Origin of the sequence: Nocardia veterana NBRC 100344, assembly GCF_000308855.1 — a bacterium.
Taxonomy (GTDB): Bacteria; Actinomycetota; Actinomycetes; order Mycobacteriales; family Mycobacteriaceae; genus Nocardia; species Nocardia veterana.
Genome location: NZ_BAGM01000035.1, coordinates 57,672 through 115,342 on the forward strand (window position 1 = coordinate 57,672; position 57,671 = coordinate 115,342).

General features: G+C 66.9%; 49 protein-coding genes and 3 tRNA genes (2 of these 52 cut by a window edge). 28 read left to right on the top strand and 24 right to left on the bottom strand.

Annotated features, from left to right (window positions below):
• On the top strand, positions 1–3,034 hold the end of the coding sequence (locus tag ON37_RS33780; protein WP_051031273.1) for a type I polyketide synthase. Its footprint begins 18,521 nt before the window's first position; only the last 3,034 of its 21,555 coding nucleotides appear in the window; its start codon lies beyond the left edge, outside the window; it ends in the stop codon at positions 3,032–3,034.
• Between the two features lie 42 nt (positions 3,035–3,076).
• On the opposite strand, the gene ON37_RS06555 is transcribed toward ON37_RS33780, so the two are convergent.
• Positions 3,077–3,832: a thioesterase II family protein gene (locus ON37_RS06555; RefSeq protein ID WP_040717884.1), complete on the bottom strand. Its 756-nt coding sequence runs from the start codon at positions 3,830–3,832 to the stop codon at positions 3,077–3,079.
• Positions 3,833–3,936: 104 nt separating this feature from the next.
• Entirely contained in the window at positions 3,937–4,104 is a 168-nt protein-coding gene (locus tag ON37_RS34815; RefSeq protein ID WP_339374459.1) for a TetR family C-terminal domain-containing protein, read from the bottom strand.
• Between the two features lie 3 nt (positions 4,105–4,107).
• Between ON37_RS34815 and ON37_RS34820 the strand changes: the two genes are divergently transcribed.
• The 9 genes from ON37_RS34820 (at position 4,108) to ON37_RS06600 (ending at position 15,610) form a co-directional block, all read left to right on the top strand.
• Positions 4,108–5,115, top strand: coding sequence for a sigma 54 modulation/S30EA ribosomal C-terminal domain-containing protein (locus ON37_RS34820; RefSeq protein ID WP_245553089.1), 1,008 nt, complete (start codon positions 4,108–4,110; stop codon positions 5,113–5,115).
• 131 nt (positions 5,116–5,246) lie between these two features.
• Positions 5,247–6,146, top strand: a complete 900-nt coding sequence (locus ON37_RS06570; RefSeq protein WP_083892772.1) for a universal stress protein — start codon at positions 5,247–5,249, stop codon at positions 6,144–6,146.
• 30 nt (positions 6,147–6,176) lie between these two features.
• Positions 6,177–6,455 carry a WhiB family transcriptional regulator gene (locus ON37_RS34640; protein ID WP_083892773.1) on the top strand — a complete coding sequence of 93 codons (279 nt, stop codon included), beginning with the start codon at positions 6,177–6,179 and terminating at the stop codon, positions 6,453–6,455.
• A 237-nt stretch (positions 6,456–6,692) separates the two neighbouring features.
• Entirely contained in the window at positions 6,693–7,469 is a 777-nt protein-coding gene (locus ON37_RS06575) for a response regulator transcription factor (RefSeq protein ID WP_083892774.1), read from the top strand.
• Positions 7,470–7,521: 52 nt separating this feature from the next.
• The gene (locus tag ON37_RS06580; RefSeq protein WP_168441268.1) at positions 7,522–8,577 is read left to right on the top strand and encodes an Lrp/AsnC family transcriptional regulator; all 1,056 of its coding nucleotides are present in this window, start codon (positions 7,522–7,524) and stop codon (positions 8,575–8,577) included.
• 136 nt (positions 8,578–8,713) lie between these two features.
• A complete protein-coding gene (locus tag ON37_RS06585; protein WP_040717885.1) occupies positions 8,714–9,466 on the top strand; it encodes a hypothetical protein in 753 nt (250 codons plus the stop codon).
• Between the two features lie 1,154 nt (positions 9,467–10,620).
• On the top strand, positions 10,621–14,004 hold the full coding sequence (locus ON37_RS06590) for a hypothetical protein (protein WP_157171366.1): 3,384 nt from the start codon (positions 10,621–10,623) through the stop codon (positions 14,002–14,004).
• A gap of 141 nt (positions 14,005–14,145) precedes the next feature.
• Entirely contained in the window at positions 14,146–14,757 is a 612-nt protein-coding gene (locus ON37_RS30820) for a class F sortase (protein ID WP_157171367.1), read from the top strand.
• 88 nt (positions 14,758–14,845) lie between these two features.
• The gene (locus ON37_RS06600; protein WP_157171368.1) at positions 14,846–15,610 is read left to right on the top strand and encodes a sigma 54 modulation/S30EA ribosomal C-terminal domain-containing protein; all 765 of its coding nucleotides are present in this window, start codon (positions 14,846–14,848) and stop codon (positions 15,608–15,610) included.
• A gap of 295 nt (positions 15,611–15,905) precedes the next feature.
• On the opposite strand, the gene ON37_RS34865 is transcribed toward ON37_RS06600, so the two are convergent.
• Positions 15,906–16,682, bottom strand: coding sequence for a sigma 54 modulation/S30EA ribosomal C-terminal domain-containing protein (locus ON37_RS34865; RefSeq protein ID WP_306306459.1), 777 nt, complete (start codon positions 16,680–16,682; stop codon positions 15,906–15,908).
• Positions 16,683–16,910: 228 nt separating this feature from the next.
• Positions 16,911–17,360, bottom strand: coding sequence for a hypothetical protein (locus ON37_RS32785; RefSeq protein WP_157171370.1), 450 nt, complete (start codon positions 17,358–17,360; stop codon positions 16,911–16,913).
• A gap of 197 nt (positions 17,361–17,557) precedes the next feature.
• Between ON37_RS32785 and ON37_RS06610 the strand changes: the two genes are divergently transcribed.
• From ON37_RS06610 to ON37_RS06630, 5 genes are all read left to right on the top strand, one after another.
• A complete protein-coding gene (locus tag ON37_RS06610; protein WP_040717888.1) occupies positions 17,558–18,517 on the top strand; it encodes an acyl-ACP desaturase in 960 nt (319 codons plus the stop codon).
• A 208-nt stretch (positions 18,518–18,725) separates the two neighbouring features.
• Positions 18,726–18,947 carry a hypothetical protein gene (locus ON37_RS06615; protein WP_040717889.1) on the top strand — a complete coding sequence of 74 codons (222 nt, stop codon included), beginning with the start codon at positions 18,726–18,728 and terminating at the stop codon, positions 18,945–18,947.
• A 33-nt stretch (positions 18,948–18,980) separates the two neighbouring features.
• On the top strand, positions 18,981–19,343 hold the full coding sequence (locus ON37_RS06620; protein ID WP_040717890.1) for a hypothetical protein: 363 nt from the start codon (positions 18,981–18,983) through the stop codon (positions 19,341–19,343).
• Between the two features lie 108 nt (positions 19,344–19,451).
• Positions 19,452–19,820: a VOC family protein gene (locus ON37_RS06625; RefSeq protein ID WP_040717891.1), complete on the top strand. Its 369-nt coding sequence runs from the start codon at positions 19,452–19,454 to the stop codon at positions 19,818–19,820.
• Positions 19,821–19,920: 100 nt separating this feature from the next.
• Complete coding sequence (locus ON37_RS06630) at positions 19,921–20,895, top strand: EamA family transporter (protein ID WP_040717892.1); 975 nt, start codon at positions 19,921–19,923, stop codon at positions 20,893–20,895.
• A 233-nt stretch (positions 20,896–21,128) separates the two neighbouring features.
• Here the strand turns inward: ON37_RS06630 and ON37_RS06635 are convergent.
• A tRNA-Leu gene (locus ON37_RS06635) sits at positions 21,129–21,210 on the bottom strand.
• 384 nt (positions 21,211–21,594) lie between these two features.
• Here ON37_RS06635 and ON37_RS06640 point away from each other — a divergent pair.
• Complete coding sequence (locus ON37_RS06640) at positions 21,595–30,957, top strand: type I polyketide synthase (protein ID WP_040717893.1); 9,363 nt, start codon at positions 21,595–21,597, stop codon at positions 30,955–30,957.
• Between the two features lie 85 nt (positions 30,958–31,042).
• On the top strand, positions 31,043–31,468 hold the full coding sequence (gene acpS / locus ON37_RS06645) for a holo-ACP synthase AcpS (RefSeq protein WP_040717894.1): 426 nt from the start codon (positions 31,043–31,045) through the stop codon (positions 31,466–31,468).
• A 123-nt stretch (positions 31,469–31,591) separates the two neighbouring features.
• Here acpS and ON37_RS06650 read toward each other — a convergent pair whose 3' ends face one another.
• Positions 31,592–32,221, bottom strand: coding sequence for a TetR/AcrR family transcriptional regulator (locus tag ON37_RS06650; RefSeq protein WP_247609511.1), 630 nt, complete (start codon positions 32,219–32,221; stop codon positions 31,592–31,594).
• A 309-nt stretch (positions 32,222–32,530) separates the two neighbouring features.
• On the opposite strand from ON37_RS06650, the gene ON37_RS06655 reads away from it, so the two are divergent.
• Entirely contained in the window at positions 32,531–33,820 is a 1,290-nt protein-coding gene (locus tag ON37_RS06655) for a DUF7159 family protein (RefSeq protein WP_157171371.1), read from the top strand.
• An 85-nt stretch (positions 33,821–33,905) separates the two neighbouring features.
• On the opposite strand, the gene bcp is transcribed toward ON37_RS06655, so the two are convergent.
• Entirely contained in the window at positions 33,906–34,379 is a 474-nt protein-coding gene (gene bcp, locus ON37_RS06660; protein WP_040717896.1) for a thioredoxin-dependent thiol peroxidase, read from the bottom strand.
• A gap of 101 nt (positions 34,380–34,480) precedes the next feature.
• Here bcp and ON37_RS06665 point away from each other — a divergent pair, with 101 nt between their 5' ends.
• On the top strand, positions 34,481–34,705 hold the full coding sequence (locus tag ON37_RS06665) for a DUF3618 domain-containing protein (protein WP_040717897.1): 225 nt from the start codon (positions 34,481–34,483) through the stop codon (positions 34,703–34,705).
• Between the two features lie 73 nt (positions 34,706–34,778).
• On the opposite strand, the gene ON37_RS06670 is transcribed toward ON37_RS06665, so the two are convergent.
• Both ON37_RS06670 and ON37_RS06675 read right to left on the bottom strand, forming a co-directional pair.
• Positions 34,779–35,093, bottom strand: coding sequence for an excalibur calcium-binding domain-containing protein (locus ON37_RS06670; RefSeq protein ID WP_040717898.1), 315 nt, complete (start codon positions 35,091–35,093; stop codon positions 34,779–34,781).
• A 128-nt stretch (positions 35,094–35,221) separates the two neighbouring features.
• A complete protein-coding gene (locus ON37_RS06675) occupies positions 35,222–36,199 on the bottom strand; it encodes a pirin family protein (protein WP_040717899.1) in 978 nt (325 codons plus the stop codon).
• Positions 36,200–36,511: 312 nt separating this feature from the next.
• On the opposite strand from ON37_RS06675, the gene ON37_RS06680 reads away from it, so the two are divergent.
• Both ON37_RS06680 and ON37_RS06685 read left to right on the top strand, forming a co-directional pair.
• Positions 36,512–37,783, top strand: coding sequence for a cytochrome P450 (locus ON37_RS06680; RefSeq protein WP_040717900.1), 1,272 nt, complete (start codon positions 36,512–36,514; stop codon positions 37,781–37,783).
• Positions 37,784–37,828: 45 nt separating this feature from the next.
• Positions 37,829–38,308, top strand: coding sequence for a MarR family winged helix-turn-helix transcriptional regulator (locus tag ON37_RS06685; protein ID WP_040717901.1), 480 nt, complete (start codon positions 37,829–37,831; stop codon positions 38,306–38,308).
• 44 nt (positions 38,309–38,352) lie between these two features.
• Here the strand turns inward: ON37_RS06685 and ON37_RS06690 are convergent, their stop codons facing one another.
• From ON37_RS06690 to ON37_RS06710, 5 genes are all read right to left on the bottom strand, one after another.
• Entirely contained in the window at positions 38,353–39,393 is a 1,041-nt protein-coding gene (locus ON37_RS06690) for a crotonase/enoyl-CoA hydratase family protein (RefSeq protein ID WP_040717902.1), read from the bottom strand.
• 101 nt (positions 39,394–39,494) lie between these two features.
• Positions 39,495–39,833 carry a hypothetical protein gene (locus tag ON37_RS06695; protein ID WP_040717903.1) on the bottom strand — a complete coding sequence of 113 codons (339 nt, stop codon included), beginning with the start codon at positions 39,831–39,833 and terminating at the stop codon, positions 39,495–39,497.
• Positions 39,834–39,891: 58 nt separating this feature from the next.
• Entirely contained in the window at positions 39,892–40,227 is a 336-nt protein-coding gene (locus ON37_RS06700) for a DUF6221 family protein (RefSeq protein ID WP_040717904.1), read from the bottom strand.
• 38 nt (positions 40,228–40,265) lie between these two features.
• The gene (locus ON37_RS06705; protein WP_157171372.1) at positions 40,266–40,769 is read right to left on the bottom strand and encodes a hypothetical protein; all 504 of its coding nucleotides are present in this window, start codon (positions 40,767–40,769) and stop codon (positions 40,266–40,268) included.
• A gap of 176 nt (positions 40,770–40,945) precedes the next feature.
• Positions 40,946–41,018: transfer RNA gene (locus tag ON37_RS06710), tRNA-Lys, on the bottom strand.
• Positions 41,019–41,363: 345 nt separating this feature from the next.
• On the opposite strand from ON37_RS06710, the gene ON37_RS06715 reads away from it, so the two are divergent.
• Positions 41,364–42,539, top strand: a complete 1,176-nt coding sequence (locus ON37_RS06715) for a L,D-transpeptidase (RefSeq protein WP_040717906.1) — start codon at positions 41,364–41,366, stop codon at positions 42,537–42,539.
• A 137-nt stretch (positions 42,540–42,676) separates the two neighbouring features.
• A complete protein-coding gene (locus ON37_RS06720; RefSeq protein WP_040717907.1) occupies positions 42,677–43,708 on the top strand; it encodes a hypothetical protein in 1,032 nt (343 codons plus the stop codon).
• Between the two features lie 125 nt (positions 43,709–43,833).
• Here ON37_RS06720 and ON37_RS06725 read toward each other — a convergent pair.
• A tRNA-His gene (locus ON37_RS06725) sits at positions 43,834–43,906 on the bottom strand.
• 54 nt (positions 43,907–43,960) lie between these two features.
• Positions 43,961–44,599 (bottom strand): oligoribonuclease, encoded by a 639-nt coding sequence (orn, locus tag ON37_RS06730; RefSeq protein WP_040717939.1) that lies wholly within the window; start codon positions 44,597–44,599, stop codon positions 43,961–43,963.
• Between the two features lie 177 nt (positions 44,600–44,776).
• Between orn and ON37_RS06735 the strand changes: the two genes are divergently transcribed.
• Positions 44,777–46,489 carry a helicase HerA-like domain-containing protein gene (locus ON37_RS06735; RefSeq protein ID WP_085997237.1) on the top strand — a complete coding sequence of 571 codons (1,713 nt, stop codon included), beginning with the start codon at positions 44,777–44,779 and terminating at the stop codon, positions 46,487–46,489.
• 35 nt (positions 46,490–46,524) lie between these two features.
• Here ON37_RS06735 and lysA read toward each other — a convergent pair whose 3' ends face one another.
• The 6 genes from lysA to ON37_RS06765 all read right to left on the bottom strand — a co-directional run bounded on the left by lysA (position 46,525) and on the right by ON37_RS06765 (position 52,994).
• The gene (gene lysA / locus ON37_RS06740; protein ID WP_040717909.1) at positions 46,525–47,868 is read right to left on the bottom strand and encodes a diaminopimelate decarboxylase; all 1,344 of its coding nucleotides are present in this window, start codon (positions 47,866–47,868) and stop codon (positions 46,525–46,527) included.
• A 146-nt stretch (positions 47,869–48,014) separates the two neighbouring features.
• Entirely contained in the window at positions 48,015–48,806 is a 792-nt protein-coding gene (cmrA, locus tag ON37_RS06745; protein WP_040717910.1) for a mycolate reductase, read from the bottom strand.
• A gap of 11 nt (positions 48,807–48,817) precedes the next feature.
• Positions 48,818–49,417, bottom strand: a complete 600-nt coding sequence (locus ON37_RS30835) for a VOC family protein (protein ID WP_051031281.1) — start codon at positions 49,415–49,417, stop codon at positions 48,818–48,820.
• Positions 49,417–51,471 (bottom strand): NADPH-dependent 2,4-dienoyl-CoA reductase, encoded by a 2,055-nt coding sequence (locus ON37_RS06755; RefSeq protein WP_040717911.1) that lies wholly within the window; start codon positions 51,469–51,471, stop codon positions 49,417–49,419. The genes ON37_RS30835 and ON37_RS06755 overlap by 1 nt, the downstream gene beginning before the upstream one ends.
• A 43-nt stretch (positions 51,472–51,514) precedes the next feature.
• Positions 51,515–52,093, bottom strand: a complete 579-nt coding sequence (locus tag ON37_RS06760; RefSeq protein WP_040717912.1) for a PadR family transcriptional regulator — start codon at positions 52,091–52,093, stop codon at positions 51,515–51,517.
• Between the two features lie 280 nt (positions 52,094–52,373).
• The gene (locus ON37_RS06765; protein WP_083892778.1) at positions 52,374–52,994 is read right to left on the bottom strand and encodes a TetR family transcriptional regulator; all 621 of its coding nucleotides are present in this window, start codon (positions 52,992–52,994) and stop codon (positions 52,374–52,376) included.
• 171 nt (positions 52,995–53,165) lie between these two features.
• Between ON37_RS06765 and ON37_RS06770 the strand changes: the two genes are divergently transcribed.
• Genes ON37_RS06770 through ON37_RS06780 form a run of 3 tightly spaced genes read left to right on the top strand, consistent with a single transcriptional unit; the run spans position 53,166 to position 55,802 of the window.
• Positions 53,166–54,275: a ferredoxin reductase gene (locus ON37_RS06770; protein WP_040717941.1), complete on the top strand. Its 1,110-nt coding sequence runs from the start codon at positions 53,166–53,168 to the stop codon at positions 54,273–54,275.
• Positions 54,276–54,289: 14 nt separating this feature from the next.
• The gene (locus ON37_RS06775) at positions 54,290–55,459 is read left to right on the top strand and encodes a fatty acid desaturase family protein (protein ID WP_040717914.1); all 1,170 of its coding nucleotides are present in this window, start codon (positions 54,290–54,292) and stop codon (positions 55,457–55,459) included.
• A 22-nt stretch (positions 55,460–55,481) separates the two neighbouring features.
• On the top strand, positions 55,482–55,802 hold the full coding sequence (locus ON37_RS06780) for a hypothetical protein (protein ID WP_040717915.1): 321 nt from the start codon (positions 55,482–55,484) through the stop codon (positions 55,800–55,802).
• Positions 55,803–55,823: 21 nt separating this feature from the next.
• Here the strand turns inward: ON37_RS06780 and ON37_RS06785 are convergent, their stop codons facing one another.
• On the bottom strand, positions 55,824–56,366 hold the full coding sequence (locus ON37_RS06785) for a DUF4254 domain-containing protein (protein ID WP_040717916.1): 543 nt from the start codon (positions 56,364–56,366) through the stop codon (positions 55,824–55,826).
• A gap of 471 nt (positions 56,367–56,837) precedes the next feature.
• Between ON37_RS06785 and ON37_RS06790 the strand changes: the two genes are divergently transcribed.
• Positions 56,838–57,158 (top strand): hypothetical protein, encoded by a 321-nt coding sequence (locus ON37_RS06790; protein WP_040717917.1) that lies wholly within the window; start codon positions 56,838–56,840, stop codon positions 57,156–57,158.
• A gap of 172 nt (positions 57,159–57,330) precedes the next feature.
• Here the strand turns inward: ON37_RS06790 and ON37_RS06795 are convergent, their stop codons facing one another.
• Positions 57,331–57,671, bottom strand: the 3' portion of a protein-coding gene (locus ON37_RS06795) for an ABC transporter ATP-binding protein (RefSeq protein ID WP_168441270.1). Its footprint extends 841 nt past the window's final position; only the last 341 of its 1,182 coding nucleotides appear in the window; the start codon falls outside the window, past its right edge; the stop codon is at positions 57,331–57,333.

Consider the following 57,671-nt stretch of genomic DNA (forward strand, 5'->3'; position numbering starts at 1 on the left):
CCGCGGAAACGGCGGCGTACAGCTTCAGGTGGTCGTCGGCGACAACGACGACACCGGCAGCCGGCGGATCGACATCTACGCCCGCCCGGACGAGGACGATCCGACCGCCCCGTGGACGCATCACGCGCAGGGACGGGCGCGCCCCGGTGGGGAGATCGCAGCGGCGGCGAATCCGGCCGACTTCCTCGAGTGGCCACCGGCCGGCGCCACCGCGATCCCGCTCGGCGGTGCCTACGAGGAACTCGCCGATCGGGGGTACAACTACGGTCCCGCGTTCCGTGGGCTGACGGCGGTGTGGCGTCGCGGCGAGGAACTCTTCGCCGAGGTCACGCTGCCCGAACAGACCCCCGCGCGCGGCTACGGCATCCATCCGGCCCTGCTCGACGCGGCCATGCACGCTCTCACCGTCGGCCTACGGCATGACGAGACACAGCGGCAGACCATGGTCCCGTTCACATGGTCGTCGGTCCGGCTGCACGCCGACGGCGTGCGCCGGGCGCGGGTGCGGCTGGCCGGCCTCGACGATGGGACGATCACCATCGATATGGCCGATTCCGCTGGGGCGCCGGTTCTTTCGGTGCGGTCACTGGCGTTGCGCCCGCTGTCGACGGTTCCGTCCGAACCCTCGCACGACGGGCTGTACGAACTCGCCTGGCGGAGCGGCCCGGAGCTCCGGGGCTCGGCGGAAATCAGCTGGGCGGAATGGGGTTCGCCCGAGCCGGCCGCGGTTGTCGTCCTACGGCCCACGGCCGACGAGGACGCGGTGCCGAGCCGGATGCGTTCGGTCCTGCACGCCACGCTCGGCGTCGTTCAGCAGTTCCTGAGCGAGCAACGATATGCGGCAAGCACTCTCGCGGTGATCATCGACTCCGGCGGTGATCCGGCCGTAGCCGCGGTGCGCGGACTGGTGCGCGCCGCGCAAGCGGAGAACCCGGGCCGCATCGTGCTCATCGACGCGCCCCGGCAGCTCCCCACCCGGCAACTCGTGGCGGCCGCCGCGACCGGTGAGCCGGAACTGGCCGTCGCCGCGGACGGGACGCGGGTGCCGCGGCTCGTTCGTGCGACGAGCCCCGGTGCGCCGCGCCCCACACCCTGGCGTTCCGATCGAACCGTGCTGATCACCGGTGGTACCGGCGGAATCGGCCGCCACATCGCCCGACATCTGGTGGTCGAGCACGGAGTGCGGCATCTGCTGCTGGTCGGTCGCCGCGGGGCGGCCGCGTCCGCGGACCTCGTCGACGAGCTCGGCGCGCTCGGGGCCGAGGTCGTCGTCTCCGTCTGCGATGTCACCGACCGGGCGGCGCTGCGCGACGTGCTCGCCTCGATACCCGCCGAACATCCCCTCGGCGCGATCGTGCACGCCGCCGGAGTCGCCGACAACGGTCTGATCGACACCCTGACGCCGAACCGGATCGACCGCTGTCTGGCCGCGAAAGCCGATGCGGCCTGGCACCTGCACGAGCTCACCCGCGATGCCGATCTGTCGGCTTTCGTCCTGATCTCGTCGGTGGCGGGTTGGCTGCTGCCCGCGGGTCAGGGTGGGTACGCGGCGGCGAACGTCTTCCTCGACGCGCTCGCGACCCACCGGCAGGCCGAAGGTCTGCCGGCCACCTCGCTCGCCTACGGCATGTGGGATATCGATACCGGACTGTCGCAGTGGCTCGGGACGACCGATCGGCAGCGGATGCGCCGCCAAGGGTTCTCGCCGCTGACGGCCGAGACCGCGCTCGAATTATTCGATGCGGCAGTGGATTCCGGGCGTCCGGTGCAGGTGCCGGTCGGCATCGACCGGGCCGTCCTGCGCACCCGGGATTCCGTCCCGGCGCTCCTCGCCGAGCTGGCGACGACCACCGGACGCCGGCCGAGCGGTGCCCCGGCGGATCCGGGAGCGGTGCGGCGCCATCTCGCGCGGTTGCCGGAACCGGAGAGGGAACAGTGGTTGCTGACCCACATCCTCGAGAACGCGGCCCGGCTGCTCGGCCACGAAGGCGTGGCGGCGCTCGACCCCGAGCGGGATTTCCTCGAATCGGGATTCGACTCGCTGGCCGCCATGGAATTGCGTAGCGCCCTCAACGCGTCGACCGGCCTCTCGCTGTCGACGGCGGCGATTTTCGACCACAAGACACCGGCCGCACTGGCCCGGTACCTGCGGGCGGAGCTCGGCGCCACACCGTCGCGGACTGACGAGACCCGCCGCGAGGACGAAGCCCGCCGGGACGATTCCCTGTACGGAATGTTCCGGACGGCGGTGATCGACGGCCGGGCCGGGAAGGGCTTCGCCCTGCTGCGGGCCGCGGCGGAACTGCGGGAGGAATTCACCCCCGCGGACCGGCCCGATCGGTTGCCGGTGCCGACCCGGCTCGCGACCGGCTCGGCCCTGCCTCGGATCATCTGCCTGGCGCCGCCCTTGGCCACGGGCGGTCCGCAGCAATACGCGCGGATCGCCGCGCAACTGCGCACCGGGCGCGATGTCCTGGCCTTGCCGCTGATCGGCTTCGACGCGGGGGAACCCCTGCCGACGACGCCGGCCGCCGCACTCGAGGCGACGGCGGGCAGCGTGCTCGCGGCCGCGCAGGGCGAACCGTTCGTGCTGGTCGGTCACTCCTCGGGCGGCCTGCTGGCCTACCTGGTCACCGAGCACCTGGAGGCGGCGGGTGGTCCGGCACCGGCCGGCGTGGTCATGGTGGACACCTACCCGGCACACGCGGGCGGAGAATGGCTGCTGCGCGAGATGGCCGAACACATGGTGGCCGACGAGGCGACCTACGGTCGTTTCGACCAGGCGCGGCTCACCGCCATGGGCCGGTACGTGCAGTTGCTGCACGAGCAGGTTCCGGGCTCCGTTCGCACGCCGACCCTGTTCCTCCAGTGCGCGCAATCGTTCCTGGCCGGCTCGGCGGAACGGGCGAACTGGCAGACACAGCCCTGGGACCCGACGCATTCCGTCGTGTCGATCGAGGCCGATCACTTCACGATCCTCGAGGACGGTTCCGCGGCGGTGGCGGCGGCGATCGAGGACTGGCTCGCGCGGTGACGGCACCGGCCGGGTGGCGATTCGGCCACCCGGCCGGGTCGCCTACCCGGTCAGGGCGCGAGCGGTGTGTTCGCGAATCAGCTGCGCGACCGCGTCGCCGTTCGCATCGAGGAAGAAGTGGCCGCCCGGAAACTGGCGGGTGGCGAAAGGTCCGGAGGTGTGCGCGCGCCACGCCTCGAGGTCGGCGAGCGTGGCATCGGAGTCGCGGTCGCCGGCGAGGGCGACGATGGGGCACTCCACCGCCGCATCCGGTGCGCAGGCGTAGGTCTCGATGGCTCGATAGTCGTTGCGGGTGACCGTCAGAATCATCTCGTGCATTTCCGGATCGGCGAGCAGGGCCGCCGGTGTGCCGCCGTAGCTCAGCAGGTGATCGCCGAGTTCCCGATCGCTCAGGGTGTGCATCTGTTCCGTGCGCAGCACCGACGGGGCGCGGCGGCCCGAGGCGAACAGCACCGTTGCCCGTGCTCCGGACTCCCGCTCGAGCCGCCGGCAGGTTTCGAAGGCCACTGCCGATCCCATGCTGTGCCCGAACAGGGAGAAGCGCTCGATACTCGCGATCGTCTCCAGCAACTCGGGCAGCAGCCCGTCGACGAGCTCCGCGACGTTGTCGATCAGTGGTTCGCGGCGGCGGTCCTGTCGACCGGGGTACTGCACCGCGAGGACGTCGAAATCCGCTTCCAGCCGCTTGGCCAACGGCCCGTAGGACAGGGCCGAGCCGCCGGCGTGGGGAAAGCACACCACCGTGTGCGATCGGTTTTCCGGAGCGGAGGACAAACGACGCAACCAGCTAGCACCCACGGGTGCAGACCCTACACGGCGCGAGCCGGGTCACCGGGCGGCGTCCGGCCCAGTCGCCCGATCGTCGGCGGGCCCGGACGAGGATCGGGCAGGGCGGCCGGTGGTCAGGCCTCCGCGGCATCGGTGATCAGCCCGGCGAGCAGAGCGCGGGCCAGTTCCGCCGCCTGCGTGCGCCCCTGCGCCGGATCGCCGGATTCCGCGATGGTCAGCGACATTTCGGTGAGGGCGCCGTAGCAGGCCCCGGCGAGCAGTTCGGGCTGGTGCGGCGGGATACGGTGCGCATCGAGTTACCGGCGGACGCCCTCGACGACCAGGCCGCCGAGGTGTCGCTGGTCGATCTCGCGCCAGCGCCGCCAACCCAGGGCGATCGGGCCCTGGAGCAGCACGATGTGGCGGTACGCGGGAACGTGTCACCGGCCATTTTCTGTCGCACAACGAGCAGGACATTCGCCTCTGGCCCGGCGGCCGGTCCGATGATGGGATTCGCCTGTTGGTGTGGTGATCAATCAGGACGGCTGGCTATGAAGATTCATGATTGCTGTTCAACTGCAGACGGTCTCGTCGTAGGGGTGCAGCGCCACGAGGCTGTTTCGCAGCATTGTGCGCAGCGTGCGGTCGAGGCGGTGTCGGGTGTGCTGGGTCGATACCGGTTCGGTGGATCTCTACGTTTGCGGTTGCAGCGAATCATGTTTGCCGACGACGGGATCGTGGCCCAATTGAACTATCGGTCTCCGCGTGTCACAGTTCGAATCCAGGTTCCGATCGTTGCCGAGGACGGCATCGAAGCTATTGCCGACCGTCTCGATTGCCATATACGGCGCCAGTTGACAGGAAGGCCGCTTCGTTCCTGGCCCGATCCCCAGCGCCCGGTGGTGGGGTTCGTGTCGGAGTGCCGGCCGATCACCCGGCGTAAGAGGTTTCACCTCATGGTTCTAGAGCCGCATATTGCGGCGGCGGTAATGGATACGTTCGATTTCGACGCCCATCTGTTCATCGATGCAGAGACCGGGCAGGACGCAGTAGTCTACTGGGCGGGTCCGTTAGGTGTCAGACTTGCTCGGCAGTCGAAAATGGCGCCGCTGTCGACCGCGGGGATGATGACCGTCAACCCCATTCCTACTTTGTGTCTGTCCGAGCAGGCCGCAATTCAGCGGGTGTGCATGTACGGGCTGCCGTTTCTGTTCTTCACCGATGTGCGCGATGGCCGGGGACGGCTGCTGTATCGCCGATACGCCGGTGACTTGGGGTTGGTGCAGGGGCGTGCGACAGCGCCGGGCCGGTAGTCGGGATGCGGGATTTGCTTGTGGCGCAGGGACATCCGGCCCTATTTGCCGCGAAGTAGCCATGATTTTCTGAGGCTCCTGCCGGTAGTGCAGCAAATCCGTCGGACCGATGAAGAAACTGGATCGAAGCTATGTTCATCAGCTCTGCGCGAGAATTTCACCGGCGTAAAAAATCGCATTCGACAACGGACGCTGCAACTTTCGCTGACTCCGATTCCTTGCCGGTAGTGGTGGCGGTGGATGGTTCCGAGAGTTCGTTTCGTGCGACGGTATGGGCTGCTGCCGAGGCGATTCTGCAACGTGCCCCGCTGCATATCATTGCCTTCCGCCTGTTTTCCGGAGGTAGGTGCGATTCGACCTGGAATGATGTCGGGCCGATCCTCGAGGCGGCAGTCCGTGCAGCTCGCGCGGTCATGGCCGGTCGCGGTCTTCTGGTCACCAGTCAGTCTGCGACACCGCCGATCCTTCCGGTTCTCGTCGCCGCGTCACGGTCGGCGCGCATGCTGGTCGTCGGCGGCTCGATGGAGGGCGTCAACCGCGCCTCGGTCGGTTCGGTGGGCACTATGTTGGCCCGGCATGCTCGGTGCTCCGTGGCTGTCGTGCCCTCGGAGTTCGACCGGGCACCGTGCGATCGGCCGGTGCTGGTCGGGATCGACGGAACCGAGTGTAGCCTTCCCGGGCTCGCCGCTGCCTTCGACGCCGCATCGCGCCGCCGCGTTGAACTGATTGCTTTGGACGCATGGTGCGATGGCAACGAGCTGTCGTTGCCGGGTGCCTGCGGTTCCGGGGGACGGGGTGCGGCGACCGCTCCCGCTGTATGCCTGGCTGACTGGGCGGAACGCTACCCGGATGTGCGGGTGCGCCGAGATCTGTTGTGTGGCAATGCGGCTCGCTCGTTACAGCGACATTCGGATTTGCCTCAGCTGTTGGTAATCGGGCACCTCGGAAGTGTTCACGCGCTGTCCGAAGCCACCATCTCGGCATTGCTGGACGTGGTCCGATGTCCATTGCTGGTAGCCCGCCCGCGGTGATCGCCGCGCTGACCATTCAGGGGACGAGAAATGAACTATCGATGGGCGCAGGATGCGGCATGCAGGATGATTCATCCTGAAGTGTTCTTTCCATGTCGTGATTCGCGGGCCAGTGTGGTGGCCCAGGCGCGTGCGATATGCGAGCTGTGTCGTGTGCGACGTGAATGTGCGCGTTTCGCACTCGAGCATGCGGTGGTATGCGGGGTTTTCGCCGGGGTAGATCTGGGGGCCGACGGTCCGCCGAAGGAGCGCGCGTTGCAGGAACTGCGCCGGATCGCAAATCTCGGAGAGAGCGAGCAGGCAAAGTGAGGCGTATTCCCGAGATCAGGGCCGTTCGGTGTTCGGGGCGGAACGGCACCCTCTGCGGCGGATTCTGGCAGAACGAGGCCACTGGCGGAGTTTTCTGGCAATTCGGATGGAGTATCCGACATGGGTGCCAGCCTCGTAAGGCGGGACCCGGGCCGGGTGGCCGATTCTCCGGTCTGCTCACCGCACAGGTCCCACCCCAGGTTCCAGACGAATCGAAAGGGCAGCACCGTGACAGACATGATCCAGCGTCAGGTCGGCCGCGATCGTCGCGTCGCCCGCCTCGCCGAGCATTCGCCCCTACGGCAGAGCCGATATCGAGCCTCGGCCGATCGTGGTGCGGTCGATCGGCGCGCCGCCCGGCCGGAGCAATTTGAGGTGTCATCGGAACTTCGTGTCTTCATCGTCGATGACCACGAAGTCGTGCGGCGAGGTGTAGTCAATCTGCTCGGGGACCAGTCCGATATGCGAGTGATCGGCGAGGCTGGGACGGTCCTACAGGCCATGGCCCGCATACCCGTGCAACGCCCTGACGTGGTGGTGATCGATGTCCATCTACCGGACGGTAACGGTATCGATCTGTGCGGTGCTTTGCTGGCGCGGGTGGACGACCTGCGTTGCGCGATCCTTACCGCAACCGCCGATGAAGCCGCGTTATGCGATGCTCTGGACGCCGGCGCCAGCGCCTTCATTGTGAAGGATATCGACGGTGGTGAGTTGGTGCGGGCGATCCGCGAAGTGGGAGCCGGCGGATCGGTGTTCGATGCGCGCGTGGCAGCCGCTAGGGACCGACGGCTGCACCGGAATGCTGATCTGGGCGAGCGGGATGAGCAGCTGCTCGCCATGCTGGCGGCAGGGCTTACCAACAAGGAAATCGCCGAGCGGATGTATATCGCCGAGAAGACGGTGCGCAATCACCTGACCGGGCTGTTCGCCAGGCTCGGTGTGCAGACGCGGACGCAGGCCGCCGTGCTCGCTGTCAATATGTACAGCCAGCTTCCGACCAATCTGGATTGAGCTCCGCGCGCCGTCCATCGCCGCTTCTCCGCGGCATCGGAGAATGGCCTTCATGGTGGAGACGCCGAATGGACCGACAACATCGGGCCGGACCGGTCCGCAGTTGCCCGCCGACATGCGTTTCACCGAATGGGATCTGCGTCTCGTCAATGCCCTTCAGATCAACCCCCGTGCGCCTTGGTCTCGGGTCGGCCCCATCCTCGGCGTGGACTCGGCGACAGCGGCCCGCCATTGGCAGCGGCTGACGGCCGCAGGCATAGCCTGGACAACCGCGTACGCACCGGAATACGCAGTAATCGGCTGGATTCAACTGCGTTGCAGGCCGGACTCGTTGGTCCGAGTGGCTGAGCTGGTATGCCGGTGTCCGAGTATCTACAGCGTGGAGTGCGTGGGCGGTAGCTTCCAATTCGATCTCACGGTCGCGGTAGCTGATCTGGCGGCGCTCGAAGATTTTGCCGCTCACTGGCTGGGCGCGCTGCCGGGCGTGGAAGCCATGCGAGCGGTGGTGGGATTGGATATGTACGTGGAAGGTGCGGATTGGCGTCCCGAGGCCCTCGATCGAGAGGAACGTTCCGGACTCGCCGATGAGGACGGCCGTGCCGCATTTGTTCGATCGAACCGACGTGAGGTCGACCGTCTGCTGGTGGCGGCCCTTGCCGCGGATGCGCGCGCATCCCTCGCCGAGCTCGCAACCGCCACCGGCTCGAGCCAAACCACGGTGCGCCGCCGTCTCCGAGAACTACTTGTTTCAGGTCGCTTGATCCTGCGTTGTGACTTGGCGCGGCAGATAGCCGGGTGGCCGATCGTAATCGTTTATCGGGCCGCATTGCCTGCTGAGCAACTGCGGAGTCTGGGAGTGACCGTCGCGAGATGGGCAGAAATCAGAATGTGCACCACCACGTTCGGCGGCGACAGCAATCTGATTATCATCGGCTGGTTGCGCACGGCGCATGAGGCGACCGGCCTGGAAACCCGTCTATCGCGTGCGTTCCCTGATTTGCGTGTCGTGGATCGTCAGATCAGCTTTCGGACTGCGAAGCGCATGGGACGCATCCTCGACCGTCACGGAAGAGCGCGGGAGTTCATTCCGATCGAGGTATGGTCGTAACCAGCCGTTTACCGGTCGTCCGCTTCTGAGCGGTGATCCCGATCACGAAAAGTATTTCCGGGACATTTGCCCCTGGGGCCACCTGCGCTGTGGTGATCTCCTGGAACGGAGAGTTTCTTCGTTCGGATGGGGAGCCATGCAACAAGTTGAATCCCGCGCTCGCGGCGATCTCCGTGAAAAGAAGCCGAAATCATGGCGGAAACAGGTTTTCAAGGTTGCACTGATCGGCGGCCTCTTATCGGCCCTGTCGGTGGGAGTGGCGCGCTGCCATATCGACGGCGGTTTGTTGGATCCCAGCTCCACTGCGAGCCGTAGGCAGGCGGAGCAGATCCGTGCGGTGGCGACCAGTGCGAAGGATCACGATTATTTCGAAGCGCACAAAAACGACGTGCATGCCGACGTGATCGCATTCGTGGGCGCTGTCTGTACCGCTACGGAATCGGTTCGAACGGCGGTTCCCGACCGGCCTGATGAGCCTCGAACCGTAGAACGCGCTGTCGAGGAGACGAAGTCGGACCTGCGGACGCTCGCCGACGCGGCGGCTCGATCCGCGGACAGGATCGATTCGGTCGCACTCCCTGCTACTGATCGGGTGCTCACGCCCGGCGTCGACGATGGGACGTGGCGATCGCTACGCGCGCGGTTCGCAGGCGCTTTCCAGGACACGAGCAGCACGCTGCACGGCATAGGCAACGATTTGAACGCTCGCGAATATGCCGATGTGGCTGCGGCATCGACAGCGCTGAGCGCCGCGATGGCTGCAGCCGACAACAGGCTTTCAGTGCTGCGTGCAACCGTCGACGACGGGATGTCCCGACTGCCGATCCCGAACTCGGAAACCGCTGCTGCGCTTCGATCGTCGGGCTTGTGTGCCTCCTCGAAGGAATGAAATCGCTTTTCTGTAGTCCGAACCATTTCCAGTCACCTCGATACCAGGAATGGGAACTTCCATGTACGTCCATTCTCGTTCGCGCCGAAACAATCGATTACGACGGACCGCCGTCTGGGTGATTACCGGCCTGCTCGTCGCGATCCTGACGATTCGGCCGCTTGCGCAAGCCCTGGTCGCCCTCGGCGTAACTGTCGGCTGGCATTGAAAACATTCGACAACCGGCAGCAGGTTCACCATTCACCGAAAACTGCGCGGAGCCGGGTGAATCAGGTAAAACTCGGAAAAGAAAGGTAATGATTGTGGAGAACACACGCTTCGATGTGATCCGAAGGGGGTGGGGTACAACGTCCTGGTGTATTCGCATTTTGGCTGTAGGAATTCCGGCGATCGGTTTTCTGCTGCTGGGCCAGTCACCGGCGTCGGCGCAGGTTCCGGAAGATCCTCTCGGCGGTCTGAGTAGTCAGATGGATGATTTCACTCACGCCCTTCCGGGAATCGTGTTGCCGGAACCTGGTGCTGCGGCGGCAAGTCCCGACGGTGATTCACCGACAGCACCGGTTCCGATGGGCCAGACATTGGATCGGCTCGGTGACGCGCTCGCAGCCGTGTTCGTTGATCAGCAACGCCACCAGACCCCGGCCCCGGTTACTGCCGATCCTGCCCCCGCAACCGGACCAGCGGGTTCACCGGTAGAAGCGGCGATGGCAGATCTGCGTAGTACAGCGCAACCATTGATCGACACGGTGTCCAACGCTGTCTCGGGACTCCAGCATCAGCTGGAACCGCGTGCGCCAGACTATTCGCCTACGCGTATGACCACGTCACCGCCCGGCCCGACGGTGGCCCAACCAGATTGCTCGGCAGGAGGATGCGAGAACCGGGTCGGTGCGGCCGCACTCGATTTCGCCATCGCAGCCGACCGGGCGTTCGGCGCGTTCATTGCCGACCCGCAAAACTTCGTGCGCACTGTGGTCGATCCTGCGGTGCAACATTTTCTCGCCGATCCGGGCGAGTCGGTACGAACCGCGGTGACCGTGCTGGCGGCGCCGGGTGTAGTACCGATGGATCCACGTACGGCGCTGACTGGTGGGGCGGCAGCGATCGGCGGGGCCGAGTTGGCCGCGTGCGTGGATAGGTTATTCGATTCGCGCGTGCTGCCTCTGGCAGGTGACCTGTTGGCCGCCGCAGGCGGCGCCGCAGTGCTGTCGCTGGGGGCCGGAGCTCTCGGCGGTTTACTGGGCGGAGCTGCTACTGGAATCGCCGGAGCCTTCGCGGCAGGGCTCGTGGGCCTGCTGACTCCGGTCGCTCCGATCCTCGGCGGAATACCGGGTGCGGTATTCGGTGGACTTCTCGGCGTGATTCCAGGTCTGTTGACGGGAATGTTCGCGGGCCTTCCCGGCGGGGCGCTGGTCGGCTGGTTGCTTTCGGCCGTGGCGGATGCCTTACTGGGCGCACTGCTGGGTGGGGCGATCGGATTCCTCGGTCCGAATCTTCTATTTCCGATACTGGGCGGGCTGATCGGAGGAGCCATTACCGCCGTACTCGGTGGTGGCGTTCTGTTGCTCGGTGTACTCGGAATCGCATTGGCTGCCTTGACCGCACCGATGTGGGTGCCGGTTGTGCTGCTCGCGTTGCCGCTGGTTTTGATTCCGCTCATCCCTGCGCTGTTGGTAGCCCTGCCGCTGATGCTGCCCGCGTTGATCATCGGAAGCATTGCCGCGCTGATCACCGTGGTCGTCGGCGGTGCGCTGCTGGCGCTCGGAGCGGTGGCGTTGATGCTGACGATCGTCTTGGCGCCGATCTGGATTCCGATTGTGATCGTCATCGCGATCGGCTACGTGGTTTGGTCGATCTTCTGGATCGTGGTCGGCTTCGTGCTTGCCACACCCATCGGGATCATCGGGATCATCGGGCTGCCGATTGTGATCGCCGGCGTGGTCGTACTGGTAGCCATGGTGGTTGGGGCAGGCGTGGCCATCTTGGCCGTTGCCGTTGTAACACTGCCGATCTGGTGGCCTGTCGTGGGCCTGATCCTGGCCGGTATGACAGCCGTAGCGGTCATCACGCCGACACTGGCAGCGATTTTCCTGGTAGTGCTACCCCTGGCGATGTTCGCGGCCGGGCTCGCGCTGGGTGCCGTGGTGTATCTGCTGTCGATGGTGCTGATGCTGCCCATCGCGATCCTTGCCGGCGGGGTGTTCGCGTTGATGGGCGCGATCGGCGGTGCTTTGGCGATGGTCGTGCTGGGATCGGCTCTGCTGCTGGCACCGTTGGCGCTAGCGCTGGCGGCGTTGCCCGGGATGCTCTCCGGGGCACTGCTGGGGTTGCTCTTCGGTCTGATCGTCGCCGCGGTGACGACACCACTGGGTGTTCTGCTGGGGGCCCTGCTGGGTGCGCTGAATCCGCTGAATCTGCTGGGAGCAGCGGTAGGCGCCGTGCTGGGCGTGCTGATCGGGATGCTTGCCGGTGGTATCGCCGGTGTCGCTACCGGTGCGGTGCTCGGCGCGTTCCTGGGTTCGCTGCTGGCGGCATCGGGAGCGGCATTGATCATGGGTCTGCTGGGATTCCTGTTGGCCGCGCTTCCCGGCGTGCTGATCGGGGGTTCGATGATGATCCTCGCGGCGCTGCCCTGGAGCGCCCTCGTCGCTGTCGCGGTCGGCTCGCTCCTCGTCATGGGCCATTTCACTCAGTGGCAGGCAACAATCGGGGAGGAGGAGCTCACAGAGCGGAGCCGACTGTGGCAGTCCGCCTGCGTGGCGTGGCGGCACAGCAATCTGAAGCGGTACCTCGATGGTTTCACCTCGCGCTTCTCGTGCGACCTCGATGAGGTCGTCGGGGAGTTCGACGCCTGGCGCCGGGGTCATGTCGATACCGTGAACATCGGGCTCGGCGCGATCCTCGGTGGTTTGGCGGCCACCGGCCTGGCCGGAGTTGTCGCGGCAGTGCTCGGCGGGTCTGTGGGCCTGCTCAGTCCGTTGAATCTGATGGCCGCCATTCCCGGCGGGCTTTTCGGAGCCGTGCTCGGTGCGCAGATCGGTGGCCTCATCGGTGCTGCGGTGGGCGCGTTGCCTGGAGCGCTGGCCGGGTTCGTGGTCGCGACCCTCATCGACACCATGGTGTCCGGGGTACTCGGTGCAGTGGCGGGCTTTCTGTCCGGAACCGTGTCGACACTGGGGGCTGGAGCCCTTGTCGGTGCGGCTCTAGGTGTCGCGATGGCCGACGTCATTGCGCTGGCGGCCGGTGTAATCGCAGGTCTGATAGCAGGAGTAGGCGCGGGCGCTGTGACCGCGGCGGTTCTCGGTGTGCTGTCCGTGCTGCCGATGGCGGTCACCGCCGCAGTGGTGGCCTTGGCCGGACTCGTGCCCGCGGTGGCGGCCTTTATCGCGCCGTTGATCGTTCCGGTGTTCGCTATCGGAGCCTTGCTGGCGCTGGCGGCGATTCCCGCGGTAGTTCTGATGATCGGTGCGCTGGTCGTCGGTGCGATTGCGGCCCTGATCCTGGGTCCGCTTGCGCTGCCGGTGTTCGCGGTGGTGCTGATCGGTGGAATTGGCCTACTCGCGGGTGCGGCTGCGGTGGCGGTCGTGCTGTCGCTCGGCCTTACGGTTGTCGTCGGCATTCCACTGGCCGTGGTGGCCTACGTGGCATTCCAGGCCTTGGTCGGCCTGCCGATCCTGGTACTGGCGGGTGTGCTGACCGTCCTCGCGGTTGCCGCTGCCGCGGCCCTCACGATCTCGGTCGCCGTGTCTGCTGCACTGACAGTGGACGCTATATCGACCGCCGCGACCGCGTTGCTCACCTTCCCAGTGGCCATCGCGGTGGGTGCGGTGCTCGGTGGGATCACCGGATTGTTGGTCGGTCCGTTCGTGGGCGCGTCGGCTGCGGTGCTGGGTGCAGTCCTCGGTGGGGTGGTCGGCCTGCTGAATCCGGTCAACCTGTTCGGCGCGACGCCCGGCGTTGTCCTCGGAATGGGGCTCGGCTGGTTCCTCGGGGCCGGCGCTGCGATCGTGCCCGGCGCTGTCCTGGCGGCGGTTGCCGCGGTACTGGCTACCGCGATGGCGCATGCCGGTTTCGGTGCCGTCGTGGCCGGGGTCTTCGCGGGCGGTGTCGGCGCCTGGCTCGGTCTCATGGTGGGCGCGGGAGTCGGCGCAGTCCTGCCCCGCCGGGATAGTGATGTCCCCGACGTGGACTGGGATAACGCCCTGTCCGCTCTGGACCGGATTTTGCACGGGCACGGGTGCCTTCCGCAGAGTCCTGACTGCGAGCGTGGCCAGGAACCCGATCCGGTCGAGAGCGATTGTGGTGGAGGAGAAACGGTCGGCCAGGAGCCGCCTGCCGCCACCGAGGCTGCTCGTGCTCCGCACGGGTCCGGGATTCACTACCCACTGCAGGCAGCAACGGGTGGCACTGGAGACGAGGCCGGCTCGGCCGCACCTTCGGCGGGGCAATTGCCCGGAATGAGCATGGCCGCACTGGGAATGTTGTTGGCCGCCTTGGCCGCTGCGGCGGCGACGCGGCGTGAACGCGTCGATCGATAGATGAAGACGCGGATGCCCGGGCGGACTCGACTTCGCCCTGGCATCCGCGTCGCAATCCGCGGCGGTTCGCCGGAAAGGATGTTGACGATGCGAGCCGATCGAATCGGAGTGCCGGGGTGGCGAGCCCTCCGATCGGCGCTCGTGGGGGCGCTTTTCACGGGCATGATCTTGCTGGTTACCACGCCTGGGGAGTACTCCCCCGAGACTTCTGCCGAGATGCTCCCTCCGGCCGCGCCGACATTCGCCGGCCCGCCACTTGCGGAGGGAGACGGTTTCCGCCCCGAGCGAATCGAGTTGCCACGCTTGGGCATCGACGCGGAGGTCAGGGCCGCGGGTACGACACTGGCTTACGACTCTTTCGTCGGTCGGGTGGTGGAAAGTTTCGGGGTCCCCGCCGATATGCACTCCACGACGTGGTGGTCGGAGGGTCCGGCTCCCGGTTCCGGGGGACTGGCGGTCATCCTCGGCCATACCCAGATCGGGGGTGGATACGGAGTCTTCAACAATATCGGCACTCTCGAGCCTGGAGATCGCATCGATGTGGCCGGTGCCGGCGCTTCTGCGGTTTTTGCTGTGCGAGAGGTTGTTTCGGGTATCCGGAAAAGCGACCCGGAAAATCTGTCGCGAGTGCTGTCCGACCACGCGGAAACCGCAGGCATTGCCTTGATCACATGCGGTGGATTGTTCGACGCCGATCACCAGGCAAGTGAGGACAACGTCGTCGTCATCGCCGAGCGAATCGGACAGGCCTAGCACCGGCCTCCGAATGGGAAGTCGATCGGCTCGTCGGCATATCGCTTCGACGAGCCCGCGGCAGGCGCGAGATTGGGACGAGTATCGGATGCGACCGGAAGAAGTGGCAGAGGCAGCCGTCGAGCGGGGCCTCACCGTGAATACGAATGGGCCCGTTCCAGCTCTCGACCTGATGTCGACGGTGTTGGCGGTCAGTCGGGTCCTGCGAAGCCGGCCGACGGATGCGATCGGCCATTTGCGAATGACCAGACAGCGACACGACTTCGGTAGGACTGTTTTCCAGATCAATGTCAGTATCGACGGCCGCCGCTGCCGGGTTCAGGCCGTCGGAAATGGTCCTGCCGGGGCTCGAGCGATTGCCGAGCGCCTGGACGGTCAGATCAGCCGAATAGTGGACGGGGCGACCGATCCGTGGTGCCCTTCCCCAAGGGGCGCGCTGGCGATGATCACCGAGATGCGTCCGATTGTACGGCGCAAAATGTGCAGGATGCTGGTTCTGACTCCGATGGCGGCAGCCGAGGCCATGGATTCGATGGATTTCGATGCCTTCTTCTTTCGTGATGCCCACACCGGCGAGGACGCGATCGTCTATCGGGCGGGGCCTCGGGACGTACGGTTGGCCCGGCAGAGGCGAGTGGACTTTCCGACCGGTATGTGCGATGCCCGAATGGCGGTCGACTTGACCCCGACCGTGGTCGCACATGAGCGCGTAGCGGCGAAGCGCTTGTGCCGTAATGGGTTGCCATTTCTGTTCTTCGTAGAGCCGGAGTCTGCACGTGGCCGTTTGCTCTACCGCCGGCACGACGGGAATCTCGCGGTTCTCGAGCCAGTGCGGGGCAAGTGTTTTCGATGATCCGCGGGTTGGCGGCGGAGGTATCGCCATGTGCCCGCCTGAACTTGCGTGTCGAAGGGCTGCGGTCGGTTTTGCCGGCAGACGAACCGATTCTCGAGCTCATGATCAGCGCTTTCCGCATCGGAGTCGCGTCGCCGTTGTCCGTCGAGGCGTCATCGGCGGAATTATCGGATGCGGCGTGTCGGGGGTCCTACATTATTGGCCGCACGACCGGGCCTTGCTGTGGGGCAGTCCGTTCGCGCTGGTTCCGGACGCAAGCCGGCGGCCGAAGTCGCGGCCCTCACGGACTCGGGCGCTACTCGTCAGCGCCGGGGCCGACTGGAATCACGATTCCAAGATTGCCGTCGTACCGGCGGTAGAGCAACCGACCACGGTGCCGACATGGCTCGCTGAAGAACAGGAACGGCAGGCCCCGATGGCACAGTTGCTGCATGGCCACTGTTTCTTCGAGTACTGCAGCGTGTTCGATGTATGGCGGCGGTAAAGGCGCAATGTCGGATCCGACCGCACCGATCTCGGCCTGCCTGGCGAAGTGCAGGGCCCCGGCCGGGGCAGGATCGACGAAGTTGCTGGTCCCGGCGCGGTAGACCACCGCGTCGAAGCCGCCGTTCACATCGTTGAACATAAGTGCGTCGAATTGCATCGATTGCAGGAAATCTGCTGCTTCGGCCGGAGTGCAGGTTCGAAGGCTGCACAATTTGCGCCGAACGACAGGCCGGACATCGCTTACGCGTGCCAGCGGACTTCGTCCGTCGGAGAGGGGGACGGATAGACTCCCGGATTTCAGCCGTGTGAGGCGTTCGTCGAGCCGCTGGACAGCCGGCCCGAGGGGGTCCTCAGTGCTATTCAATAGTTGAACCCGCACTGGCTGCGGGCGTGTGCGCACATTGATCTGAGTCAGGAGGCGGTTTTCTGTCATCGCTGTGAACCGGGCGGTCACCGGGCCGGTAACACCGTGCGATCCGAGTAGGTCCCGGATGGTGCGGGCTACGGTGTGTGTGAATTTCTCGGAAAGCTGTACACCGTTCACCTTGATGCAACAGTCGCTACGGCTGTCGTTCTCGATTCCCATCCGGGGCCTTACTTTCCAATCCGTCGGCGGGGCCGACTACGCTATTTCTGTGCGGCATCAGCTAGAGCACGAGAAGGTGATAGGAATGGACATTCGGAGGCTCCCACCGCCGAAGTCTGCTGGCCTGCCGATCACCGATCGCGTCGCCGAGGCGCGATAGCCCACCAGATCGCTCGGACGCGCTGCCTACCGGTATGGACCGAATAGCAGCGCGCCCGAGCAGCTAGGTCACTCGTGCCCGAGCAGATTGGTCGACAGTGAGTTCGCTGCGGAACTACCCGAGCTCAACAGGTCGAAAAGGGTCGGGACAGTGGAGCTCCCGCTTTCCAGTGCCGAGCTCCCACTACCGGTCAGTTGAAAGACCAGGTTCAGGCCTTCGGATGCGACGCTGCTACCCGTATCGACAACTTTCGACCCTACGGAACTACCTGTTTCCGCCGATCCGGTAACAAGTTCCGGAATGTCGGACGAACCGAATCCGTGCGGTGATTCTTCGGCGGTTGCGATCGCGGTGAATCCGATCCCGGAGATGGCAATTCCGGCTCCGGCGAGTACTGCCAAAGAACGAGCGGTGATGCGTTTCTTTTCCATATCTGTTCCTCGTCTGGGCGCTGAATTTGTGGCCGGCCACAAAAAAGGTAACCGCAGTTCTGGGGCACCACAAGGCTTGCTGTCCAATTCGGGACATTCGGCGGGAAACAAGGGACATCGTCGGGCTCGGATCGGATCGTTGTGAATCGAATACGGACTCAAATTCGCCCCGGGCGAAGAGGCATCCCCGAGTTGGCAAGGACATTCGCCCCTTATGCTCCGCGGCGTCCGCGCGCGACCCTGGGGTGCATGTTCCTCGGTCTGGCAGAAAGGGAGGTTTCCTCATGGCCCGTGAGCTGACACAGCGTGAGATTCTCGTTGAACTGGAGCCGGTCGCCGGCCAAGCCTTGGACCGGCATCTAGCGGTATTCAAGGACTGGCATCCGCACGACTACGTGCCGTGGGACGACGGACGGAACTTCGCGAATCTCGGTGGTGTCGACTGGGATCCGGAGCAATCACGACTCTCGGAAGTCGCAAAGGCGGCGTTGGTGACCAATCTCCTGACCGAGGACAACCTTCCCTCCTATCATCGCGAGATTGCAGAGCACTTCTCCCGTGACGGTGCCTGGGGTTCCTGGGTCGGTCGTTGGACAGCCGAGGAGAACCGGCACAGTGTCGTCCTGCGTGACTACCTGGTCGTGACCCGCGGTGTGGATCCGGTGGCATTGGAGAACGACCGCATGTTGCACATGACCAATGGGTTCGCTCCGCCGGTCGATGCGGTTACCGCCGGGGGGCACGCAGGATTTCTGTATTCGGTGGCCTACGTCAGTTTCCAGGAACTGGCTACCCGCATCGCCCATCGCAATACCGCGAAGGTCTGCAACGATCCGATTGCCGACCGCATGCTCCAACGGCTCTCGCTGGACGAGAACTTGCACATGATCTTCTACCGGACATTGTGCGGTGCGGCGCTGGACCTCGTGCCCGATCAAGCGATGCAAGCCATCGATTTGATCGTGGAGAACTTCCGGATGCCGGGAACCGGGATGCCCAACTTCCGCCGGCGCGGCGTACTGATGGCCAAACATGGCATCTATGACCTGCGCCAGCATCTCGAGGACGTGCTCATGCCAGTCCTGCGCCACTGGAATATCTTCGGTCGCAACGATTTCGGACCGCGTGGCGAGCAGGCGCGGGAACGCCTGGCGAAGTACATCGACGAGTTACAACACCAGCACATCCCTCGTTTCGAGGAACAGCGAGATCGCGCTCTGGCTCGCGAGCGCGCACGGTCGTGATCGCCGAAGCGGGGTGCGTACCCGGTCTCCGGTTGTGCTCACCTCCCGAGCATTGGTGCGTACGTAACGTCGCGGTTCTGGCTTCGCGGGTTCGGCAGCGGACCGCGGATCGGTTGTTCCGGTGTGGCCGGCGCGCCCTCGGCCCTCGCCAATCGCCGTCATACGTGAGCACGGTGAAGCCGTCGAACGCCGCGGGCGTCCAGGAAGTTTGCAACACCTGGGCATTGAACGGCCGAGACAGTTTGCTGCCGAGGTCAGTGAGCGGTTCGGTGATGATGCGGTCGAAGTTCTGCAGCACGGCGTCCGCGGCACGGATCTGGTCGAGGAGATATTCTCCGATGGTCGCCCGTGCGGCGTGATTGTGACCGATGTAAAGCAACCGGCAAATGCGGTGGTCAGCGACTCGCAGCGCCAAATCGCGTCCACTTGACCTGAAGTTTGCTCGAGGTTCGAGAATGCGATCATGAGCATCTTGTTCCACAACACCATGCGGATCACGGACGGCCACCTCGAGGAATTCGAAGCAGCAGTGCGCCGCGCAGTCGACTTCGTGTCCGCGCACGGCACGCAACAGATGGTCCAGGTCTTCATCGATGCCGAACGCGGGCTGGCACACAGCTTCCAGCTCTACCCCGATTCGGAAGCCGTGCCGGCGCATTGGAAGCTTGCGGACCCCTACATCCAGGGCGTGATGGAGCATTGTGAGGTGCAGTCCTTCGAGACCTACGGCGAGCTGTCCGCCGAGGTGATCTCCGGGCTGAGTTCCGGCCCCGCGGGCGCACCGACGGTACGCCCCCTTCTGACCGGGTTCACCCGCTTCGGCTGAACAGGCGCCCGGCGCAGGAGCGCTCAGGTGTCGCGTTTTTGCAATCCCGCGCGGCGGCGATGTAGCAGGGTGATCCGGCAGAGAATCGTCTTGCGAGAGGAAATCCCCATGGCAGTTGCCACGTTGAAAATGCTCACCCTGGACAGTGCCGACGCGCGGCGAGACGCGGAGTTCTGGGCGGCGGCGCTGGGCTGGAAGATCGCCCACGTGCAGGACGAGTACGCCATGCTCACCGGCCCCGACCACGCGCTCGGGTTCGGCACCGTTCCGGACTACCAGCCGCCCACCTGGCCGAACGAGAACGGCAGCAAGCAGTTCCATCTGGATTTGGCGGTCGACGACCTCGACGCTGCCGGCAAGGAACTGGTAGCACTGGGCGCCACGATTCCGGATTTTCAGCCGGGCGAGACCTGGCGTGTCCTGCTCGACCCGAGCGGCCACCCGTTCTGCCTCACCCTCGCCGCCAACTGGAGCTAGCCCGGCAGTTGCGGACGTTTTGAGGGATTGCCGGGTTGCCCCATCGTCATCGGAGAAAATTCTGTGGTCGGGACGGCGATCGTGTGGTCACACTGCATGGGTGGCGGTGGGTGAAAAGCTTGCGCGAGTGCCGATCCGAGTTCGAGCGACGGGCTGGAGTCTGACCTCGTGGGTGTTGTTCGCGAGTTCCGGGCCGTTGGCCAAGGCGGTGATGGTGGCAGGCTGGTCCCCCGCGGCGGTGACCTCGGTACGGATCGCGGTGGCGGCGGTTTTGCTGGTGCCGGTGGCCGCACTGACGCGGCCCCGGGCGCTGCGGTTTCGTCATGCCGAGCTATGGCTGTTGATCGGTTATGGAGTGGTCGGCGTCGCCGGGGTGCAACTGATGTTCTTCGTGGCGGTGGCCCGGGTGCCGGTCGCCGTGGCGATGGTGTTGGTCAATCTCGCGCCCGCACTGGTCGCCTTGTGGGTGCAGACGGTGCGGCGCACTCGGTTACCGCAGCAGGTGTGGCTGGGCATCGGGTTGGCAGTGGCCGGATTGATCATGGTCGCGGAAGTCTGGCACGACACACGGCTGGATCTGCTCGGTGTCGGCGCTGGTCTGGGCTCGGCGGTCTGTTCGGCCGGATATTTCCTGCTCGGTGAACACGGCGCGCGCCGGCACGATCCCATCGGGCTGACTGCGGTCGGATTGGCCGTCGGCGCGGTCGTGGTGGCGGTGTTCACCCCGCCGTGGATGTTGCCTACGGACCTGTTCACAGCACCGGCGGTGCTGGGCGGTGTGCAGGTGCCGGTGTGGCTGATGATGCTGGCGCTGGCAGCGGCCGGGACTGTCCTTCCCTATCTGGTCGGTCTTGTGGCCTTGCGTGATCTGCCCTCGACGCTGGCCAGTGTGCTGGCGGTGGTGGAGCCGTTGGTCGCGGCGGTGCTGGCGTGGCTACTGCTCGGCCAGTCGCTCGAGCTAGAGCAGATGGTCGGGGTGGTGATCATGTTGGTCGGCGCGCTGCTGGTGCAACTGACGATGCCCGAGACCACCCGGGTAATTCCGACCGCCGAATTTGCGCAGGGTAGGAAGTAAGTGCTTTGTGCCGGCAGTCGAACCGAAGCGCCGCAGTGCGTTGCACCCGCTGCGGCGCGCCCGCACTGGGACCCCGGCGGGATCCGAGGTAGGCGATAGACTGCCCGCCGTCGGCGCAACCCACGGGGCAGCAGCCCCGATTCCAAGACTCCTGACGCGTCGGGAATGTGTGTGCGAGTGGTTCCCCAAACAGGCGTTCCCGGCAAATTTGCCTGGTTTGTGTGTTCGAGCGGTGCGCGAGGGGGGACTTGAACCCCCACGTCCGAGGACACTGGAACCTAAATCCAGCGCGTCTGCCAATTCCGCCACTCGCGCGTGATGGTACGACCGTCCAAACTCTACCGGGCGCGGCGCGGATCGCGAAGCCGCGTGCGTGTGTCGTGTACCCGTGGGTAACACGAACTGGGATTATAACGATTTGGAAACTCCCAATATGAGGAAGCCTCAACTTTCTGACTTCCGAGTAACCGCTCCACCAGGAGGTTCAAACATGAGGGAGGGTCATGTTTCGCATCCTTCTGGTACGTCCGTACTGAAATACCCGTCGGTAGGGGTGCGGCCGGGGAGGAAACGTGAGGCTTTCCTCATGATTTTGTGCGAACCTGGGGCTTCGTCAGGTCCTCAGGGGTGAGGGACGCCTGTGCACGCCAGGAGCGGGGCCCGCGGGGTGAGCCGCCACGAGAAGGAAGTCGATACGTCTTGACGATCAACGAACGCACCGGGACCGGAACGAACGCGAAGGTCGTTGGGGGAGTTTCGGATACGGGTATCAAGTCGTCGCTGCTGGACCGCCTGCTCGATGGGGAGAAGTACGCGCTGGCCTTCGGTGGGCAGGGTGCGCAGTGGCTGCGGGAGTTGGAGGAGATCGGCCGCGACAGCGCCCTGGAGCCGGAGCTCACCGCGCTGGTGCGCGAGGCCGCGGCCCGGCTGGAGCCGGTGGCCGCCCAGCTGCTCGTGGTGCGTCCGGTCGGCTTCGATCCGATCGCCTGGATGCTCGAGGACGATCTCGCCGAGGGTGCGGAGGGCGAGGAATCCGCCGCTCCGTCGCCGCAGGCGCTGCGCTCGGCCGCGGTGTCCATGCCGGGTGTTTTCCTCGCGCAGATCGCCGCGCTGCGGGCGCTGCGGATGCAGGGCCTCGACCCGGCCGAACACGCGCCGACCGGCATCATCGGGCATTCACAGGGCCTGCTGGCCGCCGAGGCCGCCGCCGCGCACGGTGCCCGCGATGCCGAATTGCTCGCCCTCGCACAGCTGATCGGTGCCGCGGCCACGTTGGTGGCGCGCCGGCGCGGTGTCGTCCCGGTGGGCGGCAAGTCCCCGATGGTCGCGGTGTCGAACGTCGACCCCGACGAACTGCGCGCGGTGGTCGCCGAGGTGTCGGCGGGTGTGGACCCGAACGCCGCCGCTGTGGTGTCGATTCGCAACGGTCGTCGGCGGGCAGTCCTGTCGGGCACCGTCGCTCAGCTGGAGCGGGTGCGGCAGCGCTGTGCGGAGATCAACGCCGAGCAGAGCCGCGATCGCGAGGCGAAGAAGCGGGGCGGTTCGATCTTCGCCCCGGTATTCGAGGATGTCGAGGTCGAGGTCGCCTTCCATCACCCGGCGCTGTCGGAAACCGTCGAGTTGGTGACGGCCTGGGCCGGCCAGTGCGATATCGATACCGAGCCGGCCGAGCGGCTGGCACGCGCCATCCTGGTCGATCCGGTCGACTGGGTGCAGGTGGTCGACGAGACGGTTGCCGGTGGCGCGCAATGGATTCTGGACATCGGCCCGGGCGACCTGCTGAGCCGGCTGACGCAGGGCTCGTTGAAGGGCACCGGCGTCGGCATCGTGGCCGCCGCGACCCGTCCGGGTCAGCGCAGCCTGTTCACCCCCGGCGCCGCGCCGCAGGTGGCGCCCGCATGGGATGCCTTCGCGCCCAAACCGATTCGGCTGCCGAACGGTCGCATCGTCGTCGAGACCGCATTCACCCGGCTGACCGGACGCTCGCCGATTCTGCTGGCGGGTATGACACCGACCACCGTGGACGCGAAAATCGTTGCGGCCGCGGCCAACGCGGGTCACTGGGCCGAGCTCGCCGGTGGCGGTCAGGTCACCGAGCAGATCTTCGCCGATCGCGTCGCGGAGCTGAAGACGCTGCTGCAGCCCGGCCGCGCGGTGCAATTCAACTCCCTGTTCCTGGACCCCTACCTGTGGAAGTTGCAGCTGGGCGGTAAGCGCCTGGTGCAGCGGTCCCGCGCGGCCGGCGCCCCGTTCGACGGTGTGGTCGTCACCGCCGGTATCCCGGAGCTCGAGGAGGCCGTCGCGCTGATCGACGAACTCGGCGAGGCCGGCATCACCCACGTCGCGTTCAAGCCGGGCACTGTCGCGCAGATCCGTGCGGTGCTGCGCATCGCCGACGAGGTGCCGGACTATCCGGTGATCATGCATATCGAGGGCGGCCGCGCCGGTGGCCACCACTCCTGGGAGGATCTCGACGACCTGCTGCTCGAGACCTACGCGGAATTGCGCAACCGGGCCAATGTGGTGGTCTGCGTCGGCGGCGGCATCGGGACCCCCGAGCGCGCCACCGAATACCTGACCGGCGAATGGTCGGTGGCCCACGGCTACCCGAAGATGCCGCTCGACGGCGTACTGGTCGGCACCGCCGCGATGGCAACGCTGGAGGCGACGACCGCTCCCGAGGTCAAGCAGCTGCTGGTCGACACCCCCGGCACCCCGGATTGGGTCGCCGCCGGCACCGCAACCGGTGGAATGGCCTCCGGGCGTAGCCAATTGGGTGCCGACATCCACGAGATCGACAACTCCGCCTCCCGTACCGGCCGCCTGCTCGACGAGGTCGCCGGCGACGCCGAGGCCGTCGCCGCGCGTCGCGACGAGATCATCGAGGCGCTCGACCGCACCGCCAAGCCGTACTTCGGCGACGTGGCGACCATGACCTACCTGCGCTGGCTGGAACGCTATGTCGAGCTGGCCGCCCTGCTGCCGGAGAACCAGCGTGCCGGGCGCGACGGCTTCGACTGCGGCACCGATCTCGGCGACGCCATCGCCGATGCCACCCGGTCCGTGTGGGCCGACGTCACCTGGCGGGATCGGTTCGCCGAAATGGTGCGCCGGGCCGAGGCACGCCTCCATCCCGCCGACCGCGGCCGCATTCCCACCCTGTTCGCCGACGACAGCGCGTTCGAAAACCCCGTCCACGTGATCTGCACGCTGAAGGAGCACTACCCGGCCGCCGCGGAGACCGTGCTGCACCCGGCCGACGTGCCGTTCTTCGTCTCGCTGTGCAAGACCCCGGGCAAGCCGGTGAACTTCGTCCCGGTCGTCGACGCCGATGTCCGTCGCTGGTGGCGTTCGGATTCGCTGTGGCAGGCCCACGATCCGCGCTACACCGCCGACCAGGTGTGCGTCATTCCGGGCACGGTGTCGGTCGCCGGCATCACCCGCGTCGACGAGCCGGTCGGTGAACTGCTCGACCGCTTCGAGCAGGACACCGCCTACACCCTCATTCGCGGTGGGGTCACTCCCGCCGCCGTGGACGGCCGCCGCCGCGCCGGCATCGCGTCCGGCGCCATCGATATCGTGCTCGCCGCACCGGATGTGCAGTGGGCCGGACGCACCGCGGCCAACCCGGTGCACCGCCTGGGCGATCTGCACGAGTGGACCGTCGACAACCAGGGCGCGCTGCATCGTCCGACCGGCGCCACGCTGGTTCCGGCCGACGGCCCCGACACCGAGAGCGCCTATGTGGAGCTGACCGTCCCGCTGTCACCGGCGAACGAGGTGCGGATCCGCATTACCGTTCCGGCCTCGGTGTACAACGGCGGTGCTCCGGTGGTGACCGAAGCCGACGCCGAAACCGCGATGTCGGCGCTGCTGGCCGTCGCCGCCGGGCAGGCGCTGCCGGAGGTCAAGTCCGCCAACGGCTCTCATGTCGCGCACGTCAACCTGGCCTGGACGCCGGATATGGTCGCCGACCATGCCGGGGTGACCGGTTCCGGTCTGCCCGCGGGGCTCAGCACGATCGGCCGCCGGGTCCCCGATGTGCTGGTCGGCGCCTGCTGGCCCGCGGTCTTCGCGGTGCTCGGCGCGAGCCGGGCCGAGGGCGAAAACGGAAGCGCGAGCAGTGTTATCGAGGGCATGCTCGATCTGGTCCACCTCGATCACCAGATCGACCTGGTCCGCGAATTGCCCAGCGACCCCGCAGTTCTCAGCGTGCGCGCGGAGTCGGCGTCGGTGCTCGACACCGAGCTGGGCCGCGTCGTCGAGGTCCGGGTCACGGTCGGCGCGATGCGCGATCACGGACTCGAGACCCCGACCGTGGCAACTCTGGTGGAGCGCTTCGCCATTCGCGGCCGCACCGGTCGCCACGAACTCACCGACCCGCCGCGTGCCGCGGGAACCGTGTCCGAGTCGGCGACCGACACCCCGCGCCGCCGTCGTCGCGATCTGACCATCACTGCACCGCGGGCGATGGCTGCCTTCGCCGAGGTCTCCGGCGACCACAACCCGATCCACACCAGCACCGCGGCCGCGAAGCTCGCGGGCCTGGGTAGCCCGATCGTGCACGGTATGTGGCTGTCCGCCGCTGCCCAGCATGCCGTTTCGGCCGTGGATCCCGAATCTCCGCTGCCCGCACGCACGGTCACCGCCTGGACCACCCGCTTCCTCGGGATGGTGCGGCCCGGTGCGCAGATCGATGTGCGTGTCGAGCGGATCGCCGTCGACCGCGGCTGCGAGATCGTGGAGGTGTCCTGCCGGACCGGCGGTGATCTGGTGATGACCGCGACCGCCCGGCTCGCGGCCCCCAAGACCGTCTACGCCTTCCCCGGTCAAGGTATCCAGACCAAGGGGATGGGACTGGACGCCCGGTCGCGGTCGAAGGCGGCCAAGGAGATCTGGGATCGCGCCGACAAGCACACCCGGGAGGCGCTGGGCTTCTCCATCCTCGCGGTCGTGCGGGACAATCCCACCTACCTGAAGGCACGTGGCGTGGAATACCGCCACCCGCAGGGTGTGCTGCACCTGACCCAGTTCACCCAGGTCGCGATGGCGACGCTCGGCGTGGCGCAGGTCGCCGAACTGCGCGAGGCCGGCGCGTTCGTCGAGGGTGCGATGCTGGCCGGCCATTCGGTCGGCGAATACAACGCCCTGGCCGCGGTGGCGGGTGTGCTGCCGCTGGAGGCCGTGCTCGAGGTGGTGTTCCAGCGTGGTTCGGCCATGCACGAACTGGTGCCCCGGGATGCGCAGGGCCGCAGCAACTATCGGATGGCCGCGATCCGGCCCTCGCAGATCGGGCTGCCGGACGCCGAGGTGGTCGACTTCGTCGCCGAGGTCGGCGCTCGTGCCGGTGAATTCCTGGAGGTGGTGAACCTCAACCTGCGCGGGTCGCAGTACGCCATCGCGGGCACGGTCGCCGGGCTGGAGGCGTTGGAGGCCGAAATCGAGCGGCGCCGTGCCGAATTCGGTGGGAAGCGCGCCTTCGTGCTGGTGCCCGGTATCGACGTGCCGTTCCATTCGACGGTGCTGCGCGAAGGTGTTCCGGAGTTCCGGCACAAGCTCGAGGAACTGCTGCCCGAGGACATCCATCCGGAAGTCCTCGCCGGACGCTACATTCCGAACCTGGTACCGCGGCCGTTCTCGCTGGAGCGCGACTTCATCGCCGAAATCGCCGCGTACGTGCCGTCGGAGCCGCTGCGGGCGGTTCTCGACGACTTCGAGTCGTGGGCTGCGCGCCCGGCCGAACTGTGCCGGGTGGTGCTGATCGAGCTGCTGGCGTGGCAGTTCGCCAGCCCGGTGCGCTGGATCGAAACCCAGGATCTGCTGTTCACCGATACTGCCGCGGGCGGGCTCGGCGTGGAGCGGTTCGTCGAGATCGGCCTGGCGGCGACCCCGACCGTGGCGAATCTGGCGAGCAACACCCTGAAGTTGCCGCAGTACTCGGCGACCAAGGTCGAGGTGCTCAACATCGAGCGCGAGGCCGGCGTGGTGTACTCCACCGACACCGACCCGGCTCCGGTGGACGAGCCGGAAGAGACTGTGGCCGAAGCGGTTCCTGCGGCAGCGCCGGCCGCGGCCGCCGCCCCGGCGCCGGCGCCCGCCGCGACCGGTGGCCCGCGTCCGGACGACATCACCTTCACCGCGGCCGATGCCACGCGGGTGCTGATCGCACTGTGGACGAAACTGCGGCTCGATCAGATCGGCCCGGTGGACACCATCGAGGCGCTGTGCGACGGCGTCTCCTCGCGACGCAACCAGCTGCTGGTCGACCTCGGTTCCGAGCTGTCGCTCGGTGCGATCGACGGGGCGGCCGACGCCGATATGGGCGCCCTCTCCGCGACTGTCGACCGCCTGGCTCGCACCTACAAGCCGTTCGGCTCGGTGCTGTCGGATGCGATCGGCGATCACCTGCGCAAGGTGTTCGGACCCTCGGGTAAGCGCCCGGCCGCGATCGCCGATCGGGTGAAGAAGGTGTGGCAGCTCGGCGACGGCTGGGCCCATCACGTCACCGCCGAGGTGTCGCTGGGCACCCGTGAGGGCGCCAGCGTGCGCGGTGGTGACCTGGGTGGTCTGGTGTCCGGTGCACTGAGCGACGGCGCCGCCGTGGACGCCGCGATCGACGCGGCCGTGCAATCGGTGGCCGCCCGCCGCGGGATCAGCGTGTCGTTGCCGGCCGCCGGTGGCGGTGGCGGCGCCACGGTGGATGCCGCGGCGCTGGGTGAGTTCACCGAACAGATCACCGGCCGCGACGGTGTGCTGGCGACCGCCGCCCGGGTCGTGCTGGAGCAGCTGGGGCTGTCCGAGCAGATCTCCGCGCCCGAGGCCACCGACGAATCGCTGGTCGACCTGGTCTCGGCCGAATTGGGTTCGGACTGGCCGCGTCTGGTCGCCCCGGCCTTCGACGCCCGCAAGGCAGTGCTGATCGACGACCGCTGGGCGAGCGCTCGCGAGGATCTGGCCAGGCTGTGGCTGAGCGACGACGCCGAACTGAGCGACGAGCGGATCGAGGGCTTCGCCGGCACGGGCAGTGCCGTTGCCGCCCAGGCCAATTGGTGGCGGCAGCAGGCGATGAAGCAGGCTCGCTCGGTGCTGGCCGGTACCTACGAACGTATCGCGGTCACCGCCGCGAACACCGCGGACGAGGGCAGCTGGTCCACCGATACCGCCGTGATCACCGGCGCCAGCAAGGGATCCATCGCGGCCGCGGTCGCCGGCCGGCTGCTCGCCGGTGGCGCCACCGTCATCGTGACCACCTCGAAGCTCGACGACACCCGGCTCGCCTTCTACAAGGAGCTCTACCGTGAGCACGCCCGGGCGGGCGCGGCGCTGTGGGTGGTCCCGGCGAATATGGCCTCCTACAGCGATATCGACGCCCTGATCGACTGGATCGGCAACGAGCAGACCGACAACGCCGGTGGCGCGAAGGTCCTCGTGAAGCCCGCGATGACCCCGACGCTGCTGCTGCCGTTCGCGGCGCCGCGGGTGGCGGGCGATCTGGCCGACGCCGGTGCCCGCGCCGAAATGGAGATGCGGGTCCTGCTGTGGTCGGTGGAGCGCCTGATCGGCGGCTTGTCCGGTCTCGGCGCCGACCACGATGTGGACGCGAAACTGCATGTGGTGCTTCCCGGTTCGCCCAACCGCGGCATGTTCGGCGGTGACGGCGCCTACGGTGAGTCCAAGGCCGCGCTCGACGCGGTGATCGCCAAGTGGCGGGTGGAGAAGTCGTGGGCGCAGCGGGTCACGCTGGTTCACGCGCTGATCGGCTGGGTTCGCGGTACCGGACTGATGGGTCACAACGACCCGCTGGTCGCGGCCGTGGAGAAGGCCGGTGTGCACACCTGGTCGACCCAGGAGATGGCCGACGAGCTGCTGAAGTGGTGCACCTCGCGGGCGCGGGCGGTGACCGTCACCGGCCCGCAGCAGATCGACCTGACCGGTGGGCTCGCCGGGGCGAAGCTGGACCTGTCGGCCCTGGCCGAGGAGGTCGAGCGGGAGCCGCGCGCCGAGGCGGTCGACGAGTCGGGAACCATTGCGGCGCTGCCGGTTCCGCCGACCATGACCTCGGCCGTCCCGACGCCCGAATGGGGTCCGGTCACCGCGGACCTCACCGAGATGGTGGTGATCGTCGGCGCCGGCGAGCTCGGACCCTACGGTTCGGCGCGCACCCGGTTCGAGATGGAGGTCTCCGACGAACTGTCGGCGGCCGGCGTGCTCGAACTGGCCTGGACCACCGGCCTGGTCACCTGGGAGAACGATCCCAAGCCAGGCTGGTACGACACCGAGAGCGGCGAGTACGTCGAGGAGTCGGAGCTGGCCGAGCGCTACCACGACGCGGTAGTGCAGCGCTGCGGTATCCGCCGCTACGGCGACGACGGCTCGATGATCGACAACTCGGCCCCGCTGCTCACCTCGGTCTTCCTCGATCGGGACCTGAGCTTCGTGGTCAACAGCGAGGCCGAGGCGCGGGCCTTCTACGCCGCCGACCCGGAGCACACGGTCATCAGCCCCGTCGCGGACTCCAGCGACTGGCAGGTGACCCGCCGGGCCGGCACCGAGATCCGGGTGCCGCGCAAGGCGAAGCTGTCGCGCACGGTCGGTGGCCAGATCCCCGAGGGCTGGGATCCGACCCGCTGGGGTATCTCGCCCGATATGGCGAGCTCGGTGGATCGGGTCGCGCTGTGGAACATCGTCTGCACCGTCGACGCGTTCCTGTCCAGCGGCTTCAGCCCCGCGGAGCTGATGAGCTGGGTGCATCCGGCGATGGTGAGCAACACCCAGGGCACCGGCATGGGTGGCATGTCGTCGATGCGCTCGCTCTACATCGACAATCTGCTCGGTGAGCCGCGGGCCAACGACATCCTGCAGGAGGCGTTGCCGAACGTCGCGCTGGCCCACGTGGTCCAGTCCTACATCGGCAGCTACGGCGGAATGGTGCACCCGGTCGCGGCCTGCGCGACCGCGGCGGTGTCGGTCGAGGAGGGTGTCGACAAGATCCGGCTCGGCAAGGCCGAGGTCGTCGTGGCCGGTGGTTACGACGATCTGGGAATCGAGGGCATCGTCGGCTTCGGCGACATGTCCGCGACCGCCGACTCGGCCGCGATGAGCGCCAAGGGCATCAGCGACCGCTACTTCTCCCGGGCCAACGATCGCCGCCGCGGCGGATTCGTCGAATCCCAGGGCGGCGGAACGGTTCTGCTGGCTCGCGGTGATGTGGCCGCGGAACTCGGCCTGCCGGTGCTCGGCGTGGTGGCCTTCGCGCAGTCGTTCGCCGACGGCGTGCACACCTCGATTCCGGCTCCGGGACTGGGTGCGCTGAGTGCGGGCCGCGGCGGTGCGGAATCGCAGCTGGCCGCGCAACTGCGCAAGCTCGGGGTCACGCCGGACGAGATCTCGGTGGTGTCCAAGCACGACACCTCCACCGCCGCCAACGATCCCAACGAGTCGGAGCTGCACGAGCGGCTGGCCGGCGCGCTGGGCCGCTCGGAAGGCGCACCGCTGTTCGTGATTTCGCAGAAGTCGCTGACCGGTCATGCCAAGGGTGGTGCGGCCGCCTTCCAGCTGATCGGGCTGTGCCAGGTCCTGGAGCAGGGCGTGATTCCGCCGAACCGCAGCCTCGACTGCGTCGACGAGAAGATGGCCGAATATCCGCATCTGGTGTGGCCGCGGCAGCCGCTGCGGTTCGCGGATCGGTTCGCGCTCAAGGCCGGTCTGGTGACCTCGCTCGGGTTCGGGCACGTCTCCGGGCTGCTGGCGATCGTGCACCCGCAGGCCTTCGTCGAGGCGTTGGATCCGCAGCGCCGCGAGGACTACCTGCGTCGTGCGCAGGAGCGCCGGCTGGCCGGACGGCAGCGGTTGGTGGAGGCGATGTGCGGCGGTGAACCGCTGTACGAGCGGCCCGCCGATCGCCGGCTCGGCGGGGAGGGCACCCCGGCCAAGCAGATCCGCCAGCTCGAGGCCGATGTGCTGCTGTCGACGGAGGCTCGCCTCGGCGCCGAGGGGTTGTATCTGGCCCACGGTGCCTGCGGCACAGGCGAACTCGCCGGTAGCCCGGAAACCGGCAAGTAGGAAGTCGGGCCCGGCAGGTAACAACTGCCGGGTAACGATGCGCCGATACCGATGACGGCTCGCGGAATCCGTAGGCTGCGGATTCATGACCATCCTCGGTATCGGCCTGGATCTGGTGACCATCTCCGAATTCGCCGAACAGCTCGAACGGGCCGGAACCACCATGCTCCGGGAGAGTTTCACCGCGGGTGAGCGGCGTTACTGTCAGAGCAAGGGCACAGATCCGGCCCGGAGTTTCGCGGCGCGGTGGGCGGCCAAGGAGGCCGTGCTCAAGGCGTGGGCTTCCTCCCGGTTCGCCCGCCGCCCGCAGATCGGCGACAATCCGTACCCGCTCATCGAAGTGGTGAACGACGCCTGGGGGCGTCCGAGCATCAAATTGCACGGGCTGGCAGCGGAATTCCTGCCGCGGGTGCGAGTACATCTGTCGATCACCCACGACGGCGATATGGCGGCCGCGATGGTGGTGCTCGAGGATCCGGGCGAATTGGCGGATCTGATCGAGAACTCCTGAGGCGGTAGCGGATCGGCGGCAGACCTGCCGCCGTCGCTCCTGCGAAGGCCGGAACCGGACGACGTCTCGCTCACACGTCGTCCGGTTCCGCCCTTCGTCGGAACGACGGCTCGGCCGGCGCGCTCAGCCGGCGGTCTCGCGCTGCCCGGTGCGCGATTCCTTCTCCGCGATCAGCAGATACGCGACCATCAAGCGTTTGAGTTCGGCGACCGCGGCCTCGTGGCTCAGGCCGTCCTGTACCGAGAAATTCAGCATCGAATACACCACGTGCACGAGCACCTGGGCCATCATCGAACGACGCCCACGCGGCGTGCGCGGCATCAGCGGCCGCAGCATCTGCTGCACGGCCTCGGCGAATTCCTTCTCGTGGATGGCACCGGTGGCTCGCGTCGAGGGGGTCGACTGCATGGCCAGCCACACCTCGCGTCGCGACGGGTCGGTCATCCACAACTCGGCGAGATGGTCGACGAGCTTGTTCATGTGCCGCAACCAGTCCATCGACGGGATCTCGCCGTGGAAGTCGGCCAGCTCCTGGGAAACGGCCACCAGGTCTTGACGATTCAGTTCGCAGACGATGACGTACTTGTTGGCGAAGAACTGGTAGAGCGTGCCGATCGGGACTTCGGCCCGGGCGGCGACCTCTTCACAGGTGAACGATTCGAACCCGACCTCGACCAGTAGTTCACGCGACGCCTGTAGCAGCGCATCGAATTTGCGTTTACTGCGTTCCTGGGTGGGCCGTCGGCGCGGCATCAACTCCTGCGGGTCGTCCTGCAACTCCAACGCCGGGTCAGGACGTCGGTTCGACCTCGGTGCCGTGCGCGCTTCCACCACATCCACCAGGCTAGCGGTAGCGACACGCGGATGACACACGGTGCCGCCTTCCGTACCCGCGATTCGGTCCGATTCATAACCCATCCAAGCCGAATGTGGTGACGAACACATACCGAGTAGATCTACATCGGCGGGGGTTCGTCGGTTTTCGGCCGTTCCCGCTGCGGCGTTGAACCGCTGCTCGGCGCAGCTCTCCGGCGCGGTTCCTGCACACGGAAGGCTTGATCTGTGGTGGTTCGACCTGTGGTGACTCTCGGTGCTTCGATCGCTCGCGACTGCGTCGACGCGGTGGCCCTGCGCGGCGGAAGCGGCAAACTGACCGATCGGGTGCTGGCGCATCGGGTGGCCGACCTCGGACCGTCCGCCGCGGGCGTGCCCGAACTGATCGAATCGCTGCTCGACGGGTTGGCCGCCGAGGTCGCGGCCGACTACGAGATCGCCGGTGCGGCGGTCACCTATCGCGACGCGGCGGGCCGCCGTGCGGTCGTCACCGGCCTCGCGGCGGGCCCGTGGCGGGAGGCCTCCCTGGTTTCGGCGAAGTCCGCACATCTCGCGCTCGCTCGGGCGATGACGTGGGCCCGCGAATTCGAATACCTGCTGGTGTGCGAGCCGCTTCCCGGATACCAAGGCTTCTCGTTGATCTCGCCGCTGCGTGACCGCGTGGTGGCCGCCACCGCTACCAACGCCGGCTTCGTCTCCGAGGATTCGGTGCGCCCGGGGATCGCCGCCGCGTGGGATCAGTTCGACGCGGCGGGTGTGCGGCCGAGTGCGGTCGTCGTGATCGGTTCCGCCGCGGATCGGCCCGCGGTCGCCGCGACCCTGTCGTCCGGATTCAACGTGCCGGTGATCCCCTGTTCGGTGGCGGCCGCGGGGTCCGCGATCGGTGCCGCTCTGGTGGTGCAGCCGGAGGCCTTCGCCGCGGGACCGACCGAAGCCGCTCGGATGTCGCGCAATTCGGTCGCGGTCGTGGCCGCGGCGAGTGTGCTGGCCGGCGGGCTGACCCTGGGCGGCATCCATGAGCTCACCGACCACCCGCGTTCGGACGCCACCACTCGGCTGGCCGATGCTCGCACCGCCGCGCAGGCCACGCGGGGCCCGCGGCATGCCAAGCCGGACCCCGGTCTGCCGGCCCCGGATTCGATTCCGGAGTTCCCGATCGACGGTCCGATGGACAACCGCCCGCCGCGCCACGCGGCGCCCGACGACGCGACGAGTGCCGATCCGGCGGCCGCGAGCTGGGGTCCGGACGGCTCGCCGTGGTTGAGCCTGCGCGGATCGGACCAGGCCGGTGAGCCGAAGCGGCTCGCCAAGGAGGCGCCGGAGCCGGATTCGGCTCACCCGCAAACGAAATCGGTGATTCCGGCCCCGACCGAACCGGTCGGCGGGCCCGATGCCTCGCTGCTGTTCCCCGGCGAATCGGCCCCGCCGCAACTGGGCGCCCCCGAGTTCAATCAGTGGTGGGACAACCACTGGCGGCTGACCGTGCGGTGGATGGTCGCGATGATGCCGCGCGACTGATTCGCACGCCACGGCCCCGCGGCACGTCGACTACTGAAACGAACGGGCCCGGGACGAATCCGTCCCGGGCCCGCTCGCGGTACCACTAGACGGACAGATCGCGGCGCAATTTCGCCACATGCCCGGTGGCGCGCACGTTGTACTGCGCGAGCTGGATGATGCCCTGCTCGTCGACGAGGAAGGTCGAGCGAATCACGCCGGTGATGGTTTTTCCGTACATCGTCTTCTCACCGAAGGCGCCCCATGCCTGCAGAACTTCCCGATCGGGATCGGAGAGCAGTGGAAACGTCAATTTCTCGTTGTCCCGGAATTTGGCGAGTTTCGCCGGCTTGTCCGGCGAGATGCCGATGACGTCGAGGCCGGCCTCGTTCAATTCGGCGAGATTGTCGCGGAAGTCGCAGGCTTGTTTGGTGCACCCCGGTGTACTCGCGGCGGGGTAGAAGTAGACGATCACCTTGCGGCCGCGGTAGTCCGAAAGCGAAACCGGCTTACCGTCGGCATCCGGGAGGGTGAAATCCGGCGCGGGGTCGCCGGTGCCGAGTCGATGGGTATCGGTCATGCCCTGCACCGTAGCCCACGGATGTGACAACGGACGCGACATCCACGACGGCGGATACACTCGACGCCCAGCGACATACACGAACGACAACAGGAGACAACGTGGCGAGGGATACCGAGCACATCGAGCGGGAGATCGAAGCCGCGCGTAACCGGCTCGCGAGCACACTCGACGAGCTCGCGGTGCGGGCCGACCCGCAGCGGATCGCCGACAACACCAAGCAGGCGGTCCTGGCGAAGGTGAACGAGCCGAAGGTGAAGTACAGCCTCATCGGCGCGGGTGCTCTCGTCGGCGTGCTGGTGCTGATCAAGGTCTTCCGCCGCTGAGGCGTGCGGCTGCGGCCGCGGAAACGACGGAACCCGGTGTGACGGTGTCACACCGGGTTCCGTTTTTTCGTGATCAGACGGTCGGGCAGGCCATTCCGGTGCCGTCGGGATCCAGGTGCGGCGAATAGCCGGGCTCACCACGGAACAGCGGGGCGCGACCCGCCGCCCGGGCCTCGTCACAGTTCTTGAACGTGCCTCCCGCCGACCCGGTCTGCGTCAGGCCCGACGAACCGGTGGCGCCGATGGCGTCGTCGATACCCGACGATCCGGTACCGGCGGAGCCCGTGGGGATGAAGCCGTCGGCCAGAGCGGACGGGGCGGAGACGACGATCGGGGCGGCGAGGGTGATCAAGCCCGCGCCGGTCACGATAAGCCTGCGAACGTTCATGTATTCCTCGATGTCAGCTGCGGTTGATACAACGGACCGGCCGCACTCCCCGCGGTGGCAGGGCCGGAACCGCCGAGTCTACTGTTCTGATGGCGACCGTCGTTGTCAACTGCAGGGCCGAGAGCCGCTTATTCACCCAAGCGTTTACCCGTCATATGTTCCGCCGGAATATGTCCCATTCGCCCCGCCTCGAAATCGGTTACGGCGTCGATGATTTCCTGTTTGGTATTCATCACGAACGGGCCGTACTGGACCACCGGCTCCCGGATGGGCGCACCGCCGAGGAGCAGGACCTCGAATTGGCCGGTCGGGCCGTGCTGGTGTTCGTCGGCGGTCAGTGCGAGGGCCTCGCCGTGGCCGAGCACCGCAAGTTGTCCTTCGGTGAGCGTGCGGCCCTCGTCGCCGACGGTGCCGCTGCCGGCGAGAACGTAGGCCATCGCGGTGAAGTCCTGGGGCCACGGCGTTTCCAGTCGCGCGCCCGGAGTGATCGAGGCGTGGGCATAGGCGATCGGCGTATACGTCGAACCCGGGCCCTCGAAGCCGCCGACGCTGCCGGCGATGATGCGTACCAGCGCCCCGCCGTCGTGTGAGGTCACCAATGTCAGTTCGCTCGCGCGCAGATCCTGATATCGCGGCGCCGCCATCTTCAGCGAGCGCGGCAGATTCACCCACAGCTGCACGCCGTGGAAGACGCCGCCGGAGATCACCAGTTCCTCGGCCGGTAGTTCGTCGTGCAGGATGCCCGAGCCGGCGGTCATCCATTGGGTGTCGCCCTCGGCGATGGTTCCGCCGCCGCCGTTGGAGTCGTGGTGGACCATCGTCCCGTCGATCATGTAGGTGACGGTTTCGAAGCCGCGATGCGGATGCCAGGGTGCGCCCTTGGCCTCGTAGGGCTCGTAGGCGACCGGGCCCATGTGGTCGAGCAGGATGAACGGATCGGCGGTGCGCACGTCCAGGCTGGGGAACGGCCGCCGCACCTCGAAACCGGCCCCTTCGAGTTGCTTGTGCGCGGTGGTGACGGTGCGTACCGGTCGCTGCCGCGCGGTCCGGTCCGGACGCGGTAGGCGCGGCAGCACCAGGATGTCGTCGACGGTGATCGCTGGCATGGTGTCCTCCTCGGCCTGTTGGTGTCCATGTCAACCAATAGCGTGACCGGATCATTCCCGAGCCCGGCTACCCTCCTGCGGAGTCCACCCGGGGCCTGGTCGGCGGCATCCGAGGAACCGCCGGGAGGCTCGCTGGTCACCTGTCGATTCCATTGCCTGTCAAGAGCTTTCGTTGCCGCTGCGGTAGGTTCGCGATATGTCCCGAATCCAGCACTCGTATGGTCGCGGCTCGGCCGGATCGGCCTCGGCCCAGGCCGGACGCCCGGAATCGCAGTCGTCGACGGGCCGAATCCGTGGTGGGGAGATGTCGCTGTGAGTGGAACCGAGTCCGCGCCGAACACGGCTGCCTGCCCGGTGGTCCATGCCGCGCCGGGCGGGTCGAACGACCCGAGGATCCCGTTGTATTCGCCGGAGTTCGCGCGCGATCCGCACCGGATGTACGCCGAGATGCGCCGGCGCTTCGGGCCGATCGTCCCGGTGGAGTTGGCGCCCGGCGTACCGGCGACGCTGGTGATCGGTTATCGCACCGCACTGCAGATCCTCAACGACCCGGAGCGCTTTCCCGCCGATCCGCGGCGCTGGCAGCAGACCGTACCCGCGGATTGCCCGGTTTTGCCGATCATGGAGTGGCGCCCGACCGGGAGCCGCAACGCCGGTCCCGAATTCGCCCGCTACCGGCAGGCCACCGTGGCGAGTATCGAGGAGGTCGACCTCTACGGCCTGCACGCGGTGGTGGAGCGGATCGCGCTACCGCTGATCGAGGGATTCGCCGGCGACGGATCGGCAGACCTGTTGAGCCAGTACGCGTTTCCCCTCACCTTTCAGGTCTGCTGCGCGATGGTCGGCTGCCCGCCCGAAATCGGGCAGCAGGTCGCGGCCGGGATGGCCGCCATGTTCGACGGTGTCGACGCCGACCAGGGCAACCGTATGGTCAGCGATGCGATGCGGCAGCTGGTACTGCTCAAACGGTCCGAGCCCGGTAACGATGTCACCTCGCTGCTGCTGCGGCACCCGTCGGAACTGAACGACGAAGAACTCGTCCACCAGCTGGTGACCTTCTACGGCGCGGGAATCGAGCTGCAACTCAATCTGATCGTCAATACGCTGCTGCTGATCCTCACCGACGATCGATTCGCCGGGTCCGTGCTGGGCGGCAGTCTCTCGACCCGTGATGCCATCGACGAGGTGCTCTTCAACGACCCTCCGCTCGCGAACTACTGCATCACCTATCCGCGGCAACCGGTCCTGCTCGGTGACGTCTGGCTGCCCGCGCATCAGCCCGTTCTGGTCAGCATGGCCGGCTGTCACAGCGATCCCGCGATTCGCGCCGACGATCGCACCGGCAACCGCTCGCACCTGGCCTTCGGTATCGGCCAGCACGCCTGTCCGGCGCAGAGCCTGGCCTATCTGATCGCTCAGGACGCCATCGATCAGCTGTTGGACATGCTCCCGGATATGCGGCTCGCCCTCCCCGATGGCGAACCCGCGTGGCGGCCGGGTCCGTTCCACCGCGCGCTGGCTTCGCTTCCGGTCACATTCCCCGAAGCGTCGGTGTCGCCTCCGAGCCTGCGCGGGCCGCTGTGAGGTCGAGCGCTGTCCACGGCACGCGGCCTGAGTAGGGTCGCTGGCATGGTGCGCTGGCTGGACGAGCAGGAACAACAGACCTGGTCGGCGTATATCCGGTTACGCCAGCGCCTGGATGCGGCGATGGCCGCCGGGTTGGCCCGCGACGGGCTGTCGGTTTCCGATTACGAGATTCTGGTGGCGCTGAGCGAGGCGCGCGCCGGAAGTGTGCGTGCTCGCGATCTCGCGGCGCAGATCTGCTGGGACAAGAGCCGGCTGTCCAAGCATCTCGCCCGGATGGAGAAGCGCGGGCTGGTCGTGCGGAGTCCGGCCGCCGAGGATGCGCGGGGCCGGCTGATCTGCCTGACCGAATCCGGACGTCGGGCGATCGAACGCGCCGCGCCGCGGCATGTCGAACTGGTGCGGCGGCTGTTCGTCGACCAGGTGACGGCTGCGGAGGCGGCCGCGCTTCGGTCGGTGTCGGACAAGGTGAGTGCGAGGATCGAGGCCAAGTCGGAGTCGGCCGATCCGGTGCGGCGGGAGTGACGCCCGGCCCCGCACGATCGGCCGGCGTGGTGAGTGGCCGCATCTCACCTCTCGTCGGCGACCTCGGATCGTTCGAACTGGGCTCGCTTCCAGTCGCCGAACGGTTCGTCCCGTTCCCGCACCGCCTCCCGGAAACCGACGGTGGCCGAACGCAATTGGAACGCATATCCTTCGCGCGTGTGCCGGGAGATGCCGTCGAAAACGGTGCTCACCATGCCGGAGTTGGCCACGCCCTGAGCCAGCAGCGAACTGTTCAGGGCCAGTTTCGCCATGATCAGCTGGTTGATCGGCATCCGCGAAATGCGTTGCAGCAGTAGTTCGGTGCGCTCGTCGAGCTCGTCGGCCGGGCACGACTCGACCGCGAGTCCCCACTCCTGAGCCTGTTTTCCGCTCAGGCAGTCGCCGGTGAACAGCAGTCGCTTGGCGCGCTGGTCCCCGAGCCGGTGCGCCCACATCCCGGCCGCGGGGATGCCCCAGACACGGGTGGGCGGATAGCCGATCTTGGTGTCGTCGGCGCAGATGATCTGATCGCAGAACAGCGCGATATCGGTACCGCCCGCGACGGCGAATCCGTGCAGTTTGGCGACGGTCGGCTTGTTCGCATGCAACAGGCTCGAGAAGCCGCGGTTGAATCGGCTCATCATCTGATAGTCGACCATGGGATCCCACGTGCCGGCAGGGTCGTGGTTGCGGGCCTGCACCACCGGATCGAGTACGGTGCCGGCGGTGGGCTGCGCCGACACCGTGGGGGAGAGGCCGTTCTCGGCAAAGATCGACAGGTCGTAGCCCCCGCAGAAGCCTTTGCCGCGCCCCGACACCACCATCACGTGCACTCGCGGATCCAGATCGGCGCGTTCGACCGCGTGGGCGAGTTCGATCGGGGTGTCGGCGGTGATGGCATTGCCGTGTTCGGGCCGGTTGAACGTGATGCGGGCGATTCGTCCCGTCACCTCGTAGGTGAGGGTGCGGTAGTCCGGGCCCCGCTCCGGTTCCGGTCGTCGGGCGAACAGCGAATCCTCGCCGCTGGTCAGGTCTTCCCGCCAGGCGGCGGGGCGAGTGCCGGAGTGGTTCGCGTCGTCGGTCACGCAAGAAGTGAACTCCAGTTCACTTCTTGCTGTCAAGGGTCGACGGCGGCCGCATGCCGGTCCACGACCGTCGAGCGGATGGTGCAGGGGACGAGGGTGCCTCAGGTGGCCGAATCGCCGCTACCGGTGAGCCACGGTGTGACGGGTGGTTTGACCCACAGGATCTTCTCGTCCGTACACCTTCTCTGAGCGGCAGGGTGATTCGGGTGGCGCGCGGCCCAGGCATCCTTCTCGTCGAGCAGCCGTGCCACCTGATCCCAGGTCTCCCCGGTGCTCGGCGGGTTCGTGTCGGCGGCGCGGGCCAGTTTGCGCCGCGTCGCCGCCGGGATCTCCGCAAGTTCGGCGCCGGTGATGCCGCGCTGCCACAGATATGCGGCCAGCCGCCGCGCCTTTTCGGCGCGTCCTTTACTGGCATGGTCGGTATGTGCGTAGTCGGCCATATCGATTCCGATCGCGAACGGTTGCGGTCGAGCCTAACCAGCACGGGTCCCGCCTCGGCTACAGGACCCATTCCTGCCGGTAGTCGGCGTGATCGGCCCAGCACAGCGCGATACACCGCAGCAGCCGGTCCCGGCGTCGGTCGTCGTCGGGCAACTGCGCCAGCGTGATGATCAGGCGCTTGGCCAGTACCTCCCGTAAGACCTGTTCCGGATCGTATCGCGCGATATGCGGCCCGGCCGAGCGGTCCGCGGTTGCCACCGGATGCTGCGTTCCGGCTCGCACACTTCCGTCGCCGGATTCGAATCGCCAGGTCCGTCGTTCCCCGTCGACCGCCCGCGCCAGCTGTTCATCCTCACGCAGTCGCGCGTCGATGAACTCGACAATGCTCCCCACAATGGCTTGGACGGGCCACCCCGGTCCGCGGTTCCCGCTCAGGGGTGTCTCGGCCGGCACAGCGCCGTGATGCCGAGCCCGATCGCCAGCGCCACCGCGGCGAGATGACACAGCGCGCTCGATCCCGCCACCCGGGCGCAGATATCCACGGCCCGATCGGAGAATTCGTGCGCTCCGGAAGCGAGCACCAGAATCGGTGCGGCCGTATCGGATTCGTCGTCGGTGATGTCGGGCAGTGTCAGCGCGAACGCGAGCAGCGACAGATCCATCGCGACGAACGCGGCCGCCACCCACTGCCGCAGCCGGTGCCCGCCCATCCACAGCGCATACATACCCAAGACACTGCCGGCCACGATGGGCGCCAGTACGAGGAGAAATCCGCCGAACAGGAATATGACGAAGAACCAGCCGAGCGTGCTGAACCGAACCGCGACCGACACGATCACCACGCTCGCCTGCAGCCCGGTGAGCAGCCCCAGCGTCACCGCCGCCCGACGACGAACCCGTGCCCCGCCCTGCCCGATGTGCTCCCTCGCGTCCATATCGGAAGTCTCACCGACGACAGGGGCGTTGTGGACGAGTAGAACTACTCGAGTACCGCCGGTGAAGATACGGGCATATCCCGGACTCGAGGGCACGCGGCGACAGGAGGCGTGCCGAGGAATCGGCGGCCGAAACGAAGAAATCCCCATCCGGATTCGGAGGGGGATTGCTGTTGTGCGCCATCAGGGACTCGAACCCCGAACCCGCTGATTAAGAGTCAGCTGCTCTGCCAATTGAGCTAATGGCGCTTGGACCTCCGGATCGGGCCTGTGGGCTCCGTTCCGGTGCGGGAGAAACCATAACAGTTGGGCGGGCGGAAAGTGAAATCGCCTGTTCAGCGCGGGGATCGGGTTGTGGCGGGGGTGGTAACGGACGGAGGGTTCGAAGGGATGAATCGGACGAGAGTGTGCGGGGCGGCTCGTCGTGTTTGTGCTGTTGCGACCCTTCCACCTGGCAGAATGGGTGGGCGTGGTCTCGACCGATCCCCGCATGCGTGGTGGGTTGAGCAGCGTGGCTGGGCTTCCCGGTTGCGTACGAGGCATGAAACGGGGTTGGACATGGGCAGACGTCTGGGCCGGCAGCGATCGAAGCTGATGATGGGGTGGCTGGGCGTGATGTCGGTACTCGCGCTCGCCGTGACCGGATGCAGCAGTTCCGGCGCGGTCGGCGGCGGGCCGGTGATCGAAGCGAATTCGGCGATCGATCTGGTCAAACCCAAGGTCGTCACGCCGGTCGCGGACGGTGCGGTCGGGGTGTCGCCGGGTGATCCACTGCCGGTCAAGGTGGAGAACGGCAAGCTGACGGCTGTCACCTTGCTCACACCGGAGGGTAATCCGGTCGCGGGACAGATCGCGCCGGACGGCACGTCGTGGCAGCTGACCGAACAGCTCGGGTTCGATCGAACCTATCGGTTGCGGGCCGAGGCGGTCGGTATCGGTGGCACCACGTCGACCACGATGAGTTTCACCACACTCGCCCCGCGCAACAAAACCCACCCGTGGCTGTTGCCCGGTGAAGACGCGGTGGTCGGCATCGGGCAACCGGTGGCGGTGCAGTTCGACGAGAACATCCCGGATCGCCGGGCCGTGCAGGATGCGATCAAGATCACGACTGTGCCGGCGGTGGAGGGTGCGTTCTACTGGGTCAACAATCGCGAAGTGCGGTGGCGACCCGAGCATTTCTGGGCTCCGGGCACGCGGGTGACGGTGGACGTGAACACCTACGGCCGGGATCTGGGCAACGGCCTGATCGGTGACAGCGATATCCACTCCAGCTTCACCATCGGCGATCCGATGATCTTCACCGCCGACGACAACACCAAGATGGTGACCGTCGAGCGCAACGGCCAGGTGATCCGGACGATGCCGACCTCGATGGGTAAGGACTCCACGCCGACGCAGAACGGCATCTACATCATCGGCGATCAGTTCGATCACATGATCATGGATTCGTCCACCTACGGCGTCGCCGCGACCGGTCCGAACGGCTATCGGACTCCGGTCGACTGGGCGACGCGCATGTCCTACAGCGGCATCTTCATGCATTCCGCGCCGTGGTCGGTGGGTCAGCAGGGCTATTCGAACACCAGCCACGGATGCCTGAACCTCAGCCCCGAGGATGCCCGCTGGGTGTACGAGAACGCCAAACGCGGCGATATCGCGATCGTGAAGAACACCGTCGGCGAAACACTGTCCGGGGTCGATGGACTCGGTGACTGGAATATCCCCTGGGCGGAGTGGAAGGCGGGCAACGCCGACACCAGCCGGTGACGGTCGCCGCCGCCGGTTCTCCGCGGTGGGAAGGTGGGGGACGGTCGCGAATCTAGTCTCGTCGCGTCGATCAAGCTGTCGCCCGGGTCGGCGAATGTGCGCCCGACCCGGTCGACGAACAGGCGCAGGAGTTCGCGATGCCCAAGGGCGATGTCCATCTGTGCGGCAGTGTGCCGCTGTCCACCACGGAAACCGTATTCACCGAGGCTGCCCGGCGGTTGGGGCCGTGGCTCGCGCGGATCCCCGATGGTGAGGTCGGGGAGCGGGACAACTTCACCGTCTGGCAGTTGCCTCGGATGGCGGCGCATCCGGATCTGGAGGTCGTGCCGCCGCCGAGTCCGGAATACGGGCCGAGCGAGCGGGTGCGGCCCCGGCCCGGTGTCGACGCGGCGTCGATCGATTTCGGCGCACTGGGTTATGCCGATGCCGCGCTGGAATCGTGGCGGATCTTCCGTAAGCTGCGCGATCAGGGCGATATCGCGGCCGAGGTGCGGTTCCAGGTGTGTTTGCCGTCGCCGATCTCGGTGGTGGGCGCCTTCGTCGGCGACCCGCAGGATGTGCTCGAACAGCGCTACGAGGCGGCCCTGCTGGCCGAACTCGATCGCATCGTCGCGGAGATTCCGGCCGTGGACCTGGCGATCCAGTGGGACTGTCCGGTCGAGTTCGCGATTTTCGAAGGGATCTTTCCGTCCTGGTTCGGCACCGACGACGACTCGAAATTCACTCAGATCGTCGCCCGGCTGGTCCGGCTCGGTGCCGCGGTGCCCACGGGCGTCGAACTCGGCTATCACCTGTGCTACGGCGATTTCGGCCATCGGCATTTCGCCGAACCGGTCGACACCGGGCGCATGGTCGCGGTGACGAACGCGGTGCTGGCCGGCCTGCCCCGCCGGGTCGACTGGGTCCACATGCCGGTTCCGCGCTCGCGCGACGATCGTGACTATTTCGCGCCGCTGGCCGAACTCCGGCTGCCGCAGCCCACCCGGCTGTACCTGGGGCTTGTCCACGCCACCGACGGTGCGGCCGGCGCCCGTCGGCGCATCGCGGCCGCCCGCGAGGTGATCGACGGCTTCGGAATCGCCACCGAATGCGGGTTCGGTCGCCGCCCGGCCGAGCAGATCCCCGATCTGCTCGATCTGCATGCCGAGGTGGCCGCGGACCTGTCCTGAACCGGTCGGACCGGTGAATTCGCCGGATCCGTAATTTCTTTCGCGTGTCCGGCGCCGATGCCGGGCGAGGGTCCGGTGACAAAAAGATCGGGCCCCTCCGAATCCGGAGGGGCCCGATCTCTCGGGGTGAGCGACGGGACTCGAACCCGCGACAGCCAGGATCACAACCTGGTGCTCTACCAACTGAACTACGCTCACCATCGCCGGTAACAACCGGCGCGCTAGATGGTAGCGCGAACCCCGCCGGGAAACCTAATCGGCTGCTGGGGCCGGTGGCTGGGATCCGGAGGAACCGCCACTGACCTGCGCGGCTATCGTCGCGATCTCCGTGCTGGACGGACCGGGCGCGGGGACGAACGCGGTGCGTCGGTAGTACTCGAGTTCACGGATCGACTCCTTGATATCGGCCAGGGCGCGGTGGGACAGCCCCTTCTCCGGCTGGCCGAAGTAGATCCGCGGATACCAGCGCCGGCACAGCTCCTTGATCGAGCTCACATCGATCATCCGGTAGTGCAGATGGGCGTCGAGTTCCGGCATGTCCCGGGCGATGAAGCCGCGATCGGTGGCGATCGAATTGCCCGCCAGTGGCACGGTGCCGGGAGTGGGGACCCACTGCCGGACGTAGTCGAGGACCTGCTGCTGCGCTTGTTCCATCGTCACGGTGGATCGGCGGACCTCTTCGGTCAGGCCGGATTTCGCGTGCATCTCCTGCACCACGGGCGGCATCGCGGCCAGCGCATCGTCGTCGGCGTGGATGACGATGTCGACGCCGTCGCCGAGAATGTTGAGATCACTGTCGGTTACGAGCGCGGCCACCTCGATCAGCTTGTCGCTGTCGAGGCGCAGGCCGGTCATCTCGCAATCCATCCACACCATGAGTTTGTCGGACACGCAGGCCACATTAGTGGGCGCGGCTCGGGAAGCGGATCCGCCGCCGCGGTTGCGCCACGATTGCCCACCGACCGATTGTCCCTGTCCGTGGCGGTTGCTGCGGCTACAGTCTTGCGTGCGTGATTCGTGCGTTCGGCGATGTTGGCGGTAGTTGGCAGGGCAGACGGAGGATCGGCGATGACAACTCCTCAGGAGCGGGCGGCGGCGGCGCGCAAGGCCGCCGAGGAGGCGGCGCGGATCGCCGCGGAGGCGGCAGCGGCCGCGGAGGCGGCGGAGGCGGAAGCCGCGGCGCAGGGCGGCGGACAACAGGCCGAGGAGTCCGGGGGTGCGCCGGCCGAGACGAAATCGCCTGCGGTCGCGCCGGACTCGGCGTCCCACGGTGCGGCACAGGAGATCGCGGCGGGCTATGCCTTCGACGGCGCCGCCCTCGAATTGGGGACGGTGCTGGTCGACGGCGCGGTCGATCCCGCTGCGCGGGTGCGCATTCCGATGCGGACGCTGAATCGGCACGGCCTGGTCGCCGGCGCGACCGGAACCGGGAAGACGAAGACGCTGCAGGGTATCGCCGAACAGTTGTCGGCGGCCGGGGTGCCGGTGGTACTCGCGGACGTGAAGGGTGACCTGTCCGGGCTGTCGCAACCGGGACGCTCGGACGACAAGATCACCGCCCGGGCGGCCGAAACCGGCGATGCGCAGTGGGCCCCGCGGGGCTTCCCGACCGAATTCGTCTCGCTCGGCACCGACGGCATCGGCGTGCCGATCCGGGCGACGATCACCTCGTTCGGGCCCGTCCTGCTCAGTAAGGTGCTGGGACTCAACGAAACTCAGGAATCGACGCTCGGCCTGATCTTCCACTGGGCCGACACCCAGGGGTTGGCCCTGCTGGACCTGAAGGATCTGCGCTCGGTGATTCAGCACCTGACCAGTCCGGAGGGCAAGGAGGATCTGAAGGGGATCGGCGGCGTCTCCGCGGCCACGGCAGGTGTCATCCTGCGGGCTCTGGTGAATCTCGAGGCCGAGGGTGGCGACACCTTCTTCGGCGAACCCGAACTCGATCCCGCCGACCTGTTGCGCACCGTCGACGGCGCCGGGGTGATCACCCTGTTCGAACTCGGTTCGCAGGCAGCCCGGCCGGTGTTGTTCTCGACCTTCCTGATGTGGGTGCTGGCGGACCTGTTCCAGACGCTGCCCGAGGTCGGCGACGTGGACAAGCCGAAGTTGGTGTTCATCTTCGACGAGGCGCATCTGCTGTTCGACGACGCGTCGAAGGCCTTCCTGGACCAGGTGGAGCAGACGGTGAAGCTGATCCGCTCCAAGGGCGTCGGCGTGTTCTTCTGCACCCAGCTGCCCACCGACGTTCCCAACGCCGTCCTGTCGCAGCTGGGAGCGCGGATTCAGCACGCGCTGCGCGCCTTCACCCCCGACGATCAGAAGGCATTGTCGAAGACGGTGCGCACCTACCCGAAGACCACGGTCTACGACCTCGAAAACGCGCTCACCGCCTTGGGCATCGGTGAGGCGGTCGTGACGGTGCTCTCGGAGAAGGGGGCGCCCACACCCGTCGCCTGGACCCGGTTGCGTCCGCCGCACTCGCTGATGGACACCATCGGCGTGGACGAGATCCGTGCTCGCGCGCAGGCCAGTCCGCTCCACGAGAAGTACGGGCGCACTGTCGATCGTGAATCGGCATACGAGATGCTGACAGCGAAAGTCGTTGCCGCCGAACCGGAGACCGCGCCGACGCCGGAGGCGGCCGCCGAGCGGGATGCGGAACCCTCGGCGGCCGAGCGGATCATGAGCAATCCGGCGGTGAAGAGTTTCCTGCGGTCGGCGGCGTCGGCTGCGGGCCGCGAGATCAGCCGCAGCCTGTTCGGAACCCGGAGGCGGTGAGCTGCGCCGGCGCCGGGCCGCGGGCCCCGCGCGACTCAACCGATATCGCGCAGGAGCAGATCCTGGGGAGTTTCGCGCCGAACCAGCTCGCGCATCCGCCCGTCTCGGACGGCGATGATCGGTGGCCGTCCGACACCGTTGTAGGCCGAGGCGAGGCTGTGGTGATACGCCCCGGTGCAGGGCATCGCCAGCAGCTCTCCGACGTGCAGATCGGCGGGCATGCGCACGTCGGTGGCGAGGAGGTCACCGGCCTCGCAGCAGCGTCCGGCCACGGTGGCGGTGAGCTGCGGCCCGGTCGGATGACGGCTCGCGAGTACGGCGTCGTAGCGCGCTCCGTAGAGGGCCACCCGCGGATTGTCGTTCATTCCGCCGTCCACGATCACGAACGTGCGCCCACCCGGGACCCGTTTGATCGCGGTGACCCGGTAGATGGTCACCCCGGCCCGCGCGACGACGCCGCGGCCCGGTTCCATCGCGATGACCGGTCGCGGGAACCGATTCCGGGCACAGGCGGCATCCAGCGCGTCGTCGACGATATCGGCCAGTTCGCTGAGATTCAGTTCGGCATCCCCGGTCCGATAGGCGACCGCATGGCCGCCGCCCAGATTCAGCTGGGTCAGCACGGCACCGTGCTCGCGGCGCACTTCGGCCATGCGGGCGACGAGCCGCCGCACCGCCTCGCCGTAATGATCGGGATCGTGGATCTGGGAGCCCAGATGACAATGGAAGCCGCACAGTTCCAGCAGCGGATGCGCCAGGATGGTCCGGATCGCTTCCGCTGTGGTCTCGTCGTGCAGCGGGAAACCGAATTTCTGGTCCGCGACGCCGGTGCGGACCGCGGGGTGACCGGATACGTCGATATCGGGAGTCAGTCGTAGCAGCACCCGCTGCGGCCGGGTGACCACGGTGGACAGCAGGCTCACCTCGGTCAGCGAATCGATCACGATCCGTCCCACCCCGGCACGGACCGCGTAGTCCAGTTCGGCGTACGGCTTCCCGCTGCCGTGCAGCACGATCCGTCCGGGGTCGACGCCGGCCGCCAGCGCGACGGCCAGTTCACCGGCCGAGCACACGTCGATGCCGAGTCCCTCATCGGCGATCCACCCGGCGACCGTCCGGGTCAGTAATGCCTTTGCGGCATAGATGATTTCGGCGTCCGGGAAATGCTTGCGGTAGGACCGGCAGCGGTCGCGAATCTCGGTCTCGCCGAGGACATAGGCCGGCGTCCCGTAGCGGTCGGCGATATCGTCGAGTGCCACTCCGTCGACGGTGATGCGGCCCAGCTCGTCGTAATGGGTCCGGCGCGGCCACACGGTGGCATCCAGGCGCGGGGAGGGCATCCCCGAACGTAAGGACGGGAATATCTCGAGCAACGTCACGGCGCTTCTCCTGAGTTGTGTGTGGCACCCGCGTTCCACTGCGGGGCCACCCCCAGAACTACGCCGGACGAGCTGCGCCGGACCGTATCGATACGCCCTCTTGACCGGCGGCGCCGTGATCTTGACGCCGCCCTGACCGCCCCGGCCTAGCCGGCGAGCTTCTTGTAGAACGAGCCGACGATCGGCGCGGTGAGCGCGCGCGGCGCGTACTGACCGGCGACACTCATTCCCTTGCTGATCAGGCCTGGGACCACGCGCATCTTGTTGCGCGCCAGGGCATCGATGGAGATCTTGGCGGTGTAGGCGGCCGAGACCCAGATGAAATCGGGAATCTTGCTGCCCACTTCCTCCTGATCGGGATTGTCGGTGCGGACCGGTCCCGGTGCCAGCAGCGTCACATGGACACCGCTGCCGATGAGTTCGCCGCGCAGTGATTCGGAGAAGGTGTTGGTGAAGGCCTTCGTCGCCGCGTAGGTGGCGTTGTTGGGGATGGCCATATTCCCGGCGGCCGAGCCGGTGATCAGGATGCCGCCGCCGCGCGCGAGCATGCCGGGCAGGACGGCGAGGGTCAGATCGTGGACGGCGACCGCGTTGAGCTCCATCACCGAGCGCTCGACATCGGCGTCGAGGTCGGCGACGGCGCCGAAGGTCGCGACGCCGGCGTTGTTGCACAGGATGGCGATCTCGCGTTCGGCCAGTTCGGCGGCCAGCGGCGCCCGCTGCTCGCGGTCGGACAGATCGACCGCCCGCACCTCGGCGGTCACCCCGTAGGTCGCGGTCAGCCGCTGTGCCAGTTCGGCCAGCAGATCGCCGCGCCGGGCGACCAGGATGACCGAATACCCGCGTTTGGCCAGCTCCTCGGCCAGGGCGGTTCCGATGCCGGAGGAGGCTCCGGTGACGACGGCACGATTGTCGGCGGTGGGTGCAGGCAGGCTCACGGTCGCCGAGCCTACCGGGTGCGGGCAGTGGTGGCCTTCGGCTCCAGGAAGGCGATGCCCCAGTCGAGGTGGCCGTGCCACACGCCGGCGATCCGACCGCCCTGCACCGCGGGCTTCGGGTCGCCGATCGGACCGCCGGCCGCCCGGACCGCCGCGACGGTGGCATCGAGGTCGGGTGTGCCGAATGCGACACCGACCAGCGCCGGTGCGCTGCGCGCGGCGGACACCACCTCGATGAAGGCCTCGCCTACCCGGTAGAAGGCCATTTCCGGACCCTCGGGTCCGCGCGGGCGGAAGCGCCGGCGAGGACCGGCACCCAGCACCGCAGTCAATGCCGTGACGGCTTCGTCCAGATCCGGCACCCAGTACACGATGTGGTCGACGAAGCTCACGCCATTGGGGTGGGTGGCGTCGGCCTCGGTGTCGTTCAGCACCTCCGGTACGCCGAGGACACCGGCGTCGGCTTCGGTGCCGTCGAACCCCCACCCGGCACCGACGCCGAGGGTGCAGGAGATCCGCCCGATGCGGAGCATGCCGTCGTGAACGGCGAAACCGAGGGTGTTCCAGGACTTTTCGTCGCCCGGAAAGCCGAGGCGGGTCAGCGCGGCCATTACAGCGCCGCCGCCAGCCGCGTGCCCTGATCGATGGCCCGTTTGGCGTCGAGTTCCGCCGCCACATCGGCGCCCCCGATCAGGTGGATACGCACCCCGGCGCGCTGCAACGGTTCGACCAGATCGCGCACCGATTCCTGGCCGGCGCACAACACGACGTTGTCGCATTCGATGACGGTCGGCCGGGCCCGTTCGTCCCCGAAGCTGATGTGCAGACCCCGGTCGTCGATCCGCTCGTAATTCACCCCGCCGATCTGCTCGACCCCTTTGGCCTTCACCGCCGCGCGGTGCACCCACCCGGTGGTCTTGCCGAGGGTCTTGCCGAACGGTGTCGATTTCCGTTGCAGCAGAACGACATCCCGGGGCGCGGGGGAGGGCTGCGGAGCGGTCAGTTGTCCGGGCGCGTCCGGATCGTCGCTGACGACACCCCATTCCTGCTTCCACTCGTCCAGCTTCAGCGACGGATGTCCCTCGACGGTCAGGAATTCGCTGACGTCGTAACCGATTCCGCCCGCCCCGATCACCGCGACCTTCCTGCCGACCGGCTTCTCCTCCCGTACCAGTTCGGCGTAGGTGAGCACTTTCGGATGGTCGATGCCGGGAATGTTGGGGATCCGCGGGCGCACCCCGGTCGCCACCACGACGTGGTCGTAGCGGCCCTCGATCAGTTCATCCGCGCTCACCCGGCGATTCAGGAACAGCCGGACACCGCTGAGTTCGAGTTTGCGGGTGAAATAGCGGATCGTCTCGTTGAATTCCTCCTTGCCCGGGATCCGCCGGGCGATGTCGAATTGCCCGCCGATCTTGTCGTCGGCTTCGAACAGGTCCACCCGGTGCCCGCGTTCGGCCAGGTTGACCGCGGCCGAGAGACCGGCCGGGCCGGCGCCGACCACCGCGATGCGCTGCGTGCGCCGGGTGGGTAGCAGCCGCAGCTCGGTTTCGTGTCCGGCGCGCGGATTCAGCAGGCAGGACACGGTTTTGTGGACGAAGGCGTGGTCCAGACAGGCCTGGTTGCAGGCGATGCAGGTGTTGATCTCGTCCGTGCGGGCGGCGCGCGCTTTCGCGACCCAGTCCGGATCGGCCAGCAGCGGGCGGGCCAGCGAGACCAGGTCGGCATCGCCGCGGGTGAGGATCTCCTCCGCCGTTTCGGGCATGTTGATCCGGTTCGAGGCGCAGACCGGAATATTCACGCGCTCGGTGATTTTCGCGGTGAATTCGACGAATGCGGCGCGCGGCACCGAGGTCACGATGGTCGGCACCCGGGCCTCGTGCCAGCCGATATCGGTATTGATGATGCTGACCCCGGCGGATTCGAGTTCGGTTGCCAGCGCGAGGATTTCGTGTTCGGTCTGGCCGTGCTCCACGAATTCCGCCATCGAGAGACGGAAGACGATGACGAAGTCCGGACCGACCGCCGCGCGGATCCGCCGCACGATCTCGAGCGGGAAGCGGCGCCGGTTCTCCGCCGAACCACCCCAGCGGTCGGTGCGCTTGTTGGTGCGCGGCGCGAGGAACTGGTTGATCAGATAGCCCTCACCGCCCATGATCTCGACGCCGTCGTACCCGGCGAACTGTGCCAGCCGCGCGCAGCGCACATAGTCCTCGATGGTGCGCTCGACACCTTTGTCGGACAGTTTGCGCGGCCGGAAGGGGTTGATCGGGGCCTTGATCGAGGATGCCGAAACACTGAACGGCACATAGGCATAACGCCCGGCGTGCAGAATCTGCAGAGCGATCTTGCCGCCTTCGGCGTGCACGGCCTTGGTGATCGCGCGATGACGGTAGGCCTCGGTCTTGTTGGTGAGTTTGGCTCCCAGCGGAAGCAGCCAGCCTTCACGGTTCGGGGCGTAGCCGCCGGTGATGATCAGGCCGACACCGCCGCGGGCGCGTTCGGCGAAGTACGCGGCGAGCCGGTTGGTGTCCCAGGCACGGTCCTCGAGTCCGGTGTGCATCGAGCCCATCACCACGCGGTTGCGCAGCGTGGTGTGTCCCAGATCCAGCGGGGTGAACAGATGGGGGTACGGATGCGGCGAATCGATGGAATTCGCGGTCATGAGATCACCTTTCGGATGCGGAATCCGGTTGCGGGGCTGAGACTTACGGGGCTTCCGGGGCTTCCGGTTCGTTCGACGTCGGACGCACGCCCCGCAGGCCGGCCAGGACTTCGTCGCACCATTCGACGAAGCCGACCTCGACCCGGATGCCGCCGCGCAGCACCAGGTACTGGTAGAGGGCGGTGCCGGTGAGCTGGTCCGGGGCGGGGAAGTCCTTTTTCTCGATGTGGCGGTACAGCTCCAGCCGCTGGGCGTGGTGCTCGCGATGACGCGCCACCTCGGCGCGCAGTGCCTCCGGATCGCCGTGCCCGGCGGCGCGGATCTTCACACCGAGTTCGCTGCGTAGTGGACCGATATCGTCGGTCGGGGCGGAAATCCAGCGCGACAATTCCGCGCGACCGGCGTCGCTGACGGTGTAGACCTTCTTGTCCGGGCGTCCGTCCTGGGCGATCGCCTCGCTGCTGACCCAGCCGCGCTCCTCCATCCGTTTGAGTACGCGGTAGATCTGCTGATGCGTTGCGCTCCAGAAGAATCCGATCGATTTGTCGAAGCGACGCGCCAGCTCGTACCCCGAACCGGCCCGCTCGCTCAGCGATACCAGCAGCGCATGCTCGAGGGCCATGCGCAGAGATTAGCCGATACACGGCGTACTATGCAACGTGGTGCATATTCCCGCGGCAGGGGGGCTGAACGCCGAGAACCCTGTGAGCACCCGTCGTTTTCTGTATCATCAGCCGCGGTGCTCTGCACTATCTCGGATACGGGAAGGGCGCCTCATCCGGCCGACAGGTTCGAGGGGCGCCCTTCTGTACCGCCGCATCGGCCTGGCGTGTGGGACCTGCCCCGGTTTGCCGGAATTACGTTGCCTCGCCGTATTTGTGCGCCTGGTCGGGAATGCGACCTCACCGGGCGCTGCCGGGTTTCCAGGCGGCCATGCCGAGGGCGATCATCCGCACCTGGCCCACGGTTCGATCGACGAGATCGGGGCGTTCCCGCAGCGGTGCGGAGACGAAGTCGGCGATGTGGTCGGCGACGGTCGAGACGATCAGATCCGCGGCCAGTTCCAGATCGTCGGTCGGCCAGGCGTCCAGCGCCGGCACTCGGGACATGTCGACCACCAATTCCCTTGTGATCAACTGCATTTCGGTGGCGATCGCAGTGCGCAGCGACGGTGAGCCGCCGTGCCGTTCGCGGATCAGGAAACCGTAGAGATCCTCGCGGCCGGCGATCTGGGCGAAAACGAAGCGCACGGTTTCGGCGAGGCGTGCGTCCGGAGTGCGGCGCAGCTGCCGCAGTGCCAGACGCAGCTGGCGCACGCCCTCGTCGACGAGGGCGGCGCCCAGTTCGTCGAGGGAGTCGAAATGGCGGTAGAAGGCGGTGGGCACGATTCCGGCCGACCGGGCGATCTCGCGCAGGCTCAGCGCCGCGAAGCCGCGCTCGGCGGCCAGCGTCAGCGTGCCGTCCAGCAGCGCTCGCCGGGTGCGCTCTTTGCGCTCGACTCGGGTTTCGGCCTGCTCGCTCATTTCGGTGAGCATACATCCGTTCACGATCGGTCCATTCGTCGAGATGTTGCATCGGTCACATCAGATGCAGGTTGAACTATTGCGGTACTGCCGGGCACACTTGTTCAGTGTACAGATGTGCACCGAAATTCGGCGCACATGATCAACCCGACGAAGGCTGGGGAGAACCGCATGGTGGGACTGCTCGATCTGGTCCAGACATTGACCTCGCCGCACCCGCTCGACCGGTACCTGGAGTTGGTGCGCCCGACGTTGACGCTCCGTGATCTGCGGGCCGAGATCATCGGCGTGGATCGCTCGGTGCCCGGTTCGGTAACCCTGACACTCCGCCCGAACCGTGCCTGGGCGGGCCATGCGGCCGGACAGTTCGTGCAGGTCGGCGTGCTGATCGACGGCGTCAAGCACACCCGGTGCTACTCACCGATCGATGCCGAGACGGGGCCGCGACGCACGCTCACCCTGACGGTGAAGGCGCATCCGGACGGGCTGGTGTCGCAGTATCTGCACCGGCAAGCGCGCCGCGGCATGGTGGTGGATCTGTCGCCGGCATCCGGAGTGTTCCGCCTGCCCGCGCAGCGGCCGGACAAACTCCTGCTGATCAGCGGCGGCAGCGGGATCACACCGGTCCTGTCGATGCTGTCCACGCTGGCGGCCGAGGACTACCCGGGCGAGGTGGTGTTCCTGCACTACGCCCGATCGCCCGAGGAGGTGCCGCATCGGGATCTGCTGGAGAACATCGCCCGCCGCCACGACAACGTCGACATCGTGCTGGGATATCCGGAACTGGGGCGCTCCGAGCGGCTCGACGGCGCACCGTGGAACTGCGCCGCCGTGCCCGCCGCGAAGTTCCTCGACTATGACGAATTGACCCGGATCGCACCGTTTTTCGCCACCGCCCACACCTATGTGTGCGGGCCGCCGGCCCTGATGGAGACCGTGCGGCGGATCTATCGGGCCGAGGAGCTCGACGATCGCCTGCACAGCGAGGAATTCGTCGTCACCACCGCACCGGCCGACCCCGCCGAGGTGGAGGGTGTCACCACCTTCTCGGCGAGTGGCAAGCAGGCGGAGAACACCGGGGTGAGCCTGTTGGAGCAGGCCGAGGCGGCGGGTCTGAACCCGGAGTTCGGGTGCCGGATGGGGATCTGCTTCTCGTGCACCGCGGTCAAGCGGTCCGGCTGCACCCGCAATCTGCGCAGCGGCGAAATCGACAGCGATCCCGACCAGCCGATCCAGCTGTGCGTCAGCGCCGCGGTCGGCGATGTCGACATCGAAATCTGAGAGGGGAAAAAGCCATGACCATCCTCACCGAAACCGAGAACGGACCGCTGGTCCTGACACCGGAGCAGGTCGCCGAGATCGGCCGGGAGCTGGACGCGCTCCGCGACCGGATAACCGCTGACCTGGGGGAACGCGACCGGGAGTACATCTATTCGATCATCAAGGCGCAGCGCGGTTTCGAGATCGCCGGGCGTGGTCTGATGTATCTGGGCTTCCTGCCGCCGTTCTGGCTCGCCGGCGTCGCCGCGCTGAGCCTGTCCAAGATTCTGGACAACATGGAGATCGGCCACAACGTCATGCACGGCCAGTGGGACTGGATGCGTGAGCCGGGGCTCAATTCCCGGGTGTTCGAATGGGACACGGTCTGCCCGGCCGATCAGTGGAAGCATTCGCACAACTACATGCACCACACCTACACCAACATCCACGGCCGCGACCGCGACATCGGCTACGGCATCCTGCGCATCGACGAGGGTCAGCAGTGGAACCCGTACTACCTGGGCAATCCGGTCTACGCGCTGGCCTTGATGCTGCTGTTCGAATGGGGCGTGATGCTGCACGACCTCGAGGCCGACAACATCATCAAGGGCAAGCGCAAGTGGTCGGATATCAAGCGCCTGGCCAAGGGACAGATCCGTAAGGCGAGCCGGCAGGTCCTCAAGGACTACATCGTCTTCCCGCTGCTGAGCGGGCCGCTGTTCGTCTCGACGCTCGCGGGCAACGCGACGGCGAACCTGGTGCGCAACATCTGGGCGTACTCGATCATCTTCTGCGGACACTTCCCGTCCGGCGTACAGACGTTCACCGAAGAGGAGACCGCGAACGAGACGCGCGGTGAGTGGTACGTCCGCCAGATGCTGGGCTCGGCCAACATCACGGGGAGCAAACTGTTCCACATCCTGTCCGGCAATCTCTCTCATCAGATCGAACACCACCTGTTCCCGGACCTGCCGGCGAATCGGTACCCCGAGATCGCGCCCGAGGTCCGAGCGCTGTGCGAGAAGTACGGCCTGCCCTACAACACCGGCCGGTTGAGTAAGCAGGTCGGCTCGGTCTGGTTGAAGATCTGCAAGCTGGCGCTGCCCCCCGCGCTCGTCGGGAAAGGCTCGCAGCCTGGTGTTATCGTGATGCGGGAACCGCAGTCCGAGCCGGTCGGACCGCAATCCGGCCGGGCATCCGGCTGAGCCGAGCGAGGTGGGCGGGTAGATGATCGGAAAATTCGAGAGCAACAAGGATCTGATCCAGGAGTTGACCTCCTCCGGGGCACGACACGTCGGCAATATCGCAACGATCATTACCGGCACGGTCTCGGAAGTGACTCGCGAAATCGGTGACTGGATCACCGATGCCATCGAAATGCGGGAGGCCGCGGCCGCGGCCCACCGCGATCGGGAAGCGGCGGCCGGGGCGAACGCCGGGCGCGCCGAGCCCGACGTGTTGATCGACGAGCCGGAACCGACGCCGAATGTGAGTGCGGTGCAACCCGTCATCGACGCCGATGTGGAGATCGTCGACCCCGAGCGTTGAGCACGCCGCGCCGGATCGCGATCAGAACACCGGCAGGCGCCGCCGATGTGCGGCGATGTCGGTGATCAGATCCTTGTAGCCGTCGGCCAATTCGGCGAGGCGCACCCAATGCAGGTGCGCCTCGCTGTCGACTCCGGCCCGGGCGACCGCGGCTCCGGGCCGGGTCGCATCGGGTAGTCCGAGGGCATGCTGGGCGGCCACCCATTTCCCGGCCATCCGATCGATCACCGCGCCGAGGGTTTCGGTGTGCAGCGACGCGCCCTCCCGGTGGGCCACGTTGTCGGCGACCCACATATTGATTCGCTCGACCAGGCCGGTACGTTCGCGATCGATGTGATCGACCAGTTGGCTGCAGCTGGCCACCCGTGCACTGGAGACCTGCGGGGCATGAGCGTCCCGATAGGCGTGCCGGCGCAATTCGTGGCATCGGACCAGTTGTCGCGCGGCCTCGAGTACCGGATGGTCGGCCGGCGGCGGGGTGGTGGACCGAAATGCCCGCAGCAGTGCCGATACCGAGGGAAGTGCGCCGGCTGTCTCGTTGTCACCGGCGTATGCGGTCACCATCGTCTCCCACCCTCACCTCAGCGGTCGGAATGCTTGGTTACGCCAGGGCCGAGGAGGTTTCACCGAGGGGCACCCCTCGGCTCCGGCGTAGTCCCGCGGATCGGACCACGGCCGCTCGGTCGCAAGCGCACGGGTGTACGAAACCGGGAAATCCGCGACGATGCGATGAGACGAGTCCGAGTGCGGGGACATATTCAGGAAAGCGTGTCCGGAGTGGGCATGCAACGGTTGACGCGGCCGAACGCCCAAGGTGCCGGGCAATCGTTATATGCATTACGCCGCGATCACATGATCGCGAAGATCCACCATCGGTCGGCGGGTCGCGCGGGCCGGTGAGCCGGAGATCTCGACGAACGCGGCGGCGGGTCTCGACGAGCGCGGCGGCGGGTCTCGACGAGCGCGGCGGCGGGCGGGCAACCGATTCGGCGCGGCGCCTGCGCCGCTCATCACGGTTGGTTAGCCTGGATATTTGTGCCCGCCTACGTTTCTTCGCCGGAGTTGACCTTCGGCTTTCTCTTCGCTCTGGAGGATCCTGAGCGAATCGCCGAGGTGGTGCGAGATCTGATGGAACGTCGCACGGTCTCGGTTTTCCGCTTGGCCCATGTTTCCGGTGCCACCGGCCCGCCGGAACGCTATGTGGTCAACTGGGCTGCCATTCCGCAGATTTCGATCACCACCACCGCACCCGACGCGGACTCGATGCAGGCCGAACGGACGATGCTGGTCAACGCATTTCTCGGCGAGGGCGGCGAGGTGAGCTTGTACTCCGCCGGGGAGCAAACACCCGGATGACAAGCGCCGAACCCGCTTTCGGATCGGTGCAGCAACGGCTTTCGTTACCGAGATACATGCCACAGGCGCTCTTACGTGACTCTCAGCTATCGGCCAGTGGTCGTTAAGTCGGGACCAGCAGGGTGGGTTCTGGTCGATCGTTCGACAAGGACATCGACGGACGTTTGCCCCCCTACAGAGAGGTAGCAGCATGATTCCGGTCATCATCGACACCGGCAGCGCCGCGCTGAACGGACTCCTCGACACCGGCAGCGCCGCCCTCAGCGGAGTTCTGAACACTCTGTTCACCGGCTCCTTCGGCGGCTGAGTCCCGCGGGTTTGCGGGGTCGGATTCCCCGGTGACTGCCCCGGCGCCGCGCTGCGCCGGGGCAGTTTCGGATCGGGAACCGGTCTCGGCGGAATAGATCCGGCGCACGACGTCCTCGATATCCGGCTCCTCGATCGACAGGTCCCGCACCTCGGCGCGCTCCGAGATGGCGGCGAGAAGCTCTGCCGCGGTGGTGATTTCGGGGT

Coding starts and splice junctions, on each gene's coding strand:
- ON37_RS06580 (WP_168441268.1), top strand. CDS start 7,522: ATGGTGGAGACGCCGAATGGACCGACAACATCGGGCCGGACCGGTCCG.
- ON37_RS06715 (WP_040717906.1), top strand. CDS start 41,364: ATGATGGGGTGGCTGGGCGTGATGTCGGTACTCGCGCTCGCCGTGACC.
- bcp (WP_040717896.1), bottom strand. CDS start 34,379: ATGACCGATACCCATCGACTCGGCACCGGCGACCCCGCGCCGGATTTC.
- ON37_RS06705 (WP_157171372.1), bottom strand. CDS start 40,769: ATGGACGCGAGGGAGCACATCGGGCAGGGCGGGGCACGGGTTCGTCGT.
- ON37_RS06620 (WP_040717890.1), top strand. CDS start 18,981: ATGAGCATCTTGTTCCACAACACCATGCGGATCACGGACGGCCACCTC.
- ON37_RS06765 (WP_083892778.1), bottom strand. CDS start 52,994: ATGAGCGAGCAGGCCGAAACCCGAGTCGAGCGCAAAGAGCGCACCCGG.
- ON37_RS06625 (WP_040717891.1), top strand. CDS start 19,452: ATGGCAGTTGCCACGTTGAAAATGCTCACCCTGGACAGTGCCGACGCG.
- ON37_RS06755 (WP_040717911.1), bottom strand. CDS start 51,471: ATGACCGCGAATTCCATCGATTCGCCGCATCCGTACCCCCATCTGTTC.
- ON37_RS06670 (WP_040717898.1), bottom strand. CDS start 35,093: ATGAACGTTCGCAGGCTTATCGTGACCGGCGCGGGCTTGATCACCCTC.
- ON37_RS30835 (WP_051031281.1), bottom strand. CDS start 49,417: ATGGCCGCGCTGACCCGCCTCGGCTTTCCGGGCGACGAAAAGTCCTGG.
- ON37_RS06685 (WP_040717901.1), top strand. CDS start 37,829: ATGGTGCGCTGGCTGGACGAGCAGGAACAACAGACCTGGTCGGCGTAT.
- ON37_RS06575 (WP_083892774.1), top strand. CDS start 6,693: ATGATCCAGCGTCAGGTCGGCCGCGATCGTCGCGTCGCCCGCCTCGCC.
- ON37_RS06785 (WP_040717916.1), bottom strand. CDS start 56,366: ATGGTGACCGCATACGCCGGTGACAACGAGACAGCCGGCGCACTTCCC.
- ON37_RS34865 (WP_306306459.1), bottom strand. CDS start 16,682: ATGGGAATCGAGAACGACAGCCGTAGCGACTGTTGCATCAAGGTGAAC.
- ON37_RS06770 (WP_040717941.1), top strand. CDS start 53,166: ATGGTGGGACTGCTCGATCTGGTCCAGACATTGACCTCGCCGCACCCG.
- acpS (WP_040717894.1), top strand. CDS start 31,043: ATGACCATCCTCGGTATCGGCCTGGATCTGGTGACCATCTCCGAATTC.
- ON37_RS06735 (WP_085997237.1), top strand. CDS start 44,777: ATGACAACTCCTCAGGAGCGGGCGGCGGCGGCGCGCAAGGCCGCCGAG.
- ON37_RS06695 (WP_040717903.1), bottom strand. CDS start 39,833: ATGGCCGACTACGCACATACCGACCATGCCAGTAAAGGACGCGCCGAA.
- ON37_RS06780 (WP_040717915.1), top strand. CDS start 55,482: ATGATCGGAAAATTCGAGAGCAACAAGGATCTGATCCAGGAGTTGACC.
- ON37_RS34640 (WP_083892773.1), top strand. CDS start 6,177: ATGAACTATCGATGGGCGCAGGATGCGGCATGCAGGATGATTCATCCT.
- ON37_RS06570 (WP_083892772.1), top strand. CDS start 5,247: ATGTTCATCAGCTCTGCGCGAGAATTTCACCGGCGTAAAAAATCGCAT.
- ON37_RS06760 (WP_040717912.1), bottom strand. CDS start 52,093: ATGGCCCTCGAGCATGCGCTGCTGGTATCGCTGAGCGAGCGGGCCGGT.
- ON37_RS06675 (WP_040717899.1), bottom strand. CDS start 36,199: ATGCCAGCGATCACCGTCGACGACATCCTGGTGCTGCCGCGCCTACCG.
- ON37_RS06720 (WP_040717907.1), top strand. CDS start 42,677: ATGCCCAAGGGCGATGTCCATCTGTGCGGCAGTGTGCCGCTGTCCACC.
- ON37_RS06650 (WP_247609511.1), bottom strand. CDS start 32,221: ATGCCGCGCCGACGGCCCACCCAGGAACGCAGTAAACGCAAATTCGAT.
- ON37_RS06585 (WP_040717885.1), top strand. CDS start 8,714: ATGCAACAAGTTGAATCCCGCGCTCGCGGCGATCTCCGTGAAAAGAAG.
- ON37_RS06600 (WP_157171368.1), top strand. CDS start 14,846: ATGCGACCGGAAGAAGTGGCAGAGGCAGCCGTCGAGCGGGGCCTCACC.
- ON37_RS06610 (WP_040717888.1), top strand. CDS start 17,558: ATGGCCCGTGAGCTGACACAGCGTGAGATTCTCGTTGAACTGGAGCCG.
- ON37_RS06775 (WP_040717914.1), top strand. CDS start 54,290: ATGACCATCCTCACCGAAACCGAGAACGGACCGCTGGTCCTGACACCG.